Below are 53340 nucleotides of genomic sequence, written 5' to 3' on the forward strand. Positions count from 1 at the left end.
GCGGGCCGGCTACCGCTGCGTCTTCGTGTGGACGTAGTCCACCAGGCGGGTCAGGGCCTCCGGGTCGGTGGTCGGGAGGACGCCGTGGCCCAGGTTGAAGACGTGGCCCTCGAGGCCGGCGGCCGCCGCCAGGACCTCGTCAGTCTTGGCCTCGACGGCCTCGGCGGTGGAGAAGAGCACTGCGGGGTCGAGGTTGCCCTGGAGCGCCTTGCCGGGGCCGACGCGGCGGGCCGCCTCGTCCAGCGGGACCCGCCAGTCGACGCCGACGACGTCCGCGCCGGCCTCGCCCATCAGGCCGAGCAGCTCGCCGGTGCCCACGCCGAAGTGGATCCGCGGGATGCCGTAGGAGGCGACGGAGTCGAAGACCTTCGCCGAAGCGGGCATCACCGAGCGCCGGTAGTCCGCCGGGGCGAGGGCGCCGACCCAGGAGTCGAAGAGCTGGACCGCCGAGGCGCCGGCCTCGATCTGGACCTTCAGGAAGGCGGAGGTGATCTCGGCCAGGCGGTCGAGGAGGTCCGCCCACAGCTGCGGGTCCCCGTACATGAGGGCCTTGGTGTGCTCGTGGTTGCGGGACGGGCCGCCCTCGACGAGGTAGCTCGCGAGGGTGAAAGGCGCGCCGGCGAAACCGATCAACGGCGTGGAGCCCAGTTCACCCGTGAGCATGCCGATGGCCTCGGTGACGTACGGGACGTCCTCGGGGGTGAGGTCGCGCAGCTGTGCGAGGTCCTCGCGGCGGCGGATCGGCTGCGCGACGACCGGGCCGATGCCCGGCTTGATGTCGAGGTCGATGCCGATGGCCTTGAGGGGCACGACGATGTCGGAGAAGAAGATCGCCGCGTCGACCTTGTGGCGGCGCACCGGCTGGAGGGTGATCTCGGTGACCAGGTCGGGGCGCATGCACGACTCGAGCATCGCGGTGCCCTCGCGCACCTGGCGGTACTCCGGCAGGGAGCGGCCGGCCTGACGCATGAACCACACCGGGGTGTGCGGCACGGGCTCACGGCGGCACGCCTTCAGGAAGGCGGAATCGTACGTCTGACTCGGCTGGCCCGTCGGGCGGTCGTTGGCGCTCACGCCGCAGATCTTCGCACGTACGGCGAAGTGGCCCACCCGGCGCGGGTGTCCCTGCGCCGCGCGAGCCCTCGTTCCGCCTAGTCTTCCGGGCATGGCTGCGGCTCAGGGACGATTTTCAGATGGCGCCGACGGTGTGGACAGCGGGAAGGAGAGCTCCGTCCCGCTCCCGTTCCGACGGGCGGTCGAGGGGCTGGCGAAGGCGCGCCTGCGGCCGGGGATCGAGATCGACCCCGCGAGACCGCCGCAGCGGCTGGCGCCGTACGCCCACGCGCTGGAGGCGGCGGTCGTGGAGGGCGAGGACGACCTGGCCGACGGCCGGCTGATCCTGCTGCACGACCCGGCCGGGCACGAGGCCTGGCGCGGCACCTTCCGGCTCGTGACGCTGGTCCGGGCGGAGCTGGAGCCGGAGATGGCCGCGGACCCGCTGCTGCCGGAGGTGTGCTGGTCCTGGCTGACCGGGGCGCTGGAGGCGCGCGGGCTGTCGTACGGGGAGGCGGGCGGCACCGTGACGATGGCGGGCTCGCACTACTTCGGCGGGCTCGCGGAGCGGCGGCCGGCGACGCAGATCGAGATCAGGGCCTCGTGGACCCCGCGCGAGGGGGTGGGCGGGGTGCCGGACACCGCCGGGCACCTGGCGGCGTGGTGCGAGCTGCTGTGCCAGGTGGCGGGGCTGCCGCCGCTCGGTCCGGGGGAGTCGGGGCCCGGGGTGGTCTCGCTGCCGCAGCGGCGCGGGCCGCACCACCCGTAGCGGTGGTCCGTACGGCGGCCCCGGGTCACCCTCGGGGCGCTCGGGTCACTCCTCGGGGCGGCCGTCCGGGGAACGGCTGATCGAAAGAGTGCGGGGGAGTGCCGGATCACGGGACGGGTTGCGGGCTTCTGATCACACGATGATCGATCGTGCGTCCGAATTGCCCGAATTGTTACTCACCAAATCGTGATCATTCCCTAAAGCCGGGCGGGTGACGTGCCGAAGGAGGAGTCAGTGACCATCCGCACGGTTCGCACCGGCTTCCTTCCCCGAGCCGGCCGTCCCGCCACTCCCCCAGGAGGCCTAGGTGTCCGTTCTTCTCGAGCAGCCCGCAAGCCTGGTCGCCTACCGCCCGAACAAGCCGACGGCCATGGTCGTCGTGGCCGACCCGCGCGTCCGTTCCACCGTGACCCGCCATCTGTGGGCCCTCGGAGTACGTGATGTCATCGAGGCGTCGTCCATCGCGGAGGCCCGCCCCCGGATCGGCAGTCCGCGCGACATCTGCGTCGCCGACGTGCACCTGCCGGACGGCTCCGGGCTGACCCTGCTCTCCGAGACCCGCGCGGCGGGCTGGCCGAACGGCCTGGCCCTGTCCGCCGCCGACGACATCGGCGCGGTGCGCAACGCCCTCGCGGGCGGGGTCAAGGGCTACGTCGTCACCGGCACCCGGACCAACATCGGGCTCCCCACCCGGCCCGGCGCCGCCCCCATCGGTGCCGCCGCCGCCCGCATGCACCGCCGCCCCCCGGGTGCCCCGAGCCACCCGGGCGGCTACCGCGAGCTCTCCGGCCGCGAGGTCGAGGTCCTGCGCCTCGTCGCCGAGGGCCAGTCCAACAAGGCCATCGGCGTCTCGATGGGGCTGTCCGCCCTGACCGTCAAGTCCCACCTCGCCCGGATCGCACGCAAGCTGGGCACCGGCGACCGGGCCGGAATGGTCGCCGTCGCGCTGCGGACCGGCATCATCCACTGAGCTCGCCGCCGCCCTCCCTTCCGCCCTCCCCGCCGCCTTCCCCTCGGCCCCCGTCGGTCGGCCTCCCCGTCCCCCTACCTCGCTCCGCCCGCAGCCTTCCCCCGACCGCCCGACCGCCCGACCTCCCCTCCCGGCGACCGGCTCCCCCACGAACCGCCGGCACCGGGGTTTCCCCCCGGCGACTCCGGGGGGAGCCGCCGCTCCTCCCCACCGCGCCCGTCGACGGAACGTTCCGGCGACGGGCGCGTCCCATCCGCGGATACCCTTGAGCGGTGACCGACGCCCAAGAGACCGCAGCAGACCTGCGCACCACCACCGGGGGCGGCCCCCCGGACGACGTCGACAAGGCGCCGATTCCCTTGCTCGAACCCCGCGAGGGGATCCCCCCGGTGGTCGCCGACGAGGACGCCCTCGCCCGGGTGATCGCGGCATTCGCCGCGGGCACCGGCCCCGTGGCGGTCGACGCCGAGCGCGCCTCCGGATACCGCTACGGCCAGCGCGCCTACCTGGTGCAGCTGCGCCGCGAAGGCGCGGGGTCCGCGCTGGTCGACCCCACCGGCTGCCCCGATCTGTCCGCGCTGGGCGAGGCCCTGTCCGGGACCGAGTGGATCCTGCACGCCGCCACCCAGGACCTGCCGTGCCTGCGCGACATAGGCATGGTCCCGACCTCCCTGTTCGACACCGAGCTCGCCGGCCGGCTCGCCGGCTTCCCCCGCGTGGGGCTGGGCGCGATGGTCGAGAGCGTGCTCGGCTACGCGCTGGAGAAGGGGCACTCCGCCGTCGACTGGTCGACCCGCCCGCTCCCCGAGCCGTGGCTGCGCTATGCGGCGCTCGACGTCGAACTGCTGGTGGACCTGCGCGACGCGCTGGAGAAGGAGCTGGACCGGCAGGGCAAGCTGGAGTGGGCGCGGCAGGAGTTCGACGCCATCGCCGCCGCCCCGCCCGCCCCGCCGCGCAAGGATCCCTGGCGCCGCACCTCCGGCATGCACAAGGTGCGCCGGCGCCGGCAGATGGCCGTCGTGCGCGAGCTGTGGGAGTCCCGCGACCGGATCGCGCAGCGGCGTGACGTCTCGCCGGGCAAGGTGCTGAGCGATGCCGCGATCGTCGAGGCCGCGCTCGCCCTGCCGGGGAACGTGCACGCGCTGGCGGCCCTGCCCGGGTACGGGCAGCGGATGGGCCGGCGCCAGCTGGAGCAGTGGATGGCCGCCGTGGACCGGGCGAAGGCGCTGCCCGAGAGCGAACTGCCGCAGCCGGGGGCCGGCCCCGCGGGCCCGCCGCCGCCGCGGGCGTGGGCCGACAAGGACCCGGCCGCCGCGGCCCGCCTGTCGGCCGCCCGGACGGCCGTGTCCGCGCTCGCCGAGCGGCTGGCCCTGCCCCAGGAGAACCTGATCACCCCGGACACCGTCCGGCGGCTGTGCTGGGAGCCGCCCAAGCGGCTCGACCAGGACACCGTGGCCGGCGCCCTGGTCGGCTACGGCGCCCGCCTGTGGCAGATCGAGCAGGTGACCCCGGCGCTGGTCACGGCCCTGGCCGCGACCGCCTGACCGTACGCGCACCCCGTGAGCCCCCGGCCCGCAGGCCGGGGGCTCACGCATGTCCGCGCCATCCCGCGAAGACGGCGGAGTGTGACCTTCACCGCTCCTCGGCGAGGGGGTGTGCACACCGGTTACTCGCAAGTAGCATGGGCGGGTGAGCGGGCGCTCAGGACCTCGTGCCGGGCCGCCCGCCGCGCAGCAGTGCACACCCGCACCTGGAGGAGAGCCAACGTGCCTCGTACCGTCAGGGACGTCGTCTTCGTCGACGGCGTCCGCACCCCGTTCGGCAAGGCGGGCCCGAAGGGCATCTACCACGAGACCCGCGCCGACGACCTCGTCGTGAAGGCGATCCGGGAGCTGCTGCGCCGCAACCCGGACCTGGACCCCAAGAAGATCGACGAGGTGGCCATCGCCGCCACCACGCAGATCGGCGACCAGGGCCTCACGCTGGGCCGCACGGCCGGCATCCTCGCGGGCCTCCCGCAGTCCGTCCCGGGCTACTCGATCGACCGCATGTGCGCCGGCGCGCTGACCGCCGTCACCTCGGTCGCCGGCTCGGTCGCCTTCGGTGCGTACGACGTCGCCCTCGCCGGCGGTGTCGAGCACATGGGCCGCCACCCGATGGGCGAGGGCGTCGACCCGAACCCGCGCTTCGTCTCCGAGAAGCTGGTCGACGAGTCCGCCCTGTTCATGGGCATGACCGCCGAGAACCTGCACGACCGGTACCCGACGATCACCAAGCTCCGCGCCGACCAGTACGCCGTGCGCTCGCAGGAGAAGGCCGCCAAGGCGTACGCCGACGGCAAGATCCAGCAGGACCTGGTCCCGATCTCGGTGCGCAACACCAACGCGGAGGTCGGTGAGACGGGCTGGGGCCTGGTCACCTCCGACGAGCCGATGCGCCCGGGCACCACGCTGGAGAACCTGGCGAACCTGAAGACCCCGTTCCGTACCCACGGCCGGGTCACCGCGGGCAACGCCGCCGGTCTCAACGACGGCGCCACCGCCGCGATCATCGCGTCCGAGGACTTCGCCCGCGAGAACGGCCTCCCGGTCAAGATGCGCCTCGTCTCCTACGCCTTCGCGGGCGTGGAGCCGGAGGTCATGGGCTACGGCCCGATCCCGGCCACCGAGAAGGCCCTGGCCCAGGCCGGCCTGACGATCGACGACATCGGCCTCTTCGAGATCAACGAGGCGTTCGCGGTCCAGGTCCTCGCCTTCCTGGAGCACTACGGCATCGCCGACGACGACGCCCGCGTCAACCAGTACGGCGGCGCGATCGCGTTCGGCCACCCGCTGGCCTCCTCCGGCGTCCGCCTGATGACGCAGCTGGCCCGCCAGTTCGAGGAGCAGCCGCACGTCCGCTACGGCCTGACCACCATGTGCGTGGGCTTCGGCATGGGCGCGACGGTCATCTGGGAGAACCCGCACTTCGACACCGAGGGAGACTCCAAGTGAGCACCACCGCTGAGCTCCTGAAGGGCGCGGCCGAGCTGTTCCCGGACGAGGTCGTCACGCAGGCGCACGTCCGCCACCTCGACCTGCCGTACGGCGCCGGGCGCTTCGCGCTCATCACGCTGGACAACGGCTTCGACCACACCAAGCCGACCACCTTCGGCCCGCAGTCGCTGGCGAACCTGAACGCCGCCGTCGACCAGGTCGAGAAGGAGGCCGCCGAGGGCGCGATCGCCGGCGTCGGCCTGACCGGCAAGCCGTTCATCTTCGCGGTCGGCGCCGACCTCAAGGGCGTCGAGCTGCTGAAGGCGCACGACGAGGCGCTGGCCATCGGCAAGGGCGGCCACGACGTCTTCAAGCGTCTGGCGGGCCTGGCCGTCCCCACCTTCGCGTACTACAACGGCGCGGCGATGGGCGGCGGTGTCGAGGCCGGTCTGCACTGCACCTACCGCACCGTCTCCAAGGCGCTGCCGGCGTTCTCCCTCCCCGAGGTGTTCCTGGGCCTGGTCCCGGGCTGGGGCGGCTGCACGATCCTGCCGAACCTGATCGGCGCGGAGAAGGCGGTCTCGGTGATCATCGAGAACTCGCTGAACCAGAACAAGCAGCTCAAGGGCAAGCAGGTCTTCGAGCTCGGCATCGCCGACGCGATCTTCGAGGGCGCCGACTTCCTGGAGCAGTCCCTGCTGTGGACCGCCAAGGTCCTCAAGGGCGACGTCACGGTCGAGCGTCCCGAGGTGGACCGCGGCGAGGCCTGGGACCAGGCCGTCGCCAAGGGCCGCTTCATCGCGGACGCCAAGGTGCACGGCGCGGCCCCGGCCGCGTACCGCGCCCTCGACATCATCGAGGCGTCCAAGGACGGCGACCTGCAGAAGGGCTTCGACGCCGAGGACCAGGCCCTGGCCGACCTCATCATGGGCGGCGAGCTGCGCTCGGGCATCTACGCCTTCAACCTGGTGCAGAAGCGCGGCAAGCGCCCGGCCGGCGCCCCGGACAAGTCGCTGGCGCGCCCGGTCACCAAGGTCGGCGTCGTCGGCGCGGGCCTGATGGCCTCGCAGCTGGCGCTGCTGTTCCTGCGCCGCCTCGAGGTGCCGGTGGTCCTCACCGACATCGACCAGGAGCGCGTCGACAAGGGTGTGGGCTACGTCCACGCCGAGATCGAGAAGCTGCTGGGCAAGGGCCGCATCAACCAGGACAAGGCCAACCGCCTCAAGGCGCTGGTGACCGGTGTCCTGGACAAGGCCGAGGGCTTCGCGGACGCGGACTTCATCATCGAGGCCGTGTTCGAGGAGATGACGGTCAAGCAGAAGGTGTTCGCGGAGGTCGAGGCGGTCGCCCCGGCGCACGCGATCCTCGCCACCAACACCTCCTCGCTGTCGGTGTCGGAGATGGCCTCCAAGCTGCAGCACCCGGAGCGCGTGGTCGGCTTCCACTTCTTCAACCCGGTCGCGATCCTCCCGCTGCTGGAGATCGTCCGCGGTGAGAAGACCGATGACGCCTCGCTGGCCACGGCCTTCGGTGTCGCCAAGAAGCTGAAGAAGACCGCGGTCCTGACGAAGGACGCCCCGGCGTTCGTCGTGAACCGCATCCTGACCCGCTTCATGGGCGAGATCCAGAACGTCATCGACGAGGGCACCCCGGTCGTCACGGCGGAGAAGGCCATCGAGCCGCTCGGCCTGCCGATGTCCCCGCTGGTGCTGCTGGAGCTGGTCGGCCCGGCCATCGGCCTGCACGTCTCCGAGACCCTGAACCGCGCCTTCCCGGAGCGCTTCAAGGTCTCCCCCAACCTGAAGGCGGTCGTCGAGGCCGGCAAGCGCGGCTTCTACGTCTACGACTCCGGCAAGCCGGAGCTCGACCCCGAGGTCGCCGCCCTCCTGGTCCAGGGCGACTCGGTCCTGACCGAGGAGCAGGTGCGCGACCGCGTCCTGGACGCGGTGGCTCAGGAGATCGGCCTGATGCTGGAGGAGGGTGTCGTGGCCGAGGCCCAGGACATCGACCTCTGCCTCATCACGGGCGCCGGCTGGCCCTTCCACCTGGGCGGCATCACGCCGTACCTGGACCGCGAGGGCGTCTCGGAGCGCGTGAACGGCAAGAAGTTCCTCGCCCCGGGCCTGGCGAGCGTCCCGGCCTGAGGCCGGCGGCGCCTGCCTGACGGCGGGTGAGCACTGCGGACGCCCGTCCCCCACCTGGGGGGCGGGCGTCCGGCGCTTGCGGGGACCCGCACCCGGGGCCCGCCGTCCGGGCTGGCAGAATACGGTGCCATGGCGGATGGCAAGAGACCTTTCAGCCGCCGGACCCTTCTGTTCGCGGGCGGCGCGGCGGCCGCCGGGCTCGCCACGGGCGGACTGACCTGGGCGCAGCGGCCCGGTTCCGACGAGGACGGGGGCCAGGACGCCGCCACCCCGCCGCAGGTGGGCGATTTCGACCTGCGCACCGGTGCGGAGCTGCTTGCGCCGGCGCCGCTGTTCAACACGACGGGTCCGCAGTCCTTCGCGTTCGACGACACGAACGGGCAGGTCTACACCCTCCAGGTGGTGCAGGACGGGATCCGGCTCGACGACGAGCAGGAGGCCGTCGAGTACGACGACCGCAAGTCGGCCGGCGATATGTGCCTGACCCGGTTGGACGCTTCCGGGAATACGCTCGGACACATGTATCTGCGCGGCTTCGGCCACGGAATTTCCTTCGGTGTCGAGCCGACCGGGCAGCGCACGTACATATGGCTGGAGGGCCGGGCCGATCCGGAGAACGGCTACGGCCGGACGGTGGTCCGCGTGCCGTTCAGGGACGGTGCCGTGCTGGACAGCTCCCACGACTCCGTACGGCATTTCGATCCGGTGCCCGGCGCCACCGCCGTCTGCCCGGCGCTCGACCTGGCGGGCGAGCGGGTGCTGGTGAGCCACGAGGAGGAGGGCGTGCACCGGTTCTCGGTGTACGGGATGGCGGATTTCCTGGCCGGGCGCTTCACCGCGGCCCAGACGATCAAGGCCGGTGTGCAGGTCAAGGAGGAGGAGTGGTTCCAGGGCTGCGCGCTGTACGGGGACTTCGTGTACGTACTGACCGGAAATCCTTATACCGGGAAGAACGGGCGTAATCCGCGGAAATCTGGCGGGAATACCTATGTGTCCGCAATCGACGTGCGGACGGGTCAGGCGCAGGGGCGCCACAAGGTGACCGCGGCCCGGGATCTGCCCTACCGGGAGCCCGAGGGAATCGCGGTGCGCCGGGCGGGTTCGCAGGCGGGTTTGTGCGTCGGATTTTCCGTGAAGGCGAAGGACCGGCGCGAGCTGACGGTGTATCGGTTCACGGGCTGAGCGCCCGCCGGAGGGACGGTCGTCACATATTTGTGTGACGGGGCCCGTAATCATTGGCCTGTGGTTCACGGCACGTTCTAGAGCCGTGCATGAGGCTGCTTATACTACTGCGACACTTCACACGATTCTTATACCTCCATGGGGGAGGCACCGCACCATGGGCTCAAAGCGGCTGCGCGCCGCACTCGGCGTTCTGATCACTTCCGGGCTCATCCTCAGCTTCCTCGGGATGCTGGTCGCGGTCGCGTTCGTCTCCCTCCCCCTCTTCGTCGCGTGCGCCGCGCTCAGCTACCTCGCCGACCTGATGCTCCACAACACGGAGTCGACGACCCTGGAGCGGCTGCGCGACTCGCGCTTCGGCCTCACCATGCGCTTCCTGATCCGGCAGTTCCTGCTGCTGGGCCTGTGCGGGGCCATCGCCGACATCGAGTCGTTCGTGGCGCAGATGACCACCATCGGCCTGCTGCTGCTGTTCATCCTCCAGCTCGCGTACGGCGCGCTGCTCAAGCACGTCCGCAAGTCGCGCAACGAGCTGCCGTTCACCACGCGCGGGCTGGACCTGGAGGCCCTCGGCATCCGCCGCATGCCCCACCCGTTCCTGATGAACAAGCACGTCCGCAAGACCCTGCACCTGGACATCCCGCTGGTCGCCGGATCCCTGGCCACCATCGCGACGGACGACTGGCGCTGGGTCACGTACGGCATGATCACCACGGTCTTCCTCGCCTACTTCTCCCTGCTGGTGCTGGTGCCCGACGCGCGCAACGCGCTGAAGCTGCCCACCACCGACGAGGCCATCGACGAGCTCAACCACCAGCTGGCCGAGTACCGGCCCCAGGTCGCGCTCTACTTCACGTTCGCCGCCATCTCCAAAGACTTCATGTACCAGGTGAACATGTGGCTGGAGGCCCTGGAGGCGCTCGACCTGCGGCCCATCATCGTGCTGCGCGAGCGGGCCACCCTGCGCTACCTCGACGCGACCCCCGTTCCCGTCATCTGCGTTCCCAAGGCGGACAATCTCGCCCGTATCGAGATGAACGAGCTGCGTGTCGCCCTCTACCCGGGCAACGCGGGCAAGAACGTGCACATGCTCCAGCGCGCCGAGGTCAAGCACGTCTTCATCGGCCACGGCGACAGCGACAAGCTCGCCAGCAGCAACCGCGTCAGCAAGGTCTTCGACGAGATATGGGTGGCCGGCCGGGCCGGCCGCGACCGCTACGAGCGCATCAAGCACGCCGTCACCCCGCACCAGATCGTCGAGGTCGGCCGCCCCCAGCTGGCGCCCCTGCACCCCTGGACCGGCAAGGTGGCGGGGCAGATCCCGACCGTCGTCTACGCCCCCACCTGGGAGGGCTGGACCGACGACGCCTGCTACACCTCCGTCATCCCGGCCGGCGAGAAGCTGATCCGGGCGCTGCTCGACGACGAGCGCGAGATCCGGATCATCTACAAGCCGCACCCGCTGACCGGCTCCCGCTCCCCCGAGGCCGCCGCCGCGCACCGCCGCGTCATCGCCCTCCTGGAGGAGGACAACGCCCGGCGCTTCGGCCGCAACCTCACCGACTCCAAGACCGCGGCCAAGAAGCTCGCCCGCATCGACCAGCGCATCGCCGACCTCTCCGAGCGCGGCGTCCGCTCCAAGTACCCCGACCTCACCGAGGAGGAGCGGACCGCGCGCATCCGGCGCAGCCGCAACCAGGCCGGCGCCCTGTACTGGAGCGCCATCCCCGAGGCCGCGCACCACGTGGTGACCGAGCGGATCCCCGCCCTGTACGACTGCTTCAACCAGTCGGACCTGCTGATCGGCGACATGTCGAGCGTCGTCTCCGACTTCGTGGCGACCCGCAAGCCGTACGCGATCTTCAACCTGGAGGGCCTGCCCGACCAGGAGTTCCGCAACGAGCAGCGCACCGCCTACGCCTCCTACCTGCTCGACGGCGACTGCAACGGCCTGGCCGAGGCCCTCGACGCGACGCTGAACCCGAGCCGGGACGTCATGGCGCCCTACCGCGACCAGCTCAAGGAGTACCTGCTCGGCCCGGAGTACCCGCCCTCGGTCGTCCGCTTCAACGCGGCCGCCAACGACCTCTACCGGCGGGGGCTGCGCGACTTCCCCATCGAGTACCCGGAGCCGGACGAAACGCGCTTCCCCGTCTAGCCGGCCCCTCCCCGCAGCACCAGCACCACCAGCACCACCCCGTCCCCACCCACGCGTCCCCACCGCGTCAGCACCGCCACCCCGCACCACCAGCTCAGGAAGTAGGAGACCGTGTCCTCCAGACCTGTCCCCCACCGCACCATCGCCGTCGTACTCGCAGGGGGCACCGGCCAGCGCATCGGGCTCGAGATCCCCAAGCAGCTGCTCAAGATCGCCGGAAAGTCGATCCTGGAGCACACCCTCCACATCTTCGAGAACGCGCCCGACGTCGACGAGGTCATCCTCCTCATGACGCCCGCGTACGTGGACGACGCCCGCCGCATCGTCGAGAAGGCCCGCCTGCGCAAGGTGACGGACGTCCTCGCGGGCGGCTCCACCCGCAGCGAGACCACCCTGACCGCCATCCGGGCGGCCACGGAGCGGCTCGGCGAGGGCGAGGACTGCAACCTCCTCTTCCACGACGCGGTGCGCCCCCTGCTCTCCCAGCGCGTGGTGCGCGAGTGCGTCGAGTCCCTGGAGCGCTACCAGGCCGTCGACGTCGCCATCCCGTCCTCCGACACCGTCATCGTGACGCGGACCCACGGCGACGACGGCGAGTTCATCACCGAGGTCCCCGACCGCTCCCGGCTGCGCCGCGGCCAGACCCCGCAGGGCTTCCGGCTCTCCACCATCCGCGCCGCGTACGAGCGGGCGGCCGCCGACCCGTTCTTCCAGGCGACCGACGACTGCTCGGTGGTCGTGAAGTACCTGCCGGACGTCCCCGTCCACGTGGTCGCCGGCGACGACTACAACATGAAGGTCACCCAGCCGGTCGACGTCTTCATCGCCGACAAGCTGTTCCAGCTCGCCTCCCACGCCGCCCCCGCCCAGGCCGGCGAGGACGCCTACCGCGAGCAGCTGTCCGGCAAGACGATGGTGGTCTTCGGCGGCTCCTACGGCATCGGCGCCGACATCTGCCGGATCGCCGAGGGCTTCGGCGCCCGCGTCTTCGCACTCGGCCGCTCCACCACCGGTACGCACGTCGAGAACCTCGACCACGTCGAGGAGGCCCTCGCCAAGGCCTACGCCGAGACCGGCCGGATCGACCACGTCGTCAACACCGCGGGCGTGCTGCGCGTCGGCCGCCTCGCCGAGACCGACAACGAGACCATCCGCGAGGCACTGGAGGTCAACTACCTGGCCCCGGTGAACATCGCCCGCGCCTCCTACAAGTACCTCAGCGAGACCCAGGGCCAGCTGCTGCTGTTCACCTCCAGCAGCTACACCCGCGGCCGCGCCGAGTACAGCCTGTACTCCTCGACCAAGGCCGCCATGGTCAACCTGACCCAGGCGCTCGCCGACGAGTGGGCCGAGGACGGCATCCGCGTCAACTGCGTGAACCCCGAGCGCACCGCCACCCCGATGCGCACCAAGGCCTTCGGCCGGGAGCCCCAGGAGTCGCTGCTGACCTCCGAGTCGGTGGCCCTGACCTCCCTGGACGTGCTGGTCTCCGAGATGACCGGCCATGTGATCGACGTCCGCAAGCAGGACCCGACGTCGTCCCCGGCGCAGCGCTCCGGGTTCGAGGCGGCGCTCGCCTCCGTCCTGATCCAGACGTCGGAGGACCAGGGGGTCTAGGCGTGTCGTACGCATCCGTCCCGCAGCAGGGCCGCCGACCCAGGATCTACGTGGCCGGCGGCTCCAACGCGGTCACCCGCCCGTACAGCTTCCTGCCGATGGCGGGCTGGACGCAGGCGCTGCCGCTGTTCCTGACCGACGCGGTGGAGGTGGTCAACTGCGCCCGCGCGCGGGCCAGCTCCAAGAGCTTCCGCGAGCGCGGCCGGCTCCAGTGGATCCTGGAGGACATGGCGCCGGGCGACTACCTGCTGTTCGGCTTCGGCCAGAACGACATCAAGCCGGACCCGGGCCTGCACACCGAGCCGTTCTCCACCTTCCTGGAGCAGATGGCCGCGTACGTGCACGGCGCCCGCGAGCGGCAGGGGCACCCGGTGATCCTGCTGCCGTACGAGCGGCGGCGCATCGACCGGCACGGCAACGTCGCCCGCTTCCTCGGCGACTACCCGGTCGCGGCCCGGCAGCTGGCCGAGGACGAGCACGTACCGGTCGTCGACCTGTACGGACAGAGCCTGCTGTGGTGGGAGGAGCTCGGGCCGGAGGCGTCCAAGCCCGCCTTCATGTACCTGCGCCGCGGCGAGCCCCTCCAGAAGCACGTCCTGGACGGGGACAACGTGCACACGCGGGCGGAGGGCGCGATCGAGTGCGCCCGGTTCATCGCCCGCAGCATGCTGGAGCAGGGCGTCATCCCGGCCCACTGGGGCCGGGACCTGGACCGCACCCGCTTCGACTACGACGAGATGGGCTGGCTGGACGAGGAGACCTTCCGGCACCGCACCGCGTCCCGTGTCTCCACGTTCCCCGGCGCCTGAGGAGCCCCGTCCGTGAACAACCTCCTGTGCCGGGGCCGGGCCCTCGGCGAGACCCCCGACGGGGGCGCCGTGTACGCCGCCCTGTACTGCTCGGTCGACCCGCGCCGCGGCGTCGCGCCCGGCGAGACGGTCCAGCTCGGCCTGTCCGTGGCCCCCGACCAGGGCGCCCCGCGCGGCTGCGGCTACCTGCTCCGGGCCCCGCTGGCCGAGTCCGCCGACATCGTGGGCATGCAGGGCCTGGAGTACTTCCCGCGGCAGGGCTGGTTCCGGGTGCGCGCCGACTCCGGCGAGACCGGCACCGGCATCCTGCACCTGCGCGTCCACGACACGGCCTCGGCGCCGCGGATCCGTCCGCAGATGATGGTGGCCGTCCCGGACGCCACCGGCCGCAAGCTCATCCGCACGGCCAAGCTGGACGCCGAGGCGCTGCCGGTCCGCCGGGCCACCGCCCGCGGCCTGCGCCTCACCGCCGAGCCGGGCGGGTCCGGTTCGGTGAACGTGCTGTCCGCGTGCCCGGCGGGGAGCACCGCCGTGGCGGTGACCGCGCCCCGCCACGGCGACGCGCAGCTGTCGTACGACGGCTGGGTGACGTACAGCCCGGCACCCGGCTTCACCGGCTACGACCGGTTCGCGTACACGGTGGGCACCCCTGCCGGGGAGCAGCTGACCTCCCACGTGAACGTCTTCGTGGGATCCCTGGACTTCGCCCCGGGCGCCTTCCCCGCGCAGACGACGGACGTCGCCTTCCGCCCCTGGCAGTGGCCGGAGCTGACCGGGGAGATGCCCTGGCCCCGCCCCGACCGCCCCGCGTCCGCCGCCCCGTCCGACCGCCCGAGGAACCCAGCAGCATGAACACCGCCGTCGCGCACCCCGCCGACATCAAGGACGTGTCCGTCGCGGTCCGGGTCTTCAACCAGGCCCAGGCGCTCGAGGCCTGCCTGGCCTCGCTCCTCGCCCAGACCATCGGCACGGACCGGCTGGAGATCATCGGCGTCGACGACGGCTCGACGGACGAGAGCGGCTCCGTCCTGGCCCGGGCGGCGCACCAGTACCCCGGGTTCGTCCGCGTCGGGCAGGTCTCGCACGGGCTGAGCCCGGCCGCGGCCCGCAACTGGGCGCTGAGCCAGGTCCGCGGACGGTACGTCATCTTCCTGGATGCCGCGGACCGGCTGGCGCCCGACGCGCTCCAGCGGATGGTGGCCGCGGCCGACGCCAACGAGGCCGACGTGGTGCTCGGCAAGCCGGAGGGCTCCGGCGGGCACACGGTCCCGACGTCGATGTTCCGCAAGAGCCAGGCCTACACCGACGCCTACGCCTCGCGCGTCTACTGGTCGCTGACCCCGGACAAGCTGTTCCGCACCAGCCTGCTGCACCGACGGGGCCTGGCCTTCCCCACCGACATGCCGATCGGGGACGATCAGGTCTTCACCGCGGGCGCGTTCATCGGCGCGGACAACGTCTCCGTCGTCGCCGACGCCACCTGCGTGGTCAAGGGCCCCCCGCCCGCCCACCGGGCGACCCCGGCCGACCGGGTCGCCCTGGCCTCCCGGATGCTGGCCCTGGTCGCCTCGCAGTTGCCCGAGGGGCCGCGCCGGGACCGGCTCCAGGCCCGGCACCTGGAGGTGGAGCTGGGCAGGGCCACCGCGCAGGCGCTGCTGTCGGCCGCCGACCCGGCGGAGCGGGACCAGACGCTGTGGGCCGCGGCCGAGGTGCTGCGCACCCAGGCCTCCCCGGGGGCGCTGGCGCTGCTGCCGCGCATGGTCGCCGTACGGTTCGCGCTGCTGGCCCAGGGCCGGTTCGCCGAGGCCCAGCAGATCGCCGTCTTCGAGGCGGACAAGGATCGGCCGGCCGTCCGCAAGACGGTGGAGAACGGGCGCGTGTTCACCACCCTGCCGTTCTTCCGGGACCCGCAGGTCGGGCTGCCGGACGAGCTGTTCGACATCACCGGCGACATGACGGTCTCCCAGCAGCTCCAGAAGGCCCGCTGGGACGGGCCGATGCTGCTGCTGGACGGGTACGCCTTCTTCGAGCAGCTGTCGACGAAGGAGCGTGCGACCCGGGTGGTGCTGCGGGAGCGGACCAGCGGCGCCCAGGAGACCCACGCGGTCACGGCCCGCCGGGACGACACCCTCGCCAACGCCAAGGGCAAGGCCCGCGCGATGGGCCGGTTCTCGGCGCGGATCAACCTGGCGCAGACCTCCAGCGGCTGGCCGCTGCCCCCGGGCACCTGGGACCTGTACCTGTCGGTCAGCTTCGAGGGAGTGACGCAGGAGGTCCGGCTCGGCACGCGGCGCGCGGCCGACCTCGACACCACGTCCCGGATGCCGGTGCGGATCTCGGACGCGCCGGGCACGCAGGGCATGGAGCTGGCGGCGACCCCGTACTACGCGGAGGACGGCGGCCTGACCCTCGAGGTCGTGCAGCGGGCCCCGCTGCCGGGCCGCGCCTGAGCCCGCCCCGCCGCCCGGATCAGACGAGGAACTCCCAGGGGCCGAACGCCAGCCCCTGGACGCTCGTGTCCTGGCGGGCGCACATGGGCGTACCGCTCTCGTCGAACGCGGCGACGACGACCCGGCCGGCCGCGTCGACCTCGACCTGCGGGGCGTGCGCGCCGCGGCCGCCGATGGACGCCCACCAGGTGCCGTAGCCCTCGTTCTCGGTGACGTAGGCGGTGACCTCGATGTCGCCCTCGGCTCCGGTCTGCGCGAGCACGGTGCAGTCGTAGCCGCCGAGGACGGCCCGGGCGATGCCGGGCGCGCCGCGGCCGCCCGCGCCGCCGAGGCCCATCAGGCCGCCCTGGACGCCCTGGCGGGCGGCCCGCCAGGCGACCAGCGAGCCGTCGCCCGGGTAGCGCCAGAAGTACGTGGCCCGGCGCGCGCCCGTCTCGTACGCGACCGGGGTGCCGGGGACGACCGGCGTGGAGATGTGGTCGGCGAGGCCGAAGCGGCCCTGGCCGATGCCGGTCCAGCGGTCGGGGCCGGACGGGCCGACGGCGAGCATCTCCAGCAGTCCGCCGGTCGGCATGATCGGGACCACGTCGCCCCGGTAGGGCTGTGCGGCCACCTGCTTCCAGGCGCCCCACGCCCCCTCGGCGTTGCGGCTGCGCCGCAGGATGCCCGAGTGGCGCAGGGAGACGATGACGTGGGTGGAGCCGGAGCGCTGGTTGACGGTGATCCGCGGCGGGCCGGTCAGCCGGTCCCCCTCGGGGACGCCGCGCAGGGCCGGGGTGCCGAGGCTGTACCAGTCGATCATGGGGCGGCCGGGCTGGAACTGGGTGGAGACGATGACCTCGGGCAGGCCCGAGCCGTCCTCGGCGACCCGCAGTGCGGCGAAGTGGACGTAGCCCTCGCGGGTCCGCGCCATGGCGGCGGTTCCCAGCCAGCCCGGGACCTCGAAGGCGTCGGGGCCGGTCCAGCCGGTGAAGGGGGCGGCCGCCTCGGTCCAGCGGAGCAGGCCGCCCGGGGTGCAGGCATAGGCCGTCAGGCGGCCGTCGCCGCCCTGGAACAGCCAGTCTCCGGCCGGCGGGGTGGACTGGCGCGCACCCGGTCCACCGGGACGGGCCTCCCGCGCCCCGCGAGCCGAAGAGGCGGCCCGGCTACCGTCTTTGCCGCGGATCACGCCGCATACCGCCCTTCTGCCCGATATGTCAAAACCTGAGGGACAGGGCTCTTCACCCGAAAGAACCAGCCACTCGAAAGGGTGTCTTATGATGCACCCCATCGATAATAGAAGGGCACTCCCTCCATGACCGACCGCCCCTCGGCCACCCCTCCCTCCTCCCGGCGCAGGCCGCGGCGCGGCGGACGGCGCGTCCTGCGGATCGTGCTGCTGGTGGCGGCGGTGCTCATCCTCGCAGCCGGCGGCGCGGGCTGGTGGGCGTACAGCCACCTCAACGGCAACATCGACAGCGTCGACCTGGACCAGGCCATCGGCGACAACCGCCCGAAGAAGCTCGTCGCGGGCGCGCAGAACATCCTGGTCCTCGGCTCGGACTCGCGCGACGGCGCCAACGGCGACCTCGACCAAGGCAACGTCAGCGGCGCCCGCTCGGACACCGCGATGCTGATCCACCTGCCGGAGGGCCGCTCCAAGGCCACCGCGGTGAGCATCCCCCGCGACACCCTCATATCCCGGCCCGAGTGCAAGAACGGCGACGGCAAGACCGTCGCGGCCGCCGACCGGGTCATGTTCAACTCCGTCTACACGCTGGCCGGGCCGGCCTGCGTGGTCAAGACCGTCGAGCAGCTGTCCGGGATCCGCGTGGACCACTTCGTCGAGGTCGACTTCGCCGGCTTCAAGGGCCTGGTGGACGCGCTCGGCGGGGTCACCGTCACCCTGGACAAGCCGATGAGCGGCGCGAAGGGCGGCCTGAAGCTGGACGCCGGCACGCACCGCCTCAACGGCGAGCAGTCCCTGAAGTTCGTGCGCACCCGCTACGGCTACGGCGACGGCAGCGACCTCGGGCGCATAGGCCTCCAGCAGCAGTTCATGATGGCGATGCTCTCGGAGATCAAGAAGCAGGACGCCCTCGGCAACCCGGCCCGGCTCTACAAGCTCGCGGACGCCGGCACCAAGTCGCTCACCACCGACTCCGAACTCGCCTCCCTCACCGCGCTCGCCGACTTCGCGCAGAGCATGAAGGGCGTGGACCCGGACACCATGGAGACCATCATGCTCCCGGTGGCCTACGACAAGACCGACCCCAACCGCGTCGTCGTCGCGCAGCCGCAGGCCGGCCGGCTGTGGGAGGCGCTGCGCACCGACCAGAAGATCCCGGCGGAGGCGAAGAAGTCCCCCGCCACGGCCAAGGGCTGAGGCCGGGAACCCCCCGCTGCACGCGCCGGGCCCGTACGGGGAGTCTCCCGTACGGGCCCGCTGCGTGCTGCGAGGTGCTGCGGTGTCAGTACTTGGCGTTCGCGCCGAGCTTGCCCAGGCGGCTGTTGCGGCGGCTGTACGCGAAGTACACGATGAAGCCGGCGACCATCCAGACGGCGAACCGGGCCCAGGTCTCGGTCGGCAGGTTGAGCATCAGCCAGAGCGAGGCCGCGATCGACAGGATCGGGACGAACGGCACCCACGGGGTGCGGAAGGCCCGGTGCAGGTCGGGGCGGGTCCTGCGCAGGATGATGACGCCGAGCGCGACCACCACGAAGGCGAACAGGGTGCCGATGTTCACCAGTTCCGCGAGGTTCTCCAGGCTGGTGAAGCCCGCGATGACGGCGATGACCACACCGAGCAGGACGGTCGCCCGGTAGGGGGTGCGGTACTTCGGGTGGGTGATGGAGAAGACGCGGGGCAGCAGCCCGTCGCGGCTCATCGCGAAGAACACCCGGGTCTGGCCGAGCAGCAGGATCATGCACACGGTGATCAGGCCGACGGCCGCGCCGAGGCTGATGGCGCCGGCGAAGAAGGGCTGGTTCACGGACTTGAAGGCCTCGGCGAGCGGGGCGCTCGGCGACATCTCCGTGTACTTCTGCATGCCCGTGACCACCAGGGTCACCGCGACGTAGAGCACCGTGCAGATGAACAGCGAGCCCAGGATGCCGCGCGGCATGTCGCGCTGCGGGTTCCTGGTCTCCTCGGCCGCGGTGGCCACCACGTCGAAGCCGATGAAGGCGAAGAAGACGAGCGAGGCGGCCGTGAAGATGCCCATGATGCCGAAGTTGGTGGGCTCGTAGCCGAACAGCACCTGGATCAGCGGCGCCTTCCAGCCGCTGGCGCCCTCGGGCTGCGGCTGGGCCGGAGGGATGAACGGCTCGTAGTTGTCGGCCTTGATGAAGAACAGGCCCGCGACGATGACCAGCAGGACCACGGTGACCTTGACGGCGACGACGATCGCGGTGATCCGGGCCGACAGCTTCGTTCCGATGACCAGGATCGCGGTCAGCGCCAGGACCAGCAGGAACGCCAGCAGGTCGAAGCTTCCTCCCGCATCGGGCCCGGAGAGCGCGACGGGCATGTCCCAGCCGAGGTTGGTGTTCATCAGGTGCCGGACGTAGCCGGACCAGCCGACCGCCACCACGGCGGTGCCGAGCGCGAATTCGAGCACCAGGTCCCAGCCGATGATCCAGGCGGGCAGTTCGCCGATCGAGGCGTACGAGAACGTGTACGCCGAGCCCGCCACCGGGACGGTGGACGCGAACTCGGCGTAGCAGAGGGCCGCGAGGGCGCAGACGACACCTGCCGCCACGAAGGAGAGGGAGGTGGCGGGGCCCGCGTTGTTGCGGGCCGCGATGCCCGTCAGGACGAAGATGCCGGTGCCGATGATGACACCGACGCCGAAGATGGTCAGGTCCCAGGCCGAGAGCGACTTCTTGAGGGCGTGTTCCGGCTCCTCCGTGTCGCGGATGGACTGCTCCACCGTCTTGGTGCGGAAGGGGCTGTTCATATCCGTACTCACCGACGCACCTCCGAACAGGTGTCGACGCACACGAACGGGCCGGGAGGCCCACTCCTCAAGAGTGATCTCCCGGCCCGTGACGTGCAACCGCGCACCGATCTACGCACGGTGCGCGGGGCGTTTTCCGGACAGCCCGCCCCAGGGGGCCGCCGGACGGACGCCGTCAGTCGAGGGCGGCGGCCGGCTCGCTGTCGAGGCGCCCGTCCAGCTTGGCGACGAGGCCGGTGACCTGGCGCGCGATGTTCGGGGCGGTCAGCCCGATCTCGGCCAGGATCTCCTTGCGCAGGGCGTGGTCGAGGAAGCGCTGCGGGATGCCGAAGTCGCGCAGCGGCACGTCGACGCCCGCGTCGCGCAGCGCCTGCGCGACCGCGGAGCCCACGCCGCCGGCCCGGCCGTTGTCCTCGACGGTGACGACGACGCGGTGCCGCTCGGCCAGCGGGGCGAGGGCCTCGTCCACCGGCTTGACCCAGCGCGGGTCGACGACGGTGGTGCTGATGCCCTGCTTGTCGAGGAGGTCGGCGACCTCCAGGCACATCGGGGCGAGCGCGCCGACCGAGACGAGCAGCACGTCGGGGCGGGTGACCTCGGGGGCGGGTTCGCGCAGCACGTCCATGCCGCCGATCCGGCCGACGGCGGGGACGGCCGGGCCCACGACGCCCTTGGAGAAGCGCACCACGGTCGGGGCGTCCTTGACCTCGACGGCCTCGCGCAGCTGGGCGCGCAGCTGCTCGGCGTCGCGCGGCGCGGCGAGCCGCAGGCCGGGGACGACCTGGAGGATCGACATGTCCCACATGCCGTTGTGGGAGGCGCCGTCGTCGCCGGTGACGCCGGCCCGGTCCAGGACGAAGGTGACGCCGCACTTGTGCAGGGCCACGTCCATCAGGACCTGGTCGAAGGCCCGGTTGAGGAAGGTGGCGTAGACGGCGAAGACCGGGTGGACGCCGCCGGTGGCGAGGCCCGCGGCGGAGGTCGCGCCGTGCTGCTCGGCGATGCCGACGTCGTAGATGCGGTCCGGGAAGGCCTCGGCGAACTTGTTGAGGCCGACCGGGTGGAGCATGGCGGCGGTGATGCCGACGATGTCCGGGCGCTCGTGGCCGATCTTCACCATCTCGTCGGCGAAGACGGAGGTCCAGCTGGCGGCGGCGGTCTTCACCGGCAGGCCGGTGTCCGGGTGGATGACGCCGACCGCGTGGAAGCGGTCCGCCTCGTGCTCCAGGGCCGGGGTGTAGCCGCGGCCCTTCTGGGTGAGGCAGTGCACGATGACGGGGCCGCTGAAGCGCTTGGCGCGCTGGAGCGCGGACTCCAGGGCCTCGATGTCGTGGCCGTCGATGGGGCCGATGTACTTCAGGCCCAGGTCCTCGAACATGCCCTGCGGGGCGATGAAGTCCTTCAGGCCCTTCTTGGCGCCGTGCAGGGTCTCGAAGAGCGGCTTGCCGACGACGGGCGTGCGCTCCAGGATCTCCTTGCCGCGGGCCAGGAAGCGCTCGTAGCCGTCCGTGGTGCGCAGGGTGGCCAGGTGGTTGGCGAGGCCGCCGATGGTGGGGCCGTAGGAGCGCTCGTTGTCGTTGACGACGATGACCAGGGGGCGGTCCTTGGCGGCGGCGATGTTGTTCAGCGCCTCCCAGGCCATGCCGCCGGTCAGGGCTCCGTCGCCGATGACGGCGGCCACGTGGTGGTCGGTCCGGCCGAGCACCTCGTTGGCCTTGGCGAGGCCGTCGGCCCAGCCCAGCACGGTGGAGGCGTGGGAGTTCTCGATCACGTCGTGCTCGGACTCGGCGCGCGAGGGGTAGCCGGACAGGCCGCCCTTGGTGCGCAGGCCGCCGAAGTCCTGGCGGCCGGTGAGCAGCTTGTGGACGTAGGCCTGGTGGCCCGTGTCGAAGAGGATCCGGTCCTTCGGCGACTCGAAGACCCGGTGCAGGGCGATCGTCAGCTCGACCACACCGAGGTTGGGGCCGAGGTGCCCGCCGGTCTTGGAGACGGCGTCGACGAGGAAGGACCTGATCTCGGCGGAGAGCTGAACCAGCTCCTCCTGGCTGAGCCGGTCCAGATCGCGCGGTCCCTTGATGCGGGTCAGCAGCACCCGTGCCTCCTTGCAGTTGCTTGCTGGTCTGTCGAGTCTAATGTTCCGTCGGCGACCGCGGTCATCGGGCTGCCGCATGCGGGTCACAGCTTTGTCATCCCTGTGGATATCTGCCCGATGCCGCACCTCGCATTGGGGTACATATCCGCACAGTTGTCCGCACACGTCAACGAACTGATGTACGCACAGGTGCCCGGCGCCACGAGGAGTGGCACCGGGCACTGTGACCGGTCTTACCGCGCCGGGCGTGCTGTCAGACGCGTCCGGCCGTCTTCTGGGTCTTGCGGGTGACCGAGTCGATCACCACGGTGGCCAGCAGCACCGCACCGGTGATCATGTACTGGACGGGAGTGGCGATTCCCTCGAGAGCCAGACCGTACTGGATCGAGGTGATGACCATGACACCGAGGAGGGCGTTCCAGGTCCGGCCCCGGCCGCCGAAGAGGCTGGTGCCGCCGATGACGGCCGCGGCGATGACGTTCATCAGCAGGTCGCCGGCGCCGGCGCTCTGGTTCGCCGCCGCGATCTTGGAGGCCCAGAAGAGCCCGCCGATGGCGGCGAAGGTGCCCGCGATGGAGAACACCGCGATGCGGATGCCGGTGACGTTGATGCCCGCGCGGCGGGAGGCCTCGACGCTGCCGCCGAGGGCGAAGACGTTCCGGCCGAAGGTGGAGCGGCGCAGGATGAAGTCCGTGCCGACCAGGACCACCACGAAGAGCACCACCGCGAGCGGGAGGCCCTTGTACTGGTTGAACACCACGGCGGGGCCGAAGGTGAACACCGCGAGCAGGCCGGTGCGCAGCAGCAGCTCGCTCATGGGGCGCGAGGGGACGCCCGCGGCCGCCCGGCGCTTGTTGTCGGTGAAGGCCGCCAGGAAGTACCCGGCCGTGGCGACCGCGGCGAGGCCGTAGGCAGCGGCCACGTCCGTGAAGTAGTACGTGGTCAGCTGCCCCACGACACCGTCGGAGTCGATGTTGATCGTGCCGCTGCTGCCGAGGATCTGGAGCATGGCGCCGGACCAGAACAGCAGGCCCGACAGGGTGACGGCGAAGGCCGGCGCGCCGATCTTCGCGAAGAAGAAGCCGTGGATCGCGCCGATCAGGGCACCGCCGCCGACCGCCGCGAGGATCGCCACCCACTCGTTGACCCCGTTGGTGACCGCCAGGACGGCGAAGAGGGCGCCCGAGACACCGCTGACCGAGCCGACCGAGAGGTCGATCTCGCCGAGCAGCAGCACGAAGATGATGCCGACGGCCATCATGCCCGTGGCGACCATGGTGATCGCGATGTTGGTGAGGTTCTCCGGGGACAGGAAGTTCTCGTTCAGCCCCTGGAAGATGCCCCAGATGACGATCAGGCCGACCACGACCGGCAGGGACCCGAGGTCGCCGGCCTTCATCTTGCGGCGGAACTCGCTGAGGTAGCCGGTCAGGCCCTGCTCGCGGACGAGCAGGCGCGGGTCCACCGCGGGAATGGCGTCCGCCGGGGCGGCCGGGTTGGCCAGCTGGGCCACCTCTTCCGCATGGGTGTGGTGTTCGGTGCTCACTTGCGAGCCTCCCCGGTGCGGGCCGCCCGGCGCGTCACGGCGTTGTCCGTGGCTCCCGTGATGGCGGAGATGATCTCTTCCTGCGAGGTTTCGGCGACCTTGAAGACACCGTTGTTGCGGCCCAGCCGCAGGACTGCCACCCGGTCCGCGACGGCCTTCACATCGGCCATGTTGTGGCTGATGAGGATGACGGCGTGACCGCGCTCGCGCAGCCGCTCGACCAGGTCGAGGACCTGGGCGGTCTGCTCGACGCCGAGGGCGGCGGTCGGCTCGTCGAGGATGACGAGCTGGGGCTCGCCGAGCATCGAGCGGGCGATCGCCACCGTCTGGCGCTGGCCGCCGGACAGCGAGGCGATGGGGATGCGGACGCTGGGGATCCGGATGGACAGGGTGGTCAGGAGCTCGCGGGCGCGGCGCTCCATCTCCACCTCGTCCAGGACACCGCGGCGCTTGAGCTCGCGGCCCAGGAAGAGGTTGCCGACGACGTCGATGTTGTCGCACAGCGCGAGGTCCTGGTAGACCGTCGCGATGCCCAGGTTCTGGGCGTCGTGGGGCTTGGTGATCGTGACCGGCTTGCCCTCCCATTCGATGACGCCGTCATCGATGGGGTGCACGCCGGCGATCGTCTTGACGAGCGTGGACTTGCCGGCGCCGTTGTCGCCGACGAGGGCGACCACCTCGCCGGAGTGGATCTCGAGGTCTACGTCGGTGAGCGCCTGGACGGCGCCGAACCGCTTCGAGACCCCTCGCAACGCCAGCACGGGCGCAGCGGACACATGAACCATCTCCTTCGCCGCCTGACCGGCGGGGATGTCGTGCAGTAAGTGCAGGAGCGGGGTGGGGTGGGATGAGGAATCGTTTCTGCCCGGCGTCCCGCTGATGGCGGGGATGAGTCGGCGGGGCGCCGGGCAGGCGCGGGGGTCCCGGTGGACCGGAGGCCGCGGAGGCGGGCCCCCGGCCGCAGGACGCTGGGGCCTCGCACGGCTGGGGGGCCCGTGCGGGGCCGCGGCCGGCCCGGGTGGGCCGGCGTGGCCTGCGTACGGCCTTCGTGGAGGCCGGTGCGGCCTACTTCAGGCCGAGGGAGGTGCAGGCGGCCGCGTACTTCTCGGTGCAGATCTCGTCGGCCGTGTAGACACCGTCCTTGATGACAGTGTCCTTGATGTTGTTCTTGGTGAGCGAGACGACCGGGACCAGGACCGAGGGGACGCCCTTGGTGGTGGGGCTGTCGACCGTGGAGGTGGTCACGCCGTCGAGCTTCTCGCCCTTGGCGAGGGCGACGGCCATCTTCGCGGCGGCCTCGGCCTCGGGGGCGTACGGCTTGTAGACGCTCATGAACTGCTCACCGGCGACGATGCGCTGGACACCCGCGAGTTCCGCGTCCTGGCCGGTGACCGGGGGCAGGGGGCTCATGCCGGCCGCCTTGAGGGCGGTGATGATGCCGCCGGCCATGCCGTCGTTGGCGGAGTAGACGCCGATGATCTTGTCCTTGCCGAGCGCCGAGATCGCGCCCGCCATGTTGGTGTTGGCGTTCTCCGGCTTCCACTCCTTGGTGTCGTACTCCTTGCCGATGTTCACCTTGCCGTCGAGGACGGAGTGGGCGCCCTTCTTGAACAGGGCGGCGTTCGGGTCGGTGACCGACCCGTTCATCATCACGATGTCGCCGTCCTTGGCCTTGTCGCCCAGGGCCTCCAGCAGGGCCTTGCCCTGGACCTTGCCGACCTCTTCGTTGTCGAAGGAGGTGTAGGCGTCGATCGGGCCCTCGGCGAGGCGGTCGTAGGAGACGACCGGGATGCCGGCCTCCTTGGCCTTCTTGACCGCGCCGGCGATGGCCTTGGAGTCGACCGCGTCGACGATCAGGACGTTCACCTTGTTGGTGATCATCGTGTCGACCTGGGAGTTCTGCGTGGTCGCGTCCTGCTTGGCGTTGGCGTAGACGACCTCGCCCTTGCCGTCGGTGAGCTCCTTGACCTTCTTCTCGATGAGCGGCTTGTCGAACTTCTCGTAGCGCGCGGTCTGGTTCTCGGGCAGGAGCAGACCGACCTTGATCGCGCCGCCCGCGGCGGCCGCGGAGGTGCCGGTCTCCTTCGGCTTCTCGCCGGCCTCCTTGGCGCTGCCACAGGCCGCGAGGGACACGGCCATGGCGCCGGCGGCGACGACTACGGCGGCTCTACGCATACGCGTGTTCATTTCCTGAACCTCCCTGACGAGGCCGCGACGGTGCGGCCGAGGTGGGAGGAGTCAACCTCGGCCGCAAGTTTGTCGTCAAGGAGTGAATCCTTAACGAGATGACAACGGTGCCATCCGTTATCTAACTGAAGGCAAGAGCTTCAGCGACGACGAATCGGCCAGAAGGGTTGAATCGCCCATTTCGCTGAGCACCAGGGCCAGCGCCCCCAGCACCTCGGCACGGCTGCCCAACGAGCCGGTGAGGACGGAGAGTTGGCGTGCCGCGCTGGGGATCGCGTACCGCCCCACGGACTCGCGTATGGGGGTCAGGACCAGCTCTCCGGCCTCGGCCAGGGAGCCGCCGAGCACCACGCGGCTCGGGTTCAACACGTTGCAGAGGTTCGCGACGCCACTACCCACATGGCGGCCCACGTCGGCGATGACCCTCCGGCATCCGGGGTCGCCCTCCCGGGCCAGCTCGACGACCCGCTCCATGGTGAGCTCGGGCCCGTGCGTGCCCTGGAGCAGCGGCAGCACGTAGCGGGCGGCGGCGAAGGTCTCCAGACAGCCGCGGTTGCCGCAGCGGCAGACCGGGCCGGACTCGTCCAGCGTGATGTGCCCGATCTCGCCGGCCGTGCCGCCGGGCCCCCGGTAGATCTGCCCGTTTATCACCAGGCCGGCGCCGACACCGCTCGCCACCTTGATGTACGCCAGGTCCTTGACCCCGCGGCCGCTCCCCCACACGAGCTCGCCGAGGGCGCCGAGGTTGGCGTCGTTGTCCACGTACACGGGCACGCCGAGGCGCTGGGAGAGCTCCTGGCGCGGGTTGATCCCGGCCCAGCCCGGCAGGATCGCGGTGGAGCCGAGGGTCCCGGACTCCACGTCGATCGGGCCGGGCACGCCGAGCCCCACGCCGATGACCTTCTCCAGGCCCACCCCGAGGCCCGCGATCAGCTGCCCGACCAGCGCCTCCGCCCGGTCGAAGCCGTCGGCCCAGGAGGCGTCCACGTCCAGCGGGGCCGCCTCCTCGGCCAGCACCCGGTGGGCCAGGTTGCCCACCGCCACCCGCAGGTGGGTGTGGCCGAAGTCCACGCCGATCACGATGCCCGCATCGCCGCTGAGGGAGACGCTGCGCGCCCTGCGGCCGCCGGCGGAAGTGTCCGTGACCTCGACGGTCCCACCGTCCTTGAGTTCGCGGACGATGTTGGAGACCGTGGCCGCCGACAGTCCGGTGGACCGGGCGATCTCCGCCTGGGTCAGCGAACCCGCGAGCCGCACCGCCCGCACGACCCGCTCGAGATTCGCACGGTGCAGTGAAGACTGCGATCCGGGAGTCTGCACGACTCATCCACTCCTGCCCATAAGCGACGGCCGGCCGTCGCCCCCCGGCCGGCGATCGCGGACTGGAGTCTCCGAGACACCGGCGTCTCTCCAACTTGTGAACCCTAAGTCGAGCTCTTGGGCACCCACACGTCAAGAGGCGGACACGGCACGAATCTGCCCTTATCGGTCATAAGTATGAGAGACATCGCTCTAGATCGTGCTGCTCGGCCGCCCGGGCCGACCTCCCGCGGCCCCGCCGGCTTCCACGGCCTGCCGCGGCCCCGGCGGCCTTCTGGCGGGCCTTCCCCAGGCTTCTGCGGGCTTCCGCGGGCTTCCACGGGCTTCCACGGCCCTCCGGACGGCCGTGGGCTACTTGAGGGTGGCGGAGGTCAGACCGGCCTGGATCTGGCGCTGGAAGGACAGGTACACCACCAGCATCGGGATCATCGCGATGGTCACACCGGCGAAGAGCACCGGCAGGTCCGTCTCGTAGCCCATCTGGTACTGGAGCTGGATCAGGCCCTGGGTGAGCATGTAGCGCTCGGGGTCCGATCCGGTCTGCGGCTGCATCAGCACGGACGGCAGGATGTACTGGTTCCACTGGCCCAGGACGTTGAAGATGCCGACGCTGATCAGGCCCGGCTTGGCCATCGGCAGCATCACCTGGAAGAAGATCCGGGTGTCGGAGGCCCCGTCGATGACCGCCGCCTCGTGCACGGCCGTCGGCAGCGTCCGGAAGAAGGAGTGCATGAAGAAGACCGTGAACGGCATCGAGTAGGCGACGTAGACCAGGATCAGGCCCTGGTAGGTATTGAGCATGTCGAGGCGCTTGACCATGAAGAACAGCGGGACGAGCGCCAGGAAGACGGGGAACATGGCCCCGCTGACGAAGAAGTAGTAGACGGCCCGGTTGCCCGGGAAGGGGTAGCGGGCCAGCACGTACGCGGCCATCGAGCCGAGCAGCATCGTCAGCGGCACCGAGAACGCCATCACGATCAGCGTGTGGGCGAAGTAGTCTCCGATGCCCTTGTCCCAGGCCCGGGCGAACGCGTCGAGGTGCCAGTTGGAGGGCCGGCTCAGGGCGGAGCCGCCGATCTCGGCGTCGGTCTTGAACGACCCGAGCGCCAGCCAGACCAGCGGCAGGACGATCAGCACCGCCCAGACGGCGAGGAACCCGTGCGAGAAGACGTTCAGCACCATGCCGTCGGAGCCGCCGCCGGAGCCCTGCGCCGGGCGGGTGCTGCCGGGCCGCTCGTCCGAGCGCTCTCCGGGTGCCTTGATCACAGTGGTCATCGTGGTCTCCCGCTCAGAACTCGATGCGCTCGCGGCGGGTCGCGCGCAGCGTGACGACGGAGAGGATCAGGGTCAGCAGGAGCATGACCACGCCCATGGCGCAGGCGTAGCCGCTCTTGCCGAAGTACAGGAAGTTGCGCATCAGCACCGTGGCCATGACCTCGCTGTGGTGGTCGGGTCCGCCGCCGAACTGGCCGGAAGTCATGGTCGAGACCAGCACGAACATGTCCATGGCAGCGATGCCGAGGTAGACGGCGGAGGTCTGCACGGAGTCCCACAGCAGGGGCAGCGTGACCTTGAGGAAGGTCTGGGCGCGTCCCGCGCCGTCGAGGAGGGCGGCCTCGTAGACGTCCCTGGGTACGGACTGCATGGCCGCCGAGAAGAGGACGAGGTAGAACCCGACCCCGTGCCAGACCACCACGAGCAGCAGGCACCACAGCACCAGGTCGGGCTGGTTGAGCCATTCGACGGGATGGGCCGGGTCGACCAGGCCCAGCCGGATCAGGAAGCCGTTGAGCAGGCCGCCCTCGTCGCTGCGGTACACCGCGCCGAAGAGGACGGCGAGGATGGCGAGGGAGAGGACCTGCGGGAAGAAGTAGACGATCTTGTACACGGACGAGCCGCGCACGCCCCGCACCCCGCCGGCCCCGCTGCGCCCTCCCGCGTTCACCATGAAGGCGAAGAAGAGGGCCAGCAGGATGGTGAGGGCCGGGACGAACACCAGGAGCAGCAGGTTGTGCCAGAGCGCGCCGCGGAAGACCTCGTCCTTCAGCAGGGCCGTGTAGTTCTCCCAGCCGACGAAGTCGAACGTGGGCGACTGGCCGGACCAGTTGGTGAAGGAATAGCCGAAGGTCTGGACGTACGGCCAGATGACGAAGGTCAGGTACAGCGCGAGCGGCAGGAAGAGGAAGCCGGTGACGAAGCCGGCCCGTCCCCACCCCTTGGCTACGTGGCTCATGGTGTCCGTCCGTCCGTCGGTGGCGTCAGCTGCGGCGGTTGTTCTTCGCGTTCGGGTCCTTGGCGGCCTTGTCTACCGCAGCCTGGGCCCGCTTGATCCATTCCTTTGGCTGGATCCGCTTGGCCATCAGCTCATTGGACGCGTTCTGGATCTCGGTGTCCATTTCGCTGTACCAGTCGGGGTACAGGTAGTTGAAGGTGTTCGGCCCGGCCGCCTTGACGGCCGCCACGGCCGACCGGGTGCCCGGCCGCAGCGTGACGCCCGGGTCGACGCCGTCCTTGACGACGGTGAGGGAGTTGGCCTGCTGGGCGAAGAGGGTGGACCATTCGCGTGACAGCATCGACCGCAGGAACTCCAGGCCGCCGGCCTTGTTGGCGGCCTTCTCGGGGACGATGAAGGGCTCGCCCGCCCCGGCCCGGATGGCCTCGAAGGGCAGCTTGCTGTCGGCGAGGACCGGGACCGGCAGGAACTTCATGTCGAAGTCGTCCGGGGTCTGCTTGAGCTGCTCGTTCTCCAGCCAGGAGCCGGAGGGGATGAAGGCCGCCTTGTACTGGTTCCAGGCGGTCTGGGACTCGGTGTGGGTCAGTGCGTTGGTGCCCGCCATGAGCAGGCCCTTCTCGACGATCTCGTAGACCGCCTCGACGGCGGCGAGGGCGGCGGGGTTGCCCTCGAAGGCGCCCGGCTCCAGGTTGTCGATGGCCTTCATGGCCTCCAGACCGCCCTTCTTGGCGATCAGGTCCATGATGACGACGTTGATGTAGTACGGGTACTTGCCCTGGTGGGCGAGGCCGCCGAGGCCGGCGTCCCGGGCCTTGGTGCAGATGTCCAGGAACTGGTCCCAGGTCTTCGGCTCGGTCCAGCCCTTCTCCTTGAACAGCTTGCCCGAGTACCAGAATCCGAAGACCGTGTAGACGTAGTAGAGGGCGACGAACTTGCCGCCCTGGGTGCCCTGTTCGATCGTGCCGGGGATCAGGACGTCGCGGATCTTCCGGTTCGGGTCGTCGGGGGAGGGGGCGTCGAGGAGCTGGGTGAGGTCGGTGAGCTGGCCGCCCTTGGCCAGTACATCGATCTTGATCTGCTGGGCGCCGGCGTCGTCCACGACGTCCGGCGGGTTGCCCCCGTTGAAGCGGGGCTGGAGCTTGGCGGCGATCTCCTGGGTGCCCAGGTGGGAGCTGGTGGTGCCCCACTTCTTGTCGAAGGCGGCCTCCCAGGCCTTGGCGTAGTCGTCGCCGAAGCCGCCCTTGAAGATGACGACGTCGAGCTTGCCGCCCTTGGCTACGCCGAAAGGGTTCTCCTTGGTGACGGGCCCTTTGCCGGGGCCGCTCGCCGTGGCGTCGCCGCCGGAGGCGCAGGCGGACAGGAAGCCCGTCGCCGGCACCGAGGCCAGTCCGAGTGCGGCCGAGCGCTTGATCAGATCGCGGCGGCCCAGGCCGTCGCCAGTGGATCCCATGCTCTTGTCCTCGCCTTCGTCCGAAGTGTGAAGGAGGCCGGAAATCAAGGCGGTTGTGGTACGCGCGGACCCCGCCGCAGCTCCCCGCCCATCCCCCCGTCCGGCGCCGCAGGACCGCGGCGGGCCGGACGCGCACAGGTATAGTCCACTCCCGTTCATGTGAGCAAGATCATGCGCAGCCATGTCTGCCAGCTTTTCCGATTTGAGACCTCGCCGAAACCTGGCCCTGCGCCCGGACGGCCGAAGGGCCGTACCCCCGTGACGGGGATACGGCCCTTCGGTGGAGCCTGGAGCTGCTGCCGTGCTCAGCCGCGGATCAGGTTGCGGAGCACGTACTGCATGATGCCGCCGTTGCGGTAGTAGTCCGCCTCACCGGGGGTGTCGATGCGGACGACCGCGTCGAACTCCACGCCGGAGTCGGTGGCGACCTTCACCGTGCGCGGGGTGGTGCCGTTGTTCAGCTCCTCCACGCCGGTGATGGCGAAGGTCTCCTCGCCGGTCAGGCCCAGGGAGGCGGCCGAGGCGCCCTCCGGGAACTGGAGCGGCAGGACGCCCATGCCGATCAGGTTCGAGCGGTGGATGCGCTCGTAGGACTCGGCGACGACGGCCTTGACGCCGAGCAGCGCGGTGCCCTTGGCCGCCCAGTCGCGGGACGAGCCGGAGCCGTACTCCTTGCCCGCCAGGATCACCAGCGGGATGCCGGCGGCCTGGTAGTTCTGGGAGGCGTCGTAGATGAAGGAGACCGGGCCGCCGTCGACGGTGAAGTCGCGGGTGAAGCCGCCCTCGGTGCCCGGCGCGATCTGGTTGCGCAGGCGGATGTTGGCGAACGTACCGCGGATCATGACCTCGTGGTTGCCGCGGCGGGAACCGTACGAGTTGAAGTCGCGGCGCTCGACGCCGTGCTCGGTCAGGTACTTGCCGGCCGGGGTGTCGGCCTTGATCGCACCGGCCGGGGAGATGTGGTCGGTGGTGACCGAGTCGCCCAGCTTCGCCAGCACGCGGGCGCCGGCGATGTCGGAGACCGGGGTGGTCTCCATGGTCATGCCCTCGAAGTACGGGGGCTTGCGGACGTAGGTGGACTGCGGGTCCCACTCGAAGGTGTTGCCGGTCGGGATCGGCAGCGCCTGCCACTGGGCGTCGCCCGCGAAGACGTCCTGGTAGGACTTGGAGAACATGTCCTCGCCGATGGCGTTCGCCACGACGTCGTTGACCTCGGCCTCGGTCGGCCAGATGTCCTTGAGGTGGACCGGGTTGCCCTCGGTGTCGATGCCGATGGCGTCCTTGGTGATGTCCACCTTCATGGAGCCCGCGATGGCGTACGCGACGACCAGCGGCGGGGAGGCCAGGTAGTTCATCTTGACGTCGGGGTTGATGCGGCCCTCGAAGTTGCGGTTGCCCGAGAGGACCGAGGTGACCGCGAGGTCGTGCTCGTTGATCGCCTTCGAGATTTCCTCGTCCAGCGGACCGGAGTTGCCGATGCAGGTGGTGCAGCCGTACCCGACGAGGTTGAAGCCCATCTTGTCGAGGTACGGGGTCAGGCCGGACTTGTCGAAGTAGTCGGTGACGACCTTCGAGCCCGGGGCGAGGGTGGTCTTGACCCACGGCTTGCGGGTCAGGCCCTTCTCGACCGCCTTCTTGGCCACGAGCGCCGCGGCGACCATGACGTAGGGGTTCGAGGTGTTGGTGCAGGAGGTGATCGCGGCAACGGTGACGGCGCCGTGGTCGATCTCGAAGGAGGTGCCGTCGGCCAGGGTGACCTGGGTCGGGCGGGTCGGCACGCCGTTGGTGGCGGCCGGGGCGTCGGAGGCCGGGAAGGACTCCTTGCCCGCCTCGTCGGCGTCGTCCACGTAGTTCAGGACGTCCGCGGCGAACTGCTGGGCGGCCTCGGCGAGGACGATGCGGTCCTGCGGGCGCTTCGGGCCGGCGATGGACGGGACGACCGTGGAGAGGTCGAGCTCCAGCTTCTCGGAGAAGTCCGGCTCGGCCTGCGGGTCCAGCCAGAGGCCCTGCTCCTTGGCGTACGCCTCGACCAGCGCGACCTGCTGCTCGGAACGGCCGGTGAGCTTGAGGTACTTCAGGGTCTCGTCGTCGATCGGGAAGATGGCGGCGGTGGAGCCGAACTCCGGCGACATGTTGCCGATGGTGGCGCGGTTGGCCAGCGAGGTGGCGGCGACGCCCTCACCGTAGAACTCGACGAACTTGCCGACGACGCCGTGCTTGCGCAGCATCTCGGTGATGGTGAGCACCAGGTCGGTGGCGGTGGTGCCGGTCGGCAGCTCGCCGGTCAGCTTGAAGCCGACGACGCGCGGGATCAGCATGGAGACCGGCTGGCCGAGCATGGCGGCCTCGGCCTCGATGCCGCCGACGCCCCAGCCGAGGACGCCGAGGCCGTTGACCATGGTGGTGTGCGAGTCGGTGCCGACGAGGGTGTCGGGGTAGGCCTGGCCGCCCCGGACCATGACGGTGCGGGCCAGGTGCTCGATGTTCACCTGGTGGACGATGCCGGTGCCCGGGGGGACGACCTTGAACTCGTCGAAGGCGGTCTGGCCCCAGCGCAGGAACTGGTAGCGCTCCTTGTTGCGGCCGTACTCCAGCTCGACGTTCTGGGTGAACGCGTCCGGCGTGCCGAACTTGTCGGCGATGACGGAGTGGTCGATGACCAGCTCGGCCGGGGCAAGCGGGTTGATCTTGGACGGGTCGCCGCCGAGCGCCTTCACGGCCTCACGCATGGTGGCGAGGTCCACGACACAGGGAACGCCGGTGAAGTCCTGCATGATCACGCGCGCCGGCGTGAACTGGATCTCCTGGCTCGGCTGGGCCTGCGAGTCCCAGCCGCCGAGGGCCCGGATGTGGTCGGCGGTGATGTTCGCGCCGTCCTCGGTGCGGAGCAGGTTCTCCAGCAGCACCTTCAGGCTGTACGGGAGGCGGGCGGAGCCCTCGACCTTGTCCAGCCGGAAAATCTCGTACGACTCGTCGCCCACCTGCAGCGTGCTGCGGGCGTCGAAGCTGTTCGCCGACACGACAGTCTCCTTCATGCATGATTTCGCGCGTGTAACCGCAATCCTGCCGCCACGCCCTGTGGCCAATCCGCTAAGGTAAGGCTAAGTTAGGTAGCCCTTACCAGCAGGGGCGGCTGCGGTACGCCTTCGGCAGATATCTCGATGTCGAGATAACTCTAGTGCATCACCGCCCGCTGGTCATGCCAGGGCATCGCCATGTCTGTTTCCGGGGCGCCCCCGGGGGTGCCCCGGGGTGCCCCCGGCATGCCCGCGGAAACCCCGTTGCCCCGCGGGGCGCGGGCTGAAAGCGTCTCCGGCATGCCCACCTTCACCTCGTACGACGGCACCCCGCTCGGCTACCGCGTCCTCGCCGGACCGGACACGGCCGACGGCCCGGACCTGGTCTGCCTGCCCGGCGGGCCGATGCTGGACTCCGCCTACCTCGGCGACCTCGGCGGCCTGTCCGCACACCGCCGCCTGGTCCTGTTCGACCCGCGCGGTACGGGCACCTCGGCCGCACCCGAGGACCCCGCCACCTACCGCTGCGACCGGCAGGTCGACGACGTCGAGGCGCTGCGCCGCCACCTCGGCCTGGACCGGGTGGACCTGCTCGCGCACAGCGCCGGTGCGAACCTGGCCGCGCTGTACGCCGCCCGGCACCCGCAGCACACCGGCAGGCTGGCCCTCATCACGCCGAGCGTCGCTGCCACCGGCATCGCCATCGGGGGCGGGCAGCGGCTGGCCGCCGCGCGGCTCCGCCGCGACGAGCCCTGGTTCCCGGCCGCCTTCGCGGCGCTGGAGCGCATCGTCGCGGGGCAGGCCGGACCCGACGACTGGACGGCCGTCGAGCCCTTCTTCCACGGCCGCTGGGACGAGGCGGCCCGGCGGTTCGCCGCCGAAGGCGAGGACCGCAAGAACCAGGAGGCGGCGGCCGCCTTCGGCGCGGACGGCGCGTACGACCCGGCCGCGCTGCGGGCCGCGCTCGGCCGGTTCGAGCCGCCCGTGCTCGTCGTCGCCGGGGAGCTCGACCTCCAGGGACCGGTCCCGGTGATGACCGAGTACGCCGGCCTCTTCAAGGACGCCCGGCTCGCCGTCCGGCCCGGGGCCGGCCACTTCCCCTGGCGCGACGACCCCGCCGCCTTCGCCTCGGCCGTGGCGCAGTTCCTGGCCGGATGAGCCCGCGCGGGAGAGCCGGGCGGCGGCATCTCCCGTCACACGGCGGCCGGTTCGGCACTGCGCGACGTCGTCCGCGCAGGCAACCGCGGCCTGGACACGGGCATCGGGATGTCACTCTTTGCCCGTATCGGTGACACAACGCCCTTTCATTCCCGGTCGGCCGGGTTCGCGGATCGGTTCTCGGCGGGCGCCGGTCCGACCGCGGCCGGGCGAATTGACGGTCGGTAACACCCGAACGCCGCACCCGACGCGTATCTCATCTCATATCTGAGATACGGTGCACCCATGGCAGACGACTACCTCGTACGCATCGGCAAGCTCATCCGTGACGCCCGGCAGCACCGGGGCTGGACACAGAGTCAGCTCGCGGACGCCCTGGGCACCAGCCAGAGCGCCGTGAACCGCATCGAGCGCGGCAACCAGAACATCAGCCTTGAAATGATCGCCCGCATCGGCGAAGCGCTCGACAGCGAGATCGTCTCCCTGGGTTACTCCGGCCCCATGCACCTGCGGGTCGTCGGCGGCCGCCGCCTGTCCGGCGCCATCGACGTCAAGACGAGCAAGAACGCGTGCGTGGCCCTGCTGTGCGCCTCCCTGCTGAACAAGGGCCGCACGGTCCTGCGCCGGGTCGCCCGCATCGAGGAGGTCTACCGCCTCCTGGAGGTCCTGAACTCCATCGGCGTCCGCACCCGCTGGATCAACGACGGCGTCGACCTGGAGCTGGTCCCGCCGGCCGAGCTCGACATGGACGCCATCGACGCGCAGGCGGCCGTCCGGACCCGGAGCATCATCATGTTCCTGGGCCCCCTGCTCCACCGGATGGACCAGTTCCGCCTGCCGTACGCCGGCGGCTGCGACCTCGGCACCCGCACCATCGAGCCGCACATGATCGCCCTGCGCCGCTTCGGCCTGGACATCACCGCGACCGAGGGCATCTACCACGCCAAGGTCGAGCCCGGCGTCAGCCCCGACCGCCCGATCGTGCTGACCGAGCGCGGGGACACCGTCACCGAGAACGCGCTGCTGGCCGCCGCCCGGCACGACGGCGTCACGGTCATCCGCAACGCCTCCTCCAACTACATGGTCCAGGACCTGTGCTTCTTCCTGGAGGCGCTGGGCGTCCGGGTCGACGGCGTCGGCACCACGACCCTGACCGTCCACGGCGTCCCGAACATCGACGTCGACGTCGACTACTCCCCCTCCGAGGACCCGGTCGAGGCGATGAGCCTGGTCGCCGCCGCCGTCGTCACGGAGTCGGAGCTGACGATCCGCCGGGTCCCGATCGAGTTCATGGAGATCGAGCTCGCGGTCCTGGAGGAGATGGGCCTGGACCACGACCGCTCGCCGGAGTACCCGGCCGACAACGGCCGTACCCGCCTGGTCGACCTGACGGTCCGCCCGTCGAAGCTCGAAGCGCCCATCGACAAGATCCACCCGATGCCGTTCCCCGGGCTGAACATCGACAACGTCCCGTTCTTCGCGGCCATCGCGGCCGCCGCCCAGGGCAAGACCCTGATCCACGACTGGGTGTACGACAACCGGGCGATCTACCTCACGGACCTCAACCGCCTCGGCGGCCGCCTCCAACTGCTGGACCCCCACCGCGTCCTGGTCGAGGGCCCCACGCGCTGGCGCGCCGCGGAGATGATGTGCCCGCCGGCGCTGCGCCCGGCGGTGGTCGTCCTGCTGGCGATGATGGCGGCGGAGGGCACCTCCGTCCTGCGCAACGTCTACGTCATCAACCGCGGCTACGAGGACCTCGCCGAGCGCCTCAACTCGGTCGGCGCCCAGATCGAGACCTTCCGCGACATTTAACTCAGCCGCAGGTCAGGACGCCTTTCCGTCCTCCTGGGCCGTCTGTGGGCCGTCGTCGGTGTCTCCGCCTCCGCGGAAGACCCCGTCGACGGCCCTTCGCGCTCGTGCCTGGCTGTTGGGCATGAGGTGCGTATAGGTCCGCAGGGTGAACCCCGGGTCGCCGTGACCGAGGTACTCCGACAGGGCCTTGACGTTCTCCCCCGCGTCCAACAGAACGGACGCGTAGAAGTGCCGCAGGGCGTGCATCCCATGCTCGCTGGACCGGGCGAACCGCTCTCCCGGCTCGCGCGGCGGGATCACTCCGGCCGTGACCAGCGCCGGCTTCCACACACCCATGTTGAAGAAATTGCGGTTCACCGGCTTCCGCTCCCGCGAGTAGAAGAGCAGCGGCGCCGTGACCGGCGGCCCGTCCGGCGTCTTCCACGGCAACGTGACGCTGAGCGGCGGGCGCTGGGTGATGTGCTCCGCCAGGGCGAACGCCACGGAGTCGGGCAGCGGCACGTCACGGAGCTTCCCGCCCTTCGGCGGGGCGAACACCAACTGGGCCCTGACCATCTTCACTTGCCGCACGACGTGGACGACGCCCCCGAGGAAGTCGACCTCGTCCGCTGCCAGTCCGAAGATTTCCCCCTGCCGCAGTCCGCATCCCGCGCCAACGTCCACGACCTTCCGGTACGGCACAGGCAAGGCTTCCCTGACCGCGAGGACCCGTTCGCGCGGCCACGGCTTGAGCTTCCTTGCATCCCGGCGGGGCGGCCGGACCGATCCCGCACGGCAAGGATTGCGGTGGATGATGCCGTCATCGACGGCGGCGCCGAAGACTGCCGAGACGTTGGCAAAAATGACCCGCTGGTATGACGGTGCAAGTCCGGCGTCCTGCAGGATGCGTCCCCACGCCCGGATGTGCGCCGGCAGGAAGGCGCTCAGGGAGCGGTGACCGACGTGCGGGAAGATGTGCAGCCGAAAGCGCTGGTCGATCGCATCGATCGTCGACATGTCGGTCGTCTGGGACGCCAACCACGTGGTGGCGTAGGCCTGGAACGTCACCTTGCCCGCGGCGGGATCGACGTACTGCCCGCGCGACATGTCGGCGGCGATCTGCGTCAGCCACGCCTCGGCGAGGCGCCTCTGCTTGTCAGGGAACGACTTGCTCCTCTCGGCACCGTTTTCGCTGATGTAGCGTGCGCGGTACCGCATCCCGGTGCCGTGCCGGTCAGTCTTGACCCGGTGGGGCTTGCCGTTGGGGCCAGTCTCGGTCTTGAACCAGCGGTCTTGGATGTGTCCTGCCACGAGTAACCCTTCTGGGAATGGGAGAGGGCGGGCCCGGGTGGGCCCGCCCTCGGCGGTGATGGTGGTGGTTCAGGCGGCTCGGCGGTCTTCGGCGGCGATCTGCTGGGCGTACCAGTCCCGTACGGCCTGAGGGTGGTAGCGGACGTGCTTCCCGGCGCGGAAGCCGATCGGGCCTGTGCGCTTCTTGCGCCACTGGTAGACGGTCTCCAGCGGCACCCTGAGCAGGAAGGCGACCTCGTCCGGCGTGAGGAAGCGGTCGGGGAGCGCGGGCAGGGACACGCCGCGGGGGGTGCGTTCTTTGGACATAGCGCCTCCGAGGCACGAGGAGTCGGTGATGTTGGCTGCGGGACACGCAAAAACCCCGGGTCCTGATGACAGAACTGACAGAACCACGCCAGATGGCTACTGACCTGCGGTTTCGGTGCCTTCCGGGGTGTGACAAAACCTCGGAAAACTCTGACAGAACCTCCGGGTGGGGGTTCTGTCAGAGCGGCCCGCCGGGCGGTGTGCCTGGCGGGCGTTGGGTTTTGTCGGAGTTTCCGGAGGTTTTGTCACAGCTGGATCGGGGACTGTTTTCGCAGGTCAGGGGCTTGGGCGGGGGTTCTGTCAGTTCTGTCGCGGGGGTGTGGGGTTTTCAGCGGGCGTGGGGTAGGCGGGGGTGGGTCTCGTAGCGGGGGGAGGGCGGCCGGCCGCCGCGTGTGGTCCTGGGCGGTGCGGGCTGCTGGCGGATCCAGCCGTGCTCTTCGAGGAGCACGAGTGCGGGGTCGAGGTCGCTCATGGCGGGGAAATCGCCGCGGGGCAGGCCGCGGAAGAGGTCCCGTTTGGTGAAGTTGGTGGTCTGGTTGTCTCGGAGGTGGGTCAGGACGGTGTGGGCGATGTCCTGGGCGGGGTCGGCGCCCATGGCGCCGAAGACGTCCAGGGCATGGGTGGTGAAGTAGTCGCCGATTTCGGTGGCGGCGGCCATGGTCTCGGCGGCGATGGGCCGGGCCCACGCGTCGTCGGCGTGGGTGGCGAGGTGGAGCAGGCCGGCGATGCGGGCGACTGCTCCGTCGCGTTTGCTGGCCCATTTCACGATCGGGGCGAGGGAGCCGCCCTTGCCGAGGCGGGATTCAGTGACGCGCTGGTAGGCGAGCAGGACCGTGTCCGCTTCCGGGGCCAGGGTGAGCGTGAGGGGTTCGGTGCGGGTGGCCAGGGTCAGGGCGAGGGAGCCGAGGTGCTGGGCGTAGGTGGCGGCGGTGTCGGGGTGGATGAGGTCGGGGGTGAGGTTGCGGCGGCCGACGAGCGATTCCGGCTTGGAGTAGAGGAAGCGGGCGAGGAGTCCGCGGCCGTCGGCGCCCTTGATCTGCCCGATGGAGTCGAGGACTTCAGGCTGGACGGCCAGGCCCATGGTGATGGCGGGGTTCTCGATGTGCTGGGCCTCGCGGCCCTGCCGGTTGACCCGGGCCAGGTCTCCGGCGTGCCCTTTGAGGAAGATCCCCATATTCGGGATCCCGGAGTAGCGGCCCGCGATGATCTCGAAAATCTCCCCTTCCGGGGACAGGATGCTGATCCGGCCGTCCTGCTGGGCGAGGAGGGTGGTCAGGCTCTCGGCGGTGACGTCGTCGGCGACGAGCTGAGGCTCTTCCGGGACCATGGCCTGGTCGGCGGCCGCGGCCAGCGCGACGGCCTCAGCGGTCAGCGCGTCGCGGAGCCCGGCCTCGGCGTTCGCCGCCTTCGCCGCGGCCTTGTCGGCGGCGGCCTTGGCCATGCGTGCGGCTGCGGCGGCCTCGGAGCGTGCGGGGGCGGTGGTCTCGATGAGTGCCTGTTCGGCGGCCAGGAGCGGCTGTGTCATCAGGCTGAACACCGCGCTCTTGCGGTTGCCGGGCGGCAGGGCGACGGCGGTGTAGATGTTGACCGGCTCCCGCCACTGCCCCCGCACCGCGACCGCGGCCCGCCCGCCGGCCGCGGTCGCGACAGCGGCCAGGGCCAGGCAGCCGGCCAGGTCCACGGGGGTCTGGGTTTCCTCGGCGACCTGGGCCGCCATCTGCCCGAGCCAGTCCGGCAGCGCTCCCACGGGGAAGGCGGGCAGGTCGGTTCGGGGGGTGAGGGGTACGGGTTCGTCCCACATGGGCCGCAGGGGCGCGTCGGGCGGCTCCAGGGTGGATAGTCCCGCCCACAGGTCGGTGTCGTCGCTCAGCGGCTGGCCGCTCACAGCGTCTCCCTTCTCGTTGTCGGGTGTGGGTTCGGTGAAGCAGCCGCAGCCGCCCCAGTCATCACGGTCGGTGTCTCCGGCGGTGATACGGGCCCGGAGCTCGACCAGCGGCAACGGGCGAGTAATGCCGTCGATCCGCTCACGCAGGATGGCTACGTCCTTGCCGAGGCGAGCCCGTAAGGCCTCTTCCTCGCGTTCTTCTGCGGCGTAGCGGGCGGGGTTGGTCTGATGCAGCAGCGCCCATTGGGCTTGCCCGCCGCGTACGCAGGCGCCGCCGCAGTTGTTGTGCGGGAAGCCCTGCGCGTACAGGCGTGGAGGGCGAAGGCCGCGTGCTGCGGCGTTGCGGAGGAGGTCTTCCTTGTCGAGGTAGGGCGGCTCGCACAGTGGGGCGAGGGCAGTCCAGGGCCGGTAGGCCTCCTGGATGGCCGGCAGGCGGTGGGTCTCGCTCCAGTCGATCCCGACGTAGACCGCGGTCTGGGCCGGGTCGGTGTTCTCCTCCAGCCACTTCCGGCACGGAATCTGCTTCAGGTACTGGCTGCACGGGGCGATCCGGGAGTTCCCAATGATTCGCCGGTCGTTGAAGACCTCCCACGGCGTGCGGCCATCGGCGACCTTGACCAGTGGTGCGCCGAGGCTGGCCGCCGCGTCGTCCAGGAACCGGTACAGGTCGGGGTCTTCGACCTTGGTGTCTGCGAACAGCAGGACACACGCATCGGGCCCGTGCTCGTCCACCACCCGCTTCGCGGTTGCCCAGGAGCCGATACCGCCACTCATCATCACCACGTGTCGAACCGGCCCGCTCATGTCGCCCTCCTGCAGCCGTTGGGAGAGAAGAGCGGAGTGAGGACGCCTTCGGCGACGCCCTCCAGGGCGCCCACGCCTCCGGGCGGGCAGGCAGGAGCGGCGGCGTGCGGGCGGGCGTTCATAACGCCCTCCCAAGTCCTGCGGCGAGGCCGTTGGCGACGGCTCGGCGGGCGTACGTCTCAGGCACCCCGACGCTGACGGCGGAGGTGGTGATGTCCTCGCCGATCGCTTCGAGGCCGCAGGGGCCGGGGCAGGCGGTGTGCTGGGCGGCGAGGAAGCGGGCCACGCCGTACGCCTTGCTCCCGGCCCCCTGGTCGCGACAGGCCGCCACCCGGGCGAGCCCGCTCTCCAGGCCGGTCTGGACGTAGCGGCCGGTGTGGCGGCAGCCGGTGGCCACCGATCGGTCCCAGCGGGCGCGGCCCGGTGACGAAGAGTCCACCCCCGCCCCCGTACGCGGCGGGGTGGACTCTTCCCTGCCCACCAGGGCGCGGACGGCATCCGGTAGCCAGGCCATCTGGCCGGTGCCGTGGTCGAGCCATCGGGCGTAGGCCATGAGGGACTTGATGTCCACGCCGGGCCGGAGCCCGTTCGCGGACTGCATGGCGCCGCGGTAGACCCAGTGCTGCCCGCGGGTGCTGGTCACGGTCAGTGTGGCGGGCAGGTGCGCGCGGGCCCAGGTGACGGCGGCGGTGTTGTCGAGGTCGACGACGGTCAGGTGGGCGCCGCCGGGGTGGTAGCCGACTGCCCCGGCCCGCTCCCACGTTGCCCGCCACTGGGCGGAGGCGATCCACTGAGGGTCGGTGGTGGCGGCGGCCCAAGCGTGGCAGGGGCGCGGGCAGGTGCAGGGGCCGGGGGTCTTCATGTTCGGTCGGCCGCCGCACGCGTTCTTCCGGCAGGTGGGGCAGTTGGCGAGCGGGCGCTTGTCGCGGCCCAGCGGCAGCACCGGAAGGCCCTCGGCGGCCAGGGTGAGGGCCGTGGCCAGGTGGTGTTTCATGTGGCGGCCTGCTTGCCCTCTGGCCGGGCGTTGGTGGGACGGGTCATGCTGGATTCCTCCAGTTCGCTGGAAGTCGCTGGATGAGGGCGGCCCCGATTCATTGGCGTGAGAGGGGGCCGCCCTCTTGCGCGATCCCGAAGAATGCGATGTCGGGATGTCGTTGGGGGTGCATAGGGTCGTGGCTATGACGACGACCCTTGCTCTTGTTCCGGGCATGTTGACGACCCGCGACAAGGTCGCGGCGGCCTACGGCGGTGGGATCTTCCAGGGCATCGAGCCCTCGAAGGAAGCCAAGAAGGTGTTTGTGTACTCCGACCTGTCCGCGGGCGAGGAGTACGGCTACACGTTCGACGGCCGGGCCGAGGACGACGAGTACGGCCCGCTGTACCTGTACACCGGCTACGGAGCGAACGGCGATCAGGAACTGAAGAGCCGCAACAAGTCATTGGCCAACCACGTCGCAGACGGCCGGGAAGTACACCTGTTCGTCGCCCACGGGCAGGTTGCGGGTGGCGGGAGCGCGGTGCAGCAGCGCTACATCGGTCAGATGGTCGTGGACCCCATCCAGCCCTACGTGACGCGGCGGGGCCCGGGCCGCGACGGCCACATGCGGAACGTCCTCGTCTTCCGGCTGCGGCCGGCGGCCGGGACGACCCCGGCGTGGACGGCGGCAGACAACCTGAAGCCGGCCACGCACGACAAGGTCGTGGAGGTCGAATCCAAGCCCGTTGCGGTCCTGCCGAAGCAGACCGGGGTTAAGGACAAGAACAGCCAGCAGCACACGGTCACCGAAACCTCGGCAGAGGTCGCCGGCGGACCGCGCAAGGTCATCCTGCGGGAAGCCATGCTGGTCGAAGCGTTCAAGGCGCACCTGGAACAGGCCGGCCACAAGCACAAGACGTTCCAGATCACCATCGCCGGTGAGACCAGCGCGCTGACCCCGGACGTGTACGACAGCACGCAGCACGTCTTGTACGAGGCGAAGGGGCTCGCCACCCGGATCAACGTCCGGATGGCCATCGGACAGCTCGCGGACTACCGCCGCCACGTCCCCGAAAGTACGACGCTGCGGGTTGCGGTCCTCCTGCCCAGCGAGCCCAGCAACGACCTGAAGGCCCTCCTCGCCTCCCAGGACATCCCCCTCGTCTACCAGACCGAAGATGGATTCCAAGGCTTCCCCCTGGCCGAGTAAGCCAGGGGGAAGCCACAGGGGCGGCCTCGCCGACGATCCGGTTAGACCGCCCTTTGGCGCATGCGGGCTTCAGGCGGCGAACAGATCGCCCTGCTCGCTGTTTGTTGGCATGCCCGCGGCAGGCTGAGTGGTGGCCACCCGGGCGGTGAACGCGAGGGTGGGGCCGCAGGGCCGGCGTGGTCGGGCCGTCATTGTGGAACCGCCAGGTGCCGACGTCGCGCTGTGGGCGGCCCTTTGCGGGCGGCGTGTAGCGGCGGGCCTCGCCAGGCTGGGCGGCGTTCCACTCCTCTGCACACACCTTGTGGACGGGCTCTCCGGCGTGGGAGCGCATCAGCGCGGGTTTGCCGCACAGGCGGCAAGGGCGTGGGGTGTGGTCGTAGTGGCGGTTGTCGCTCCAGTCGAGATGCTGGACCGGACCCACGGGGGGCCTACCGCTTGGGGCCGTGGCGGGTGTGGTCGTTGGCCAGGACGGCAAGGCGGCCGGCCTCGGAGGCGCTCGCGTGGCGGTAGCGGATGCGGACGTCGCAGCCCGGGTGGGGGCAGCGCAGCGTCCGCATGCCGGCGAGGAGGGCGAGGGCGTCGGAGAGACGCGTGTTGAACGGTTCGGTGGCCATGCCGGGCGGTCCTTTCAGCGGTGTTTGAGGGTGCCGGTGGCCCGGCCGAACAGGCCGGTGGCGGTGACGTGCTGGGTGATGTGGGTGGTGGCGCCGGTGTGCCGGCCTCGGGCCGTGTGCCGGAGGGCGGGAGCGAGCGCTCCGGCGGCCACGAGTGCGACGAGTGCCCAGAGGGCGTCGGCGAGGGCGAGGACTCCGGGGGCGGCGTAGGAGATTCCGATTCCGGCCGTGCCGATGCCTCCGCCGATGGTCGGGGCGAGGAGCGCGGTGGTCTTGGCCCACTGGGGAACGCCGCCCGTGGGGGTCGGTGCGGTGGGGGTGGGGTGGGTGTAGGCGAGGGTGCGGGTGCCGTCGGGGAGGGTGACGAGCTGGATGCCGGGGGGTATCTCGGCGGGCAGTATCCGGGGCTCGGCGAGGGCGGGCGGGTGGAGGACCGCGTCCCCGTACCGGAGGGGGGCGGGCGGTGTGTTGTGCGGCATGGCGGGCTCCCGGGGCAGGCTGCGGGGCCCGTGTCGGTGTGGCTCGGGCCCCGCGCGGGTGTGGGTGTCAGGTGTGTCAGGTGAGGGGTGTCAGACGCGTCAGACGGGTGTCTGACGCCCCTCGCGCACGCGTATGACCTGTCTTTTGGCGCTGTCTGCTGTCAGGGGTGTCAGACGCGTCTGACGCGTCAGGCCGCCTGGCGGTAGGGGATGATCCGGTAGCGGCCGACCTCGTTGGTCTCGGCGAGGCGGCCGGCGATGACGAAGGCGGCGACCTCGCCGGAGACCCATGAGCGGCCGCGGCCGTGGCGGTCGCAGTGCTCCATGAAGTCCGCCGGACCGACGAGGGTCCGTCCCTCCTCCTCGAACTCATCGAGGATGTCTTCCATCGCGGCCCGCGCCTCAGCCCGCGTGAGCTTCACGCGCGGCGTCTCCTCGTCGGGCTTCGACGCGAGCGGGATGACGGTGTCGACCTCGGGGAGTTCCGCTTCGGGGTCGGTGAACCCGTCTTCGTCCTCCTCGTAGGCCTCGGCGTCGACGTAGCCGTCCTCGTCGTAGTCGTTGGTGTGGTCGGTTTCGTCGTAGGTGTCGTCCACGTAGGGCTCCAGCTCGGCCGTGCCGGGCAGCGGGTAGCGGGTGCGGGCTGTGTATACGCGGTCAACGGCGCGGGCCGCGGCGCCAGCGGTGACGGGGTCGATGGCGGCCCGTGTGTCGGCGAAGGTGAGGACGACCCACCTGAGGTAGTCGACGCTGGTCAGGTAGTCCCGCAGCGGGGTTGCCCACGCGTCGTCGGGGATGCCGTTGGCGACGAGGTAGGAGTAGCCGGGCTTCTTGTCCTTCCAGATGTGGGGGGGCGGCGCCGGCGTCGAGGACGTCGCCGTCGAGGGCGAACTGTGCGTCGCGTTCGGTGCGTACGCCGTGGCACCAGGAGGAGCCGAGGGAGGCGCGGGTGTCGGTGGAGACCTGGTTGCCGGAGGCGCGCTGCATGGAGATGACCAGGGAGACGCCGGCGGAGCGGGCCTCTTGGGCGATGCCGGTGAGGGCGTCCTCGTCGATCTCGCGGAGTAGTTTGGCGGCTTCTTCGAACCAGGCGATCAGGTAGGGCATGCCGGGGGAGCCGTCTGCCTGGGTTTCGGCGCAGGCGGGTTCCCACTGCTTGTAGCCGTATTTGGCCAGCCATGCGGTGCGGGCGGGGATGGCTGCTTTGAGGGCTTCGACCATGGCTTTGGTGGAGGCCATGTCGAGGGCGGCCCAGTCGATCGCGGGCAGCAGCGGGCCCAGGGTCTGGTCGGCCTTGGCCGGGTCGGACGCCCACACCACCACGTCCCGGCGGGTGAAGACTTCCGCGAGGGCGGTCAGGCCGCCTTCGGACTTGCCGGAGCCGGTCATGCCCATGAGCAGGAGCATCATGGCGTTGCGCGCGGCCGCGGGGTCGCCGGGGAACCACATCGGCACCGGGGTGCCGTCCTCGTAGATCCCGACGATGACCGGCTCGGCAATCGAGCCTCCTGGGGCGGACGGGCCGGGGCAGGGGACGGTGTTCTTGAGCAGGTCGAGCGGGACCACGGTGAGGGTGACCCGCGAGGCGGAGTCGGGGTTCTCCTGGACGCGGATGGCGTTCCTGGGCACGTCCAGGGCGCCGGCGATGCGGGTGATGTTCTTCGAGACGTCCTCCGGGGTCAGCTCCCCGCGCGGGAGCTGCAGGTCGAAGGCGGCCTTGTTCGGGCCGACCTCGGAGCGGACGACCTGTGTCTTGGCCAGACCGACCTTCTCCAGGAATCCGCCGTCGGAGCCGCTGGCGGTGTTGTCGGGGTTGCGGCGGAGGATCTGGCGGATGTTCCACGACAGGGCCAGCGCCGGGGCGCCGATGAAGTACAGCTCTCCCAGCGGCCCGGCCGCGGGACCGGCGATCGCGGCCGCGGTGAACCACGACGATGCGGCGGCGACCGTAGCGGCGGAGTGCAGACGGCGCTGGCGGGTGGTGGAGTGCCCGGCCCACCAGGTCAGCCCGGTCAGGCCGACCGAGGCGAGGGTCAGGCCGGCGGTCACACCGGCCTGACCGCTCCAGAAGTGGTGGGCGGGCAGGGAGGCCAGGCCGACGCCGAGGCCGGACAGCCACGGCGGCAGGTGCGGCTTCGCGCGGTGCAGCAGGTACTCGCCGACCCCGCCCCCGTCGCCGTGCGCGGCGCGCAGCTTCTCGTCGTACTGCTGGTCCTCGGATTTCGTGCTGGACACGGACTGACCTCCTTAACCGATCAGGGGGTGGGGTTAGGCGCCGAAGTCGAACCGTCGGCCGCCCTGGCGGGGGCGCTTGGCCTGGTAGGGGGCGAGTTCGGGGTCGAACTCCCGCTGGAACGCCGCGTAGGTCGCGGCGAGGTTCTTGGCCGTGTCCCGGGCGTCCTCCGCGGCCTTCTGCAGCCGCTTGGAGACCCGGCGGGCCCGCGACCGGGAGCCGAACGGGCGGCCCTCGGGGTCCGGGACCTCCTTCAGCACCGCGTTGAGGAGCTCGGCAGCGTTGGCGAGCTCGAACGACAGCTGCAGGAACAGGCCGCGCCCGCCCTCGCAGTAGTTGCGGATGTCGACGTTGCTGAAGAACTCCGGGTCGGCGAGCGGGCTGTGGACCCGGCCGGAGCCCTGGCCCCGGCCGCGGCCCGTGAACCCGTTCTGGCCCCCGCGGCCGCCGCCCTGCTGGCCGCCGCCGCTGTTGTCGTTGATGTGGAAGTGGTACTCGCGGGTCTTGCTGCGGTTCGTCGTCCGCGACCGGTTCGTACCGCCCTGAGCGCCGGTGTTCTGCCGGCCGCCCTGAGCGGTGCCGTTGTTCGGCACCGTCCGGCGCTGGCTACCCCCCTGCGGCTGGCCGGGGCGCTGGGTGCTCATGCCACCGAACCACGAGTTGTTGGCCATCAGGAGCGCTCCTTGAAGGTGGTGCGGCCGACGGTCAGCCACAGGATCTGAACGGTGAGGGTGGTCAGCGCCCACAGGCCCATCAGCAGCCCGCTCACCGGGCCAAACCACAGGGCCAGGGAGAGCCAGGCGATACCCGCAAGGGCCACGATCGCCAGCGCGATACGCCACGCCCACGTCGTACGGGCGGCCGGGCGGGCCTTCGCCAGCCAGGCCAGACGGCCCAGCGGCACGACAGCAGCAGCACCGGCGACGAGCCCGGTCCACGGCGCGAACACGTGGACGATGCCCGCCACGGCCAGCAGCCCCACGGCGATGCCGGACGGGGCCCAGAGGCGGCGGTGGCCCCACACCCAGCGGCCCACCGCCAGCATGACTCGGGAGGCCAGCGTGGGCTGTTCGGAGACGACGACGATGACGGGCGGCGCCTGCCGTCCCCTGCGGCGCTGGCGCGGAAGGTGAACGGTCATGGGTGCGGCCGCCTGGGCGGCCTGTGTTCGTGTACGGCGAGACACAGCAGAACTCCTTACGACGTTGGAAGGTTCAGGCGGCGCGCTATTCGGAGTCGGGAAAGGCACACGGCACGCACTCACCCAGCCGGGCCGGGATCACGTAACCGGCGTCCCGCCCGCAGCTCGGGCAGGTGCGGCGGGCCAGGTTCGCGGCGGCGAGCGCCGTCTGCTTGGCGGCGGTCATCGGCCGGACCGGCAGCGCGAGGTCAACGCGGTACAGGAACGCAACCAGCGGGCCGCGTCCACGGCGGGGGCGTTCGAGCTGGGCTGCGATGTCCTGCCCGCCGGGCCGGAGCCCGGCGGCACGAAGTTGCCGCCGGGTGGCCAGCCCGTCCGGGGCGAGGCGCCACCGGTAGACCGGGAGGGTGCTCACGGGGTGCTCTCCTCCTGGGCCATCAGTGCGCCCCAGGCAGAGCGGATGCGCTGCTCGCCGCCGACGAACCTGGCCTCGCGGAAGGCCGTGACGGCCTGCCGGTAGGACAGCGGCGGGTCGGCCGAGTACCGCAGGTGTCGCAGCACGACCACGAGCTGTGCGTCCGAGAGGGGCTCGGCCGGGCGGGGCGTGGGTACGCCAGCCACGGCCGCGACCTCGTCCAGCGTCACGGGCGTGACGGCCGCCGTGACGCCCTCCACCTCAGGCACCGGCGGTGAGGCCTTGACCTGCGTGTCTTCACCGTCACGGGGCTGCGTGACGGCCTCGGCCTCGGCCACCGCCGCGGCGGTCGCAGTGTGCGGTTCGGGGGCGGGGGGCAGCACAGCCGTCACGGGGGCTGTGACGGCGTGACGCTCGGGTGTGACGGCCACGGCGAACATGTCCGCCAGCGCGACATCCGCACCAGTGGTGACCCGCTCGCGCTGCACGTCCAGCAGACGCGACCCGAGCGAGGCATCCCCCGCGCCGACCTTCCGCGCCAGCCGCCACGACGTGCGCTCGGAGGACTTCCGGACGCGGGCGTCGGGGTGGTTCGCGGCGCGGGCCCGGTGGAAAGCCAGCGCCCGCACCACCGCGGCGGCCCGGTGCTCGGCCTCGGCGTCCCGGCCGTCGGTGTGGACCACGATCCGCCGCGCCAGGAACGCCATGCCCTCCGCCGCCACACACATGCCCATCGGCGTCACCGCGTAGATCACCGTCCGGCCAGGCCCCTCCGCAGCTATCGCCGACATGACAGACGCAGCGGCCGGCAGCAGCCACAACCCCGCCCGCACCACACGCGGGGACGCCTGGCCCAGCATGGTCAGGCCCAGCAGCACCAGGGCGAGAACGGCGGTGGCACCCTCGCCCGCCGCGACCGCGCCGAGCGCGGTCCCGGAGCCGTAGGCACCCTTGATGTTGGAGAACGTGCCCGCACCGCCAGCCGTGCCGGTGGCGAGCATCGGTACGAACGCGGCTGTCAGAACGAACTTCTGCGGCCGGGTCAGGGCCCGGCCGGCGCTCACGATGCACCTCCACCGGCCGGGGCAACGTGCGCCACGGCGATCAGGAGCACCGGCGAGTCGGGGTTGCCGTACTCCTCGGCGTCCTCGACCCACGACCACTCCGGGAGACCCGTGAACACGTACCCCAGGGCCTCCAGCGCGCGTGAACGCTCCGCGATGGTGGGCACCGCGGTACCCGTGAAGCAGTGCGTGGGCCACTGGGGCCGGCCGAACTGGACCACATACAGACGCCACCGGCCGGACCGGCAGGTCATCTGCGCCCGCGCCATCACGCAACCACCGGCGGCACCGGACGAACCTTGTTCGCCAGGATCAGCCACTCAGACAGCACCCGGTTCTCCGCCCGGCGGATCCGGCGGCCATCCAGAGCGGACGACGCACGGTCGAGCGTCATGATCTGCACGTCGAGCAGGGCGACCTCCGCCTCGATGAGCGGCATCTCCAGCTCGATCGCGTCCAGCTCCCCGTTCGTCGGCTCCAAGTCCGGCGGCAGGGCAGTAACGGGCTTCTGACGTGCAACGATGAAATTCATTGGGTCTTGCTCCTCTCAGACAGGAACGGGACCGAACAGCAGCCCTCGGCGTCCGACCGCCGGGGGCTGCACTTCGTGGAATCGACCTCGCATCAGCACGAGCGGCCGCGGCTCCGCCACATCACCGGATGCCGGGGACCGTGAGCACTGATACTCAGCACGGACGACGCGGGCCCGCGAAACGTTCTGCGCAGTCAGATCAGTTCGCCGGCCACCCCGGAGGGCGGAACCGGGCGGGCCACCCGGCCCGACATGGGCGGTCGGGGTGGTGACCCGCACCCATCGACCACCCTTGTGCAGGTGGCTGGGTCGGCACTCTGTTGAGTTCTCAAGGAGCAGTTGCTTCCTTTGGCCCCTTTCGAGGGCCTCCGGGCGACTAGCGCCGTTCCCCTGACCTCCGTTTCAGGCAAGGCAGGGGCTAGGACTGTGCTCCGAGCCCCTCGCGGAGCCGATGCAGTACCTCTATTACAGGTATCGCATCAACGGTTCGTCAAGCAGGGCTGCGGAGTTCCTTGCCTTCGCACCGCGATCCCTTGGCGCACCATCAGAATCCCGCCAGGTCTGGGGCGTTGTGCACCCTGCACGTGGACACGTCGGGGTCTTCTGGCTACGGTCAAGACCTCCCAAGACGTCCCACCGGGGGGTGTAGATGTCCAATGAGCGCTTACGGTCCGCCCTGCTTGCGAAGGGCTTGACCGTCCAGCAACTCGCCGAGGCCATCGAGGTCAACGCGAAGACCGTGGAACGCTGGATCACGCAGGGAAAGGTGCCGTACAGGCGTCATCAGTACGCCGTGGCGGCCAAGCTCGGCGTCGGCGTGACAACCCTGTGGGACGACGAGCGGGCAGTCGAGACGTCCACAGACCTGAGCAAGGCCGAGATCGTGACGGTCTACCCGCACCGCCACATGGTGCCGACGGGGCTCTGGCGCGAGATGTACAACCGCGCAACCACACACGTTGACGTGCTCGTTTATGCGGGACTATGGCTCTCAGAAGATCCGCTGTTCCACGAGATCCTCAAGAGCAAGGTGTCAAAGAACGCCCAAGTGCGGCTTCTGCTCGGCGACCCCGCTTGCGACGCGGTCCGGCAGCGCGGCATCGACGAAGGGCATCGGATCATGGACGGCAAGATCCGGAATGCCCTGATGAACTATCGGCCGCTCGTTGCCAGCCACCCCGAGATCGGGATCCGGCTTCATGATGCGACGCTGTACAACTCTCTGTTCCGCTCGGATGACGAGATGCTTGTGAACACCCACGTGTACGGGATCGGGGCGTACTTGGCGCCCGTGCTCCACCTCCGCCGGCTCCCCGGCGGCGGCCTCTTCGACACGTACGCCAATAGCATCGAACAGACCTGGGGAGGCGCACGCCAGGTGACCGAACACGACTTCACAGGAGCTTGAGCATGGGACGGATTGACTACCTTCACGACCCTGATGCACCGCCAGCGAACAGCGTTGTCCCCTCCGTCGTAGCCTTCGTGCAGAACGACGCGGGACAGGTGCTGATGATCCAGCGCTCGGACAACGGCCGTTGGGCCCTTCCTGGCGGCGGCCACGACGTGGGCGAGTCCATCAGTGACACCGTCGTGCGGGAGGTCTGGGAGGAGACGGGCATCAAGGCAGAGGTAGTCGACCTGTCCGGCATCTACACCGACCCTGGTCACGTGATGCTGTACGACGACGGGGAGGCGCGGCAGCAGTTCAGCATCTGCTTCCGCGCGAGGCCGATCGGCGGGGAAGTACGTACGAGCAACGAGACGACGCAGGTCCGCTGGACTGCCCCCGCGGACCTGGCCGACCTCGATATCCACTCCACAATGCGGCTCCGCATCGAGCACGCGCTCGACCGAACCCGGAACGCGCCTTACATCGGCTGAGCCACGCTGGCCTTCGCCTCGGAGATCCTGGTGAGCACGCGCACAGAGCACAGCAGGATCTCCGGCTCAGCGCGCCGGATGAACTTCCCGATCAGACTGTCGGGACCATACCGGCTGGCGATCTCGTTTACGCGGTCCACGGGGTTCGTCGGCGTACCGTCCGGCGTGGTGTTCATGTCGCAGAAGCAGAGAGCGTCTGCCAGGTGCTCTTCCTCGCGCGGGAACTCAGCCTCAAGTTCTTCCCGCATCCCCCGAGCCTCGGCCTCCATCCATGCACAGGAGTGGTGCGCGACGAGTCGTACGACGCGCTCCTCGGCACCGATGCTCCGGAGGTGGCGGGCGCCGTCCAGCGGATGGAATCCCGTCTTGGCCAGGTCGGGGGAGTAGCCGATGTCGTGCAGGACGGCCGCGGCCTCCAACAACTCGGCGTCCGAGCCGAGAATTGCGGCGATGGAACGCGCACGCTCAGCGACGCCGAGGGAGTGCTTCCAGCGGCGCGGTAGCGGGTCGGCCAGCAGCGACTCCGCGAGCGGGTAGGCCCATTCCGTAAGCGTGGTGGTGGTCAAGACTTCAAGTCCTCCTACTGGGACGGCAAGGCACGGACAGAGCGTCGCCTGCCCTGCCCCCCTTCGGTGAGCAGGCCGGCGGCCTCCAACTGAGCCAGGGCTTTGCTGATGGTCGGGCGGGACACTTTGAGGCGGGCGCTCAACTCTCCTTCGCTGAGGAACACTGCCCCAACCGCCAGCCCCTCAGCCGTGATGAGCGCGGCGATCCTCTCAGCCAGCGGCCGACGGTCCACTGGTTCCCCGGCGCGCACGACGCGCCACCGGGATCCGGGTACCGGCTCGGCAGCACCTTCCTGCTGAAGCACCTTGAAGGCTCGGAGCGCCACACCACGGGACACGCCGTACTCGGCCATGACCTCGGCTAGCGAGGGCAACTCGCTCATGGTCGCGTCGGCGACTATCTGCGCCTTCACGCGGTCAGCGATTTTCAAGAAGGTCCCGCGAGGGCTGGCCTGCTCCGCCACCTGAGCTCCTTGTCCACTCGTGTTGTGGTAGCAAGCGTCGCATGCCGCACCGAGCACATGGTGAGAACCACTGGTGAAAGCTCCCCTGCCTCTTCAAGGCACCCGCCGCGCAAAGCGCGGCGAGCGCGCCCGCCGCCCAGGCCAGCGCCCACTCCACCCAGACCGCCAGCCGCGCTCGCAAACAGCGCGAGTCTGATGGTGGGAGAACCTCACTGTGGCTGGGGCGGTCGGCTCCGTGCAAGGCCACTCACAGGCGACCAACGGCGACCGATGGCGATAGCTCGGTTGCAGGCCCGTGGTGTGCCTGCGGACAGGATGCACAAGCGACCGAATCGGTACATGCTGGAAATATGGAAGCTGGATTCTACCGCGTCGCCGCGATGAGTTCCCTCGTTGGGGAGGGGCTCACCGGAGCCTCTTATTGCAGCCTGGACGGCGTCGTCAAGGTTGATTCAGATGATGCAGCCTACACCGTAGCGAATGAATTTATCTGCGCCCGCCTAAGGGCTGTCCCGTAACTGCTATGGGAGGGCTGGTGCCATGCCCTACGGCTGAACGCACCGCGCCAGCTGGCCGTACTTCATGCCGCTGGAG

At 70.5% G+C, this 53340-nt stretch carries 45 protein-coding genes; 17 read left to right on the forward strand and 28 right to left on the reverse strand.

The genetic code is table 11. The features are described 5' to 3' along the window. Nucleotides 1-9: 9 nt before the first annotated feature. Nucleotides 10-1074, reverse strand: coding sequence for a uroporphyrinogen decarboxylase (gene hemE / locus AC068A_RS08785; protein ID WP_478582673.1), 1065 nt, complete (start codon nucleotides 1072-1074; stop codon nucleotides 10-12). Between the two features lie 91 nt (nucleotides 1075-1165). On the opposite strand from hemE, the gene AC068A_RS08790 reads away from it, so the two are divergent. The 11 genes from AC068A_RS08790 (at nucleotide 1166) to AC068A_RS08840 (ending at nucleotide 16127) form a co-directional block, all read left to right on the forward strand. Then, the gene (locus AC068A_RS08790; RefSeq protein ID WP_478582676.1) at nucleotides 1166-1822 is read left to right on the forward strand and encodes a DUF3000 domain-containing protein; all 657 of its coding nucleotides are present in this window, start codon (nucleotides 1166-1168) and stop codon (nucleotides 1820-1822) included. A gap of 307 nt (nucleotides 1823-2129) precedes the next feature. After that, entirely contained in the window at nucleotides 2130-2792 is a 663-nt protein-coding gene (locus tag AC068A_RS08795) for a response regulator transcription factor (RefSeq protein ID WP_179175361.1), read from the forward strand. A 272-nt stretch (nucleotides 2793-3064) separates the two neighbouring features. After that, a complete protein-coding gene (locus AC068A_RS08800; RefSeq protein ID WP_478582679.1) occupies nucleotides 3065-4336 on the forward strand; it encodes an HRDC domain-containing protein in 1272 nt (423 codons plus the stop codon). A gap of 222 nt (nucleotides 4337-4558) precedes the next feature. Beyond that, a complete protein-coding gene (locus tag AC068A_RS08805; RefSeq protein ID WP_478582681.1) occupies nucleotides 4559-5785 on the forward strand; it encodes a thiolase family protein in 1227 nt (408 codons plus the stop codon). Further along, on the forward strand, nucleotides 5782-7911 hold the full coding sequence (locus AC068A_RS08810) for a 3-hydroxyacyl-CoA dehydrogenase NAD-binding domain-containing protein (protein ID WP_478582683.1): 2130 nt from the start codon (nucleotides 5782-5784) through the stop codon (nucleotides 7909-7911). The genes AC068A_RS08805 and AC068A_RS08810 overlap by 4 nt, the downstream gene beginning before the upstream one ends. Before the next feature lie 129 nt (nucleotides 7912-8040). After that, on the forward strand, nucleotides 8041-9093 hold the full coding sequence (locus AC068A_RS08815) for a phage baseplate protein (RefSeq protein WP_478582684.1): 1053 nt from the start codon (nucleotides 8041-8043) through the stop codon (nucleotides 9091-9093). 157 nt (nucleotides 9094-9250) lie between these two features. After that, the gene (locus AC068A_RS08820; RefSeq protein ID WP_478582686.1) at nucleotides 9251-11251 is read left to right on the forward strand and encodes a hypothetical protein; all 2001 of its coding nucleotides are present in this window, start codon (nucleotides 9251-9253) and stop codon (nucleotides 11249-11251) included. Between the two features lie 111 nt (nucleotides 11252-11362). Next, the gene (locus AC068A_RS08825) at nucleotides 11363-12868 is read left to right on the forward strand and encodes an SDR family NAD(P)-dependent oxidoreductase (protein WP_478582687.1); all 1506 of its coding nucleotides are present in this window, start codon (nucleotides 11363-11365) and stop codon (nucleotides 12866-12868) included. Between the two features lie 2 nt (nucleotides 12869-12870). Further along, a complete protein-coding gene (locus tag AC068A_RS08830; RefSeq protein ID WP_478582690.1) occupies nucleotides 12871-13677 on the forward strand; it encodes a rhamnogalacturonan acetylesterase in 807 nt (268 codons plus the stop codon). 12 nt (nucleotides 13678-13689) lie between these two features. Then, the gene (locus tag AC068A_RS08835) at nucleotides 13690-14529 is read left to right on the forward strand and encodes an Ig-like domain-containing protein (protein ID WP_478582693.1); all 840 of its coding nucleotides are present in this window, start codon (nucleotides 13690-13692) and stop codon (nucleotides 14527-14529) included. Beyond that, nucleotides 14526-16127, forward strand: a complete 1602-nt coding sequence (locus AC068A_RS08840; RefSeq protein ID WP_478582696.1) for a glycosyltransferase family 2 protein — start codon at nucleotides 14526-14528, stop codon at nucleotides 16125-16127. The genes AC068A_RS08835 and AC068A_RS08840 overlap by 4 nt, the downstream gene beginning before the upstream one ends. Before the next feature lie 19 nt (nucleotides 16128-16146). Here AC068A_RS08840 and AC068A_RS08845 read toward each other — a convergent pair whose 3' ends face one another. Continuing rightward, the gene (locus AC068A_RS08845; protein ID WP_478582699.1) at nucleotides 16147-17295 is read right to left on the reverse strand and encodes a hypothetical protein; all 1149 of its coding nucleotides are present in this window, start codon (nucleotides 17293-17295) and stop codon (nucleotides 16147-16149) included. A gap of 126 nt (nucleotides 17296-17421) precedes the next feature. Here AC068A_RS08845 and AC068A_RS08850 point away from each other — a divergent pair, with 126 nt between their 5' ends. Then, nucleotides 17422-18492: an LCP family protein gene (locus tag AC068A_RS08850; RefSeq protein WP_478582702.1), complete on the forward strand. Its 1071-nt coding sequence runs from the start codon at nucleotides 17422-17424 to the stop codon at nucleotides 18490-18492. Between the two features lie 85 nt (nucleotides 18493-18577). Here AC068A_RS08850 and AC068A_RS08855 read toward each other — a convergent pair whose 3' ends face one another. The 10 genes from AC068A_RS08855 to acnA all read right to left on the reverse strand — a co-directional run bounded on the left by AC068A_RS08855 (nucleotide 18578) and on the right by acnA (nucleotide 33913). Continuing rightward, complete coding sequence (locus AC068A_RS08855) at nucleotides 18578-20065, reverse strand: amino acid permease (RefSeq protein ID WP_478582809.1); 1488 nt, start codon at nucleotides 20063-20065, stop codon at nucleotides 18578-18580. Nucleotides 20066-20240: 175 nt separating this feature from the next. Then, nucleotides 20241-22157, reverse strand: a complete 1917-nt coding sequence (dxs, locus tag AC068A_RS08860; RefSeq protein ID WP_478582705.1) for a 1-deoxy-D-xylulose-5-phosphate synthase — start codon at nucleotides 22155-22157, stop codon at nucleotides 20241-20243. A gap of 253 nt (nucleotides 22158-22410) precedes the next feature. Next, nucleotides 22411-23703 carry a sugar ABC transporter permease gene (locus AC068A_RS08865; protein WP_478582708.1) on the reverse strand — a complete coding sequence of 431 codons (1293 nt, stop codon included), beginning with the start codon at nucleotides 23701-23703 and terminating at the stop codon, nucleotides 22411-22413. Continuing rightward, complete coding sequence (locus AC068A_RS08870) at nucleotides 23700-24488, reverse strand: ATP-binding cassette domain-containing protein (protein WP_478582711.1); 789 nt, start codon at nucleotides 24486-24488, stop codon at nucleotides 23700-23702. Before AC068A_RS08870 ends, AC068A_RS08865 begins: the two co-directional genes overlap by 4 nt. Nucleotides 24489-24768: 280 nt before the next feature. Further along, nucleotides 24769-25890 (reverse strand): substrate-binding domain-containing protein, encoded by a 1122-nt coding sequence (locus AC068A_RS08875; RefSeq protein WP_478582714.1) that lies wholly within the window; start codon nucleotides 25888-25890, stop codon nucleotides 24769-24771. A 117-nt stretch (nucleotides 25891-26007) separates the two neighbouring features. Then, entirely contained in the window at nucleotides 26008-27210 is a 1203-nt protein-coding gene (locus tag AC068A_RS08880) for an ROK family transcriptional regulator (RefSeq protein ID WP_478582717.1), read from the reverse strand. Nucleotides 27211-27561: 351 nt separating this feature from the next. Further along, nucleotides 27562-28485, reverse strand: a complete 924-nt coding sequence (locus AC068A_RS08885) for a carbohydrate ABC transporter permease (protein ID WP_478582720.1) — start codon at nucleotides 28483-28485, stop codon at nucleotides 27562-27564. A gap of 13 nt (nucleotides 28486-28498) precedes the next feature. Next, nucleotides 28499-29443 carry a carbohydrate ABC transporter permease gene (locus AC068A_RS08890; RefSeq protein WP_478582723.1) on the reverse strand — a complete coding sequence of 315 codons (945 nt, stop codon included), beginning with the start codon at nucleotides 29441-29443 and terminating at the stop codon, nucleotides 28499-28501. A gap of 25 nt (nucleotides 29444-29468) precedes the next feature. Next, on the reverse strand, nucleotides 29469-30893 hold the full coding sequence (ngcE, locus tag AC068A_RS08895) for an N-acetylglucosamine/diacetylchitobiose ABC transporter substrate-binding protein (RefSeq protein ID WP_478582726.1): 1425 nt from the start codon (nucleotides 30891-30893) through the stop codon (nucleotides 29469-29471). A gap of 305 nt (nucleotides 30894-31198) precedes the next feature. After that, nucleotides 31199-33913: an aconitate hydratase AcnA gene (gene acnA / locus AC068A_RS08900; RefSeq protein ID WP_478582729.1), complete on the reverse strand. Its 2715-nt coding sequence runs from the start codon at nucleotides 33911-33913 to the stop codon at nucleotides 31199-31201. A gap of 297 nt (nucleotides 33914-34210) precedes the next feature. Here acnA and AC068A_RS08905 point away from each other — a divergent pair, with 297 nt between their 5' ends. Further along, a complete protein-coding gene (locus tag AC068A_RS08905; protein WP_478582730.1) occupies nucleotides 34211-35068 on the forward strand; it encodes an alpha/beta fold hydrolase in 858 nt (285 codons plus the stop codon). A gap of 285 nt (nucleotides 35069-35353) precedes the next feature. Further along, the gene (locus tag AC068A_RS08910; RefSeq protein ID WP_478582731.1) at nucleotides 35354-36883 is read left to right on the forward strand and encodes a helix-turn-helix domain-containing protein; all 1530 of its coding nucleotides are present in this window, start codon (nucleotides 35354-35356) and stop codon (nucleotides 36881-36883) included. 12 nt (nucleotides 36884-36895) lie between these two features. Here the strand turns inward: AC068A_RS08910 and AC068A_RS08915 are convergent, their stop codons facing one another. The 4 genes from AC068A_RS08915 to AC068A_RS08930 all read right to left on the reverse strand — a co-directional run bounded on the left by AC068A_RS08915 (nucleotide 36896) and on the right by AC068A_RS08930 (nucleotide 42162). After that, entirely contained in the window at nucleotides 36896-38173 is a 1278-nt protein-coding gene (locus AC068A_RS08915) for a tyrosine-type recombinase/integrase (protein ID WP_478582733.1), read from the reverse strand. Between the two features lie 69 nt (nucleotides 38174-38242). Beyond that, nucleotides 38243-38479, reverse strand: a complete 237-nt coding sequence (locus AC068A_RS08920; RefSeq protein WP_478582736.1) for a helix-turn-helix transcriptional regulator — start codon at nucleotides 38477-38479, stop codon at nucleotides 38243-38245. Nucleotides 38480-38807: 328 nt separating this feature from the next. Next, nucleotides 38808-40349 carry a YfjI family protein gene (locus tag AC068A_RS08925; protein WP_478582811.1) on the reverse strand — a complete coding sequence of 514 codons (1542 nt, stop codon included), beginning with the start codon at nucleotides 40347-40349 and terminating at the stop codon, nucleotides 38808-38810. 937 nt (nucleotides 40350-41286) lie between these two features. Next, nucleotides 41287-42162: a bifunctional DNA primase/polymerase gene (locus tag AC068A_RS08930; RefSeq protein ID WP_478582739.1), complete on the reverse strand. Its 876-nt coding sequence runs from the start codon at nucleotides 42160-42162 to the stop codon at nucleotides 41287-41289. A gap of 184 nt (nucleotides 42163-42346) precedes the next feature. Between AC068A_RS08930 and AC068A_RS08935 the strand changes: the two genes are divergently transcribed. After that, the gene (locus AC068A_RS08935; RefSeq protein WP_478582742.1) at nucleotides 42347-43354 is read left to right on the forward strand and encodes an SRA domain-containing endonuclease; all 1008 of its coding nucleotides are present in this window, start codon (nucleotides 42347-42349) and stop codon (nucleotides 43352-43354) included. Nucleotides 43355-43782: 428 nt separating this feature from the next. Here AC068A_RS08935 and AC068A_RS08940 read toward each other — a convergent pair whose 3' ends face one another. The 10 genes from AC068A_RS08940 to AC068A_RS08985 all read right to left on the reverse strand — a co-directional run bounded on the left by AC068A_RS08940 (nucleotide 43783) and on the right by AC068A_RS08985 (nucleotide 49832). Next, entirely contained in the window at nucleotides 43783-43968 is a 186-nt protein-coding gene (locus AC068A_RS08940) for a hypothetical protein (protein ID WP_478582744.1), read from the reverse strand. A 14-nt stretch (nucleotides 43969-43982) separates the two neighbouring features. After that, on the reverse strand, nucleotides 43983-44447 hold the full coding sequence (locus AC068A_RS08945) for a hypothetical protein (protein ID WP_478582746.1): 465 nt from the start codon (nucleotides 44445-44447) through the stop codon (nucleotides 43983-43985). A gap of 188 nt (nucleotides 44448-44635) precedes the next feature. Then, nucleotides 44636-45043, reverse strand: coding sequence for a hypothetical protein (locus tag AC068A_RS08950; RefSeq protein WP_478582748.1), 408 nt, complete (start codon nucleotides 45041-45043; stop codon nucleotides 44636-44638). Between the two features lie 61 nt (nucleotides 45044-45104). Further along, a complete protein-coding gene (locus AC068A_RS08955) occupies nucleotides 45105-46682 on the reverse strand; it encodes a hypothetical protein (protein WP_478582749.1) in 1578 nt (525 codons plus the stop codon). A gap of 33 nt (nucleotides 46683-46715) precedes the next feature. Beyond that, nucleotides 46716-47351 (reverse strand): plasmid transfer protein TraA, encoded by a 636-nt coding sequence (traA, locus tag AC068A_RS08960; RefSeq protein ID WP_478582752.1) that lies wholly within the window; start codon nucleotides 47349-47351, stop codon nucleotides 46716-46718. After that, complete coding sequence (locus AC068A_RS08965; RefSeq protein WP_478582754.1) at nucleotides 47351-47821, reverse strand: hypothetical protein; 471 nt, start codon at nucleotides 47819-47821, stop codon at nucleotides 47351-47353. The genes traA and AC068A_RS08965 overlap by 1 nt, the downstream gene beginning before the upstream one ends. A gap of 85 nt (nucleotides 47822-47906) precedes the next feature. Continuing rightward, complete coding sequence (locus tag AC068A_RS08970) at nucleotides 47907-48236, reverse strand: RRQRL motif-containing zinc-binding protein (RefSeq protein ID WP_478582757.1); 330 nt, start codon at nucleotides 48234-48236, stop codon at nucleotides 47907-47909. After that, nucleotides 48233-49237 carry a hypothetical protein gene (locus AC068A_RS08975; protein ID WP_478582813.1) on the reverse strand — a complete coding sequence of 335 codons (1005 nt, stop codon included), beginning with the start codon at nucleotides 49235-49237 and terminating at the stop codon, nucleotides 48233-48235. The genes AC068A_RS08970 and AC068A_RS08975 overlap by 4 nt, the downstream gene beginning before the upstream one ends. Nucleotides 49238-49296: 59 nt before the next feature. After that, nucleotides 49297-49521, reverse strand: coding sequence for a DUF6303 family protein (locus tag AC068A_RS08980; RefSeq protein WP_478582759.1), 225 nt, complete (start codon nucleotides 49519-49521; stop codon nucleotides 49297-49299). A gap of 47 nt (nucleotides 49522-49568) precedes the next feature. Continuing rightward, nucleotides 49569-49832, reverse strand: coding sequence for a DUF6284 family protein (locus AC068A_RS08985; RefSeq protein ID WP_478582762.1), 264 nt, complete (start codon nucleotides 49830-49832; stop codon nucleotides 49569-49571). 649 nt (nucleotides 49833-50481) lie between these two features. Between AC068A_RS08985 and AC068A_RS08990 the strand changes: the two genes are divergently transcribed. Then, nucleotides 50482-51240 (forward strand): XRE family transcriptional regulator, encoded by a 759-nt coding sequence (locus AC068A_RS08990; RefSeq protein WP_478582764.1) that lies wholly within the window; start codon nucleotides 50482-50484, stop codon nucleotides 51238-51240. Between the two features lie 2 nt (nucleotides 51241-51242). Beyond that, nucleotides 51243-51716, forward strand: a complete 474-nt coding sequence (locus AC068A_RS08995) for an NUDIX domain-containing protein (protein ID WP_478582766.1) — start codon at nucleotides 51243-51245, stop codon at nucleotides 51714-51716. Here AC068A_RS08995 and AC068A_RS09000 read toward each other — a convergent pair. Then, nucleotides 51704-52282 (reverse strand): HD domain-containing protein, encoded by a 579-nt coding sequence (locus tag AC068A_RS09000; protein ID WP_478582769.1) that lies wholly within the window; start codon nucleotides 52280-52282, stop codon nucleotides 51704-51706. The genes AC068A_RS08995 and AC068A_RS09000 overlap by 13 nt on opposite strands. Nucleotides 52283-52296: 14 nt before the next feature. Further along, a complete protein-coding gene (locus tag AC068A_RS09005; protein WP_478582772.1) occupies nucleotides 52297-52746 on the reverse strand; it encodes a GntR family transcriptional regulator in 450 nt (149 codons plus the stop codon). Nucleotides 52747-53340 lie beyond the last annotated feature (594 nt).

The organism is Streptomyces sp. NPDC043854, assembly GCF_056436005.1.

Coding starts and splice junctions, on each gene's coding strand:
- AC068A_RS08965 (WP_478582754.1), bottom strand. CDS start 47,821: ATGACCGTTCACCTTCCGCGCCAGCGCCGCAGGGGACGGCAGGCGCCG.
- AC068A_RS08855 (WP_478582809.1), bottom strand. CDS start 20,065: ATGAACAGCCCCTTCCGCACCAAGACGGTGGAGCAGTCCATCCGCGAC.
- AC068A_RS08930 (WP_478582739.1), bottom strand. CDS start 42,162: ATGAAACACCACCTGGCCACGGCCCTCACCCTGGCCGCCGAGGGCCTT.
- AC068A_RS08815 (WP_478582684.1), top strand. CDS start 8,041: ATGGCGGATGGCAAGAGACCTTTCAGCCGCCGGACCCTTCTGTTCGCG.
- AC068A_RS08840 (WP_478582696.1), top strand. CDS start 14,526: ATGAACACCGCCGTCGCGCACCCCGCCGACATCAAGGACGTGTCCGTC.
- AC068A_RS08820 (WP_478582686.1), top strand. CDS start 9,251: ATGGGCTCAAAGCGGCTGCGCGCCGCACTCGGCGTTCTGATCACTTCC.
- AC068A_RS08890 (WP_478582723.1), bottom strand. CDS start 29,443: ATGAGCCACGTAGCCAAGGGGTGGGGACGGGCCGGCTTCGTCACCGGC.
- AC068A_RS08875 (WP_478582714.1), bottom strand. CDS start 25,890: ATGAACACGCGTATGCGTAGAGCCGCCGTAGTCGTCGCCGCCGGCGCC.
- AC068A_RS08790 (WP_478582676.1), top strand. CDS start 1,166: ATGGCTGCGGCTCAGGGACGATTTTCAGATGGCGCCGACGGTGTGGAC.
- AC068A_RS08910 (WP_478582731.1), top strand. CDS start 35,354: ATGGCAGACGACTACCTCGTACGCATCGGCAAGCTCATCCGTGACGCC.
- AC068A_RS08985 (WP_478582762.1), bottom strand. CDS start 49,832: ATGAATTTCATCGTTGCACGTCAGAAGCCCGTTACTGCCCTGCCGCCG.
- ngcE (WP_478582726.1), bottom strand. CDS start 30,893: ATGGGATCCACTGGCGACGGCCTGGGCCGCCGCGATCTGATCAAGCGC.
- AC068A_RS08990 (WP_478582764.1), top strand. CDS start 50,482: ATGTCCAATGAGCGCTTACGGTCCGCCCTGCTTGCGAAGGGCTTGACC.
- AC068A_RS08975 (WP_478582813.1), bottom strand. CDS start 49,237: ATGCTCGCCACCGGCACGGCTGGCGGTGCGGGCACGTTCTCCAACATC.
- AC068A_RS08945 (WP_478582746.1), bottom strand. CDS start 44,447: ATGCCGCACAACACACCGCCCGCCCCCCTCCGGTACGGGGACGCGGTC.
- traA (WP_478582752.1), bottom strand. CDS start 47,351: ATGGCCAACAACTCGTGGTTCGGTGGCATGAGCACCCAGCGCCCCGGC.
- AC068A_RS08850 (WP_478582702.1), top strand. CDS start 17,422: ATGACCGACCGCCCCTCGGCCACCCCTCCCTCCTCCCGGCGCAGGCCG.
- AC068A_RS08940 (WP_478582744.1), bottom strand. CDS start 43,968: ATGGCCACCGAACCGTTCAACACGCGTCTCTCCGACGCCCTCGCCCTC.
- AC068A_RS08920 (WP_478582736.1), bottom strand. CDS start 38,479: ATGTCCAAAGAACGCACCCCCCGCGGCGTGTCCCTGCCCGCGCTCCCC.
- AC068A_RS08885 (WP_478582720.1), bottom strand. CDS start 28,485: ATGACCACTGTGATCAAGGCACCCGGAGAGCGCTCGGACGAGCGGCCC.
- AC068A_RS08870 (WP_478582711.1), bottom strand. CDS start 24,488: ATGGTTCATGTGTCCGCTGCGCCCGTGCTGGCGTTGCGAGGGGTCTCG.
- AC068A_RS08935 (WP_478582742.1), top strand. CDS start 42,347: ATGACGACGACCCTTGCTCTTGTTCCGGGCATGTTGACGACCCGCGAC.
- AC068A_RS08905 (WP_478582730.1), top strand. CDS start 34,211: ATGCCCACCTTCACCTCGTACGACGGCACCCCGCTCGGCTACCGCGTC.
- AC068A_RS08995 (WP_478582766.1), top strand. CDS start 51,243: ATGGGACGGATTGACTACCTTCACGACCCTGATGCACCGCCAGCGAAC.